At 35.5% G+C, this 57,230-nt stretch carries 45 protein-coding genes and 1 tRNA gene (1 of these 46 cut by a window edge); 26 read left to right on the top strand and 20 right to left on the bottom strand.

Annotated elements, in window-relative coordinates:
* On the top strand, positions 1-1,652 hold a 1,652-nt coding region (gene merA / locus ACP5P5_RS06445; RefSeq protein ID WP_428285286.1), incomplete at its 5' end, for a mercury(II) reductase.
* Positions 1,653-1,673: 21 nt separating this feature from the next.
* On the opposite strand, the gene nagA is transcribed toward merA, so the two are convergent.
* The 4 genes from nagA to ACP5P5_RS06425 are packed head-to-tail and all read right to left on the bottom strand — an operon-like array spanning position 1,674 to position 4,950.
* Positions 1,674-2,786, bottom strand: coding sequence for an N-acetylglucosamine-6-phosphate deacetylase (gene nagA, locus ACP5P5_RS06440; protein ID WP_428285285.1), 1,113 nt, complete (start codon positions 2,784-2,786; stop codon positions 1,674-1,676).
* Positions 2,779-3,567, bottom strand: coding sequence for an amidohydrolase (locus ACP5P5_RS06435; RefSeq protein ID WP_428285284.1), 789 nt, complete (start codon positions 3,565-3,567; stop codon positions 2,779-2,781). The genes nagA and ACP5P5_RS06435 overlap by 8 nt, the downstream gene beginning before the upstream one ends.
* Before the next feature lie 10 nt (positions 3,568-3,577).
* On the bottom strand, positions 3,578-4,510 hold the full coding sequence (locus tag ACP5P5_RS06430; protein WP_428285283.1) for a lipid A-modifier LpxR family protein: 933 nt from the start codon (positions 4,508-4,510) through the stop codon (positions 3,578-3,580).
* Positions 4,507-4,950, bottom strand: coding sequence for a regulatory protein RecX (locus ACP5P5_RS06425; RefSeq protein ID WP_428285282.1), 444 nt, complete (start codon positions 4,948-4,950; stop codon positions 4,507-4,509). The genes ACP5P5_RS06430 and ACP5P5_RS06425 overlap by 4 nt, the downstream gene beginning before the upstream one ends.
* A 182-nt stretch (positions 4,951-5,132) precedes the next feature.
* Here ACP5P5_RS06425 and dnaN point away from each other — a divergent pair, with 182 nt between their 5' ends.
* The 6 genes from dnaN (at position 5,133) to ACP5P5_RS06395 (ending at position 11,246) form a co-directional block, all read left to right on the top strand.
* Positions 5,133-6,248, top strand: a complete 1,116-nt coding sequence (gene dnaN, locus ACP5P5_RS06420; protein WP_428285281.1) for a DNA polymerase III subunit beta — start codon at positions 5,133-5,135, stop codon at positions 6,246-6,248.
* 100 nt (positions 6,249-6,348) lie between these two features.
* The gene (locus tag ACP5P5_RS06415) at positions 6,349-7,176 is read left to right on the top strand and encodes a sterol desaturase family protein (protein ID WP_428285280.1); all 828 of its coding nucleotides are present in this window, start codon (positions 6,349-6,351) and stop codon (positions 7,174-7,176) included.
* A gap of 34 nt (positions 7,177-7,210) precedes the next feature.
* Complete coding sequence (gene kdsB, locus ACP5P5_RS06410; RefSeq protein WP_428285279.1) at positions 7,211-7,945, top strand: 3-deoxy-manno-octulosonate cytidylyltransferase; 735 nt, start codon at positions 7,211-7,213, stop codon at positions 7,943-7,945.
* An 86-nt stretch (positions 7,946-8,031) separates the two neighbouring features.
* Positions 8,032-8,415 carry a DUF5684 domain-containing protein gene (locus ACP5P5_RS06405; protein ID WP_428285278.1) on the top strand — a complete coding sequence of 128 codons (384 nt, stop codon included), beginning with the start codon at positions 8,032-8,034 and terminating at the stop codon, positions 8,413-8,415.
* Between the two features lie 191 nt (positions 8,416-8,606).
* Positions 8,607-10,094, top strand: a complete 1,488-nt coding sequence (locus ACP5P5_RS06400) for a glycoside hydrolase family 32 protein (RefSeq protein ID WP_428285277.1) — start codon at positions 8,607-8,609, stop codon at positions 10,092-10,094.
* A gap of 78 nt (positions 10,095-10,172) precedes the next feature.
* Complete coding sequence (locus ACP5P5_RS06395; protein WP_428285276.1) at positions 10,173-11,246, top strand: iron-containing alcohol dehydrogenase family protein; 1,074 nt, start codon at positions 10,173-10,175, stop codon at positions 11,244-11,246.
* A 56-nt stretch (positions 11,247-11,302) separates the two neighbouring features.
* On the opposite strand, the gene selD is transcribed toward ACP5P5_RS06395, so the two are convergent.
* Positions 11,303-12,358, bottom strand: a complete 1,056-nt coding sequence (gene selD, locus ACP5P5_RS06390; protein WP_428285275.1) for a selenide, water dikinase SelD — start codon at positions 12,356-12,358, stop codon at positions 11,303-11,305.
* A complete protein-coding gene (gene mnmH, locus ACP5P5_RS06385; protein ID WP_428285274.1) occupies positions 12,351-13,418 on the bottom strand; it encodes a tRNA 2-selenouridine(34) synthase MnmH in 1,068 nt (355 codons plus the stop codon). The genes selD and mnmH overlap by 8 nt, the downstream gene beginning before the upstream one ends.
* 221 nt (positions 13,419-13,639) lie before the next feature.
* On the opposite strand from mnmH, the gene rmuC reads away from it, so the two are divergent.
* Positions 13,640-15,166, top strand: coding sequence for a DNA recombination protein RmuC (rmuC, locus tag ACP5P5_RS06380; protein ID WP_428285273.1), 1,527 nt, complete (start codon positions 13,640-13,642; stop codon positions 15,164-15,166).
* Positions 15,167-15,237: 71 nt separating this feature from the next.
* Here rmuC and rho read toward each other — a convergent pair whose 3' ends face one another.
* Positions 15,238-17,004: a transcription termination factor Rho gene (rho, locus tag ACP5P5_RS06375; protein ID WP_428285272.1), complete on the bottom strand. Its 1,767-nt coding sequence runs from the start codon at positions 17,002-17,004 to the stop codon at positions 15,238-15,240.
* A gap of 339 nt (positions 17,005-17,343) precedes the next feature.
* Between rho and asnS the strand changes: the two genes are divergently transcribed.
* Both asnS and ACP5P5_RS06365 read left to right on the top strand, forming a co-directional pair.
* Positions 17,344-18,792, top strand: a complete 1,449-nt coding sequence (gene asnS / locus ACP5P5_RS06370; RefSeq protein WP_428285271.1) for an asparagine--tRNA ligase — start codon at positions 17,344-17,346, stop codon at positions 18,790-18,792.
* A 120-nt stretch (positions 18,793-18,912) separates the two neighbouring features.
* A tRNA-Phe gene (locus ACP5P5_RS06365) sits at positions 18,913-18,988 on the top strand.
* A 161-nt stretch (positions 18,989-19,149) separates the two neighbouring features.
* Here ACP5P5_RS06365 and ggpS read toward each other — a convergent pair.
* The 8 genes from ggpS to ACP5P5_RS06325 all read right to left on the bottom strand — a co-directional run bounded on the left by ggpS (position 19,150) and on the right by ACP5P5_RS06325 (position 29,369).
* Positions 19,150-21,375, bottom strand: a complete 2,226-nt coding sequence (ggpS, locus tag ACP5P5_RS06360; RefSeq protein WP_428285270.1) for a glucosylglycerol-phosphate synthase — start codon at positions 21,373-21,375, stop codon at positions 19,150-19,152.
* A gap of 13 nt (positions 21,376-21,388) precedes the next feature.
* Entirely contained in the window at positions 21,389-22,378 is a 990-nt protein-coding gene (locus ACP5P5_RS06355; protein ID WP_428285269.1) for an NAD(P)H-dependent glycerol-3-phosphate dehydrogenase, read from the bottom strand.
* A gap of 139 nt (positions 22,379-22,517) precedes the next feature.
* Positions 22,518-23,831: a gluconate:H+ symporter gene (locus tag ACP5P5_RS06350; RefSeq protein WP_428285268.1), complete on the bottom strand. Its 1,314-nt coding sequence runs from the start codon at positions 23,829-23,831 to the stop codon at positions 22,518-22,520.
* Between the two features lie 14 nt (positions 23,832-23,845).
* Entirely contained in the window at positions 23,846-24,835 is a 990-nt protein-coding gene (locus ACP5P5_RS06345; protein ID WP_428285267.1) for a glycosyltransferase, read from the bottom strand.
* 137 nt (positions 24,836-24,972) lie between these two features.
* The gene (locus tag ACP5P5_RS06340; protein WP_428285266.1) at positions 24,973-25,698 is read right to left on the bottom strand and encodes a sulfite exporter TauE/SafE family protein; all 726 of its coding nucleotides are present in this window, start codon (positions 25,696-25,698) and stop codon (positions 24,973-24,975) included.
* Between the two features lie 57 nt (positions 25,699-25,755).
* Positions 25,756-27,135 (bottom strand): HAD-IB family phosphatase, encoded by a 1,380-nt coding sequence (locus ACP5P5_RS06335; protein ID WP_428285265.1) that lies wholly within the window; start codon positions 27,133-27,135, stop codon positions 25,756-25,758.
* Between the two features lie 169 nt (positions 27,136-27,304).
* Positions 27,305-28,387 carry a mannose-1-phosphate guanylyltransferase gene (locus tag ACP5P5_RS06330; RefSeq protein ID WP_428285264.1) on the bottom strand — a complete coding sequence of 361 codons (1,083 nt, stop codon included), beginning with the start codon at positions 28,385-28,387 and terminating at the stop codon, positions 27,305-27,307.
* 19 nt (positions 28,388-28,406) lie between these two features.
* On the bottom strand, positions 28,407-29,369 hold the full coding sequence (locus ACP5P5_RS06325; RefSeq protein ID WP_428285263.1) for a KpsF/GutQ family sugar-phosphate isomerase: 963 nt from the start codon (positions 29,367-29,369) through the stop codon (positions 28,407-28,409).
* Positions 29,370-29,547: 178 nt separating this feature from the next.
* Here ACP5P5_RS06325 and recQ point away from each other — a divergent pair, with 178 nt between their 5' ends.
* Positions 29,548-31,848, top strand: a complete 2,301-nt coding sequence (gene recQ, locus ACP5P5_RS06320; RefSeq protein ID WP_428285262.1) for a DNA helicase RecQ — start codon at positions 29,548-29,550, stop codon at positions 31,846-31,848.
* A 324-nt stretch (positions 31,849-32,172) separates the two neighbouring features.
* Here the strand turns inward: recQ and ACP5P5_RS06315 are convergent, their stop codons facing one another.
* Positions 32,173-33,213, bottom strand: coding sequence for a DUF3089 domain-containing protein (locus ACP5P5_RS06315; protein ID WP_428285261.1), 1,041 nt, complete (start codon positions 33,211-33,213; stop codon positions 32,173-32,175).
* 181 nt (positions 33,214-33,394) lie between these two features.
* Here ACP5P5_RS06315 and chrA point away from each other — a divergent pair, with 181 nt between their 5' ends.
* From chrA to ACP5P5_RS06300, 3 genes are all read left to right on the top strand, one after another.
* Positions 33,395-34,654: a chromate efflux transporter gene (gene chrA, locus ACP5P5_RS06310; RefSeq protein WP_428285260.1), complete on the top strand. Its 1,260-nt coding sequence runs from the start codon at positions 33,395-33,397 to the stop codon at positions 34,652-34,654.
* A 156-nt stretch (positions 34,655-34,810) separates the two neighbouring features.
* Positions 34,811-36,730, top strand: coding sequence for a beta-N-acetylhexosaminidase (locus ACP5P5_RS06305; RefSeq protein WP_428285259.1), 1,920 nt, complete (start codon positions 34,811-34,813; stop codon positions 36,728-36,730).
* Between the two features lie 141 nt (positions 36,731-36,871).
* Positions 36,872-38,320 carry a gluconokinase gene (locus ACP5P5_RS06300; protein ID WP_428285258.1) on the top strand — a complete coding sequence of 483 codons (1,449 nt, stop codon included), beginning with the start codon at positions 36,872-36,874 and terminating at the stop codon, positions 38,318-38,320.
* Between the two features lie 19 nt (positions 38,321-38,339).
* On the opposite strand, the gene ACP5P5_RS06295 is transcribed toward ACP5P5_RS06300, so the two are convergent.
* From ACP5P5_RS06295 to ACP5P5_RS06285, 3 genes are all read right to left on the bottom strand, one after another.
* The gene (locus ACP5P5_RS06295; RefSeq protein WP_428285257.1) at positions 38,340-38,654 is read right to left on the bottom strand and encodes a YHS domain-containing protein; all 315 of its coding nucleotides are present in this window, start codon (positions 38,652-38,654) and stop codon (positions 38,340-38,342) included.
* A gap of 20 nt (positions 38,655-38,674) precedes the next feature.
* Positions 38,675-39,586, bottom strand: coding sequence for a hypothetical protein (locus ACP5P5_RS06290; RefSeq protein ID WP_428285256.1), 912 nt, complete (start codon positions 39,584-39,586; stop codon positions 38,675-38,677).
* Between the two features lie 85 nt (positions 39,587-39,671).
* Positions 39,672-40,049 carry a hypothetical protein gene (locus ACP5P5_RS06285; protein ID WP_428285255.1) on the bottom strand — a complete coding sequence of 126 codons (378 nt, stop codon included), beginning with the start codon at positions 40,047-40,049 and terminating at the stop codon, positions 39,672-39,674.
* Positions 40,050-40,182: 133 nt separating this feature from the next.
* On the opposite strand from ACP5P5_RS06285, the gene ACP5P5_RS06280 reads away from it, so the two are divergent.
* The 12 genes from ACP5P5_RS06280 to ACP5P5_RS06225 all read left to right on the top strand — a co-directional run bounded on the left by ACP5P5_RS06280 (position 40,183) and on the right by ACP5P5_RS06225 (position 54,842).
* Positions 40,183-40,767, top strand: a complete 585-nt coding sequence (locus ACP5P5_RS06280; protein WP_428285254.1) for an XRE family transcriptional regulator — start codon at positions 40,183-40,185, stop codon at positions 40,765-40,767.
* A gap of 155 nt (positions 40,768-40,922) precedes the next feature.
* Positions 40,923-44,234, top strand: coding sequence for a SusC/RagA family TonB-linked outer membrane protein (locus tag ACP5P5_RS06275; protein ID WP_428285253.1), 3,312 nt, complete (start codon positions 40,923-40,925; stop codon positions 44,232-44,234).
* Between the two features lie 17 nt (positions 44,235-44,251).
* Positions 44,252-45,862 carry a SusD/RagB family nutrient-binding outer membrane lipoprotein gene (locus ACP5P5_RS06270; RefSeq protein WP_428285252.1) on the top strand — a complete coding sequence of 537 codons (1,611 nt, stop codon included), beginning with the start codon at positions 44,252-44,254 and terminating at the stop codon, positions 45,860-45,862.
* Between the two features lie 14 nt (positions 45,863-45,876).
* Positions 45,877-46,701: a glycerophosphodiester phosphodiesterase family protein gene (locus ACP5P5_RS06265; RefSeq protein WP_428285251.1), complete on the top strand. Its 825-nt coding sequence runs from the start codon at positions 45,877-45,879 to the stop codon at positions 46,699-46,701.
* Positions 46,702-46,729: 28 nt separating this feature from the next.
* Positions 46,730-47,812: an alkaline phosphatase family protein gene (locus tag ACP5P5_RS06260; protein WP_428285250.1), complete on the top strand. Its 1,083-nt coding sequence runs from the start codon at positions 46,730-46,732 to the stop codon at positions 47,810-47,812.
* A 4-nt stretch (positions 47,813-47,816) separates the two neighbouring features.
* Positions 47,817-48,407: an HD domain-containing protein gene (locus tag ACP5P5_RS06255; protein ID WP_428285249.1), complete on the top strand. Its 591-nt coding sequence runs from the start codon at positions 47,817-47,819 to the stop codon at positions 48,405-48,407.
* A 1-nt stretch (position 48,408) separates the two neighbouring features.
* On the top strand, positions 48,409-49,092 hold the full coding sequence (locus tag ACP5P5_RS06250) for an HAD hydrolase-like protein (RefSeq protein ID WP_428285248.1): 684 nt from the start codon (positions 48,409-48,411) through the stop codon (positions 49,090-49,092).
* Entirely contained in the window at positions 49,083-50,369 is a 1,287-nt protein-coding gene (locus ACP5P5_RS06245) for a DUF5690 family protein (RefSeq protein WP_428285247.1), read from the top strand. The genes ACP5P5_RS06250 and ACP5P5_RS06245 overlap by 10 nt, the downstream gene beginning before the upstream one ends.
* The gene (locus ACP5P5_RS06240) at positions 50,362-51,495 is read left to right on the top strand and encodes a TIGR03364 family FAD-dependent oxidoreductase (RefSeq protein ID WP_428285246.1); all 1,134 of its coding nucleotides are present in this window, start codon (positions 50,362-50,364) and stop codon (positions 51,493-51,495) included. Before ACP5P5_RS06245 ends, ACP5P5_RS06240 begins: the two co-directional genes overlap by 8 nt.
* 169 nt (positions 51,496-51,664) lie before the next feature.
* A complete protein-coding gene (locus ACP5P5_RS06235; protein WP_428285245.1) occupies positions 51,665-52,717 on the top strand; it encodes a DUF6588 family protein in 1,053 nt (350 codons plus the stop codon).
* A gap of 19 nt (positions 52,718-52,736) precedes the next feature.
* Positions 52,737-54,176 (top strand): glycoside hydrolase family 30 protein, encoded by a 1,440-nt coding sequence (locus ACP5P5_RS06230; RefSeq protein WP_428285244.1) that lies wholly within the window; start codon positions 52,737-52,739, stop codon positions 54,174-54,176.
* 12 nt (positions 54,177-54,188) lie between these two features.
* Entirely contained in the window at positions 54,189-54,842 is a 654-nt protein-coding gene (locus tag ACP5P5_RS06225; RefSeq protein ID WP_428285243.1) for a GDSL-type esterase/lipase family protein, read from the top strand.
* Positions 54,843-54,865: 23 nt separating this feature from the next.
* On the opposite strand, the gene ACP5P5_RS06220 is transcribed toward ACP5P5_RS06225, so the two are convergent.
* A protein-coding gene (locus ACP5P5_RS06220) for a ligand-binding sensor domain-containing protein (protein WP_428285242.1) crosses the window boundary here: on the bottom strand, positions 54,866-57,230 show its 3' portion. It continues 617 nt past the right edge of the window; only the last 2,365 of its 2,982 coding nucleotides appear in the window; its start codon lies off the right edge, out of view; it ends in the stop codon at positions 54,866-54,868.

The raw sequence follows: 57,230 nt of genomic DNA, 5'->3' as shown, positions 1-57,230 counted from the left end.
GTGATGCGCAACAAGAAAAAATTTTGTTGAAAATTACCGGTATGACCTGCGAGCATTGTGCCCGCAGTGTTGAAAAGATTATTCATTCAAATCCGGGCATTATTAGCACCCAGGTTCAGTTTCAGGAAGGGAAAGGAGAAGTGGTTTTTAACCCGGAAACAGTAAGCAAAGAAGATATTGTTGCTGCTATTAATCGTTCAGCAAGTTATAGGGCACAAGTGAATACTAATCATGAAAATTCCAATCATTTTGATTTAATAATTATTGGTGGTGGCTCTGCTGCTTTTTCTGCAGCCATTCGTGCAGAGAGTCTGGGCCTTTCTACTTTAATGGTGAATGCCGGCCTCCCTTTTGGCGGCACCTGTGTGAATGTAGGCTGCGTACCCTCTAAAACTTTAATCAGAGCTGCTGAAGCCGCTTATCATGCCTCACATTCCAATTTTTCAGGCATCAAACCCAAAGGCTTTGACATTGATTTTGCGCAGGTAATCAAAGATAAAAAAGCATTGGTGCATACCCTGCAGCAAAAAAAATATATGGATGTGGTACAAGATTTTAAACAGCTTACCATGATCAATGGATGGGCAGGTTTTGAAGATGCAAAAACAATTGTAGTGAATGGAAAAGATAAATATACTGCCCTGAAATTTATTATTGCCACAGGTGCTACTACTAATGTTCCGAACATTGAGGGGTTGGATTCCATTGGTTATCTTACCAATGTTTCTTTATTCGATTTAGAAGAACAACCTAACAGTATTACCATTATGGGTGCAGGTTACATAGGCTTGGAAATTGCAATGGCTTATAATCGTTTAGGAACAAAAGTGCGAATAATTGAATTCACGGATAGGGTTTTGCGTACTCAAACACCAGATATTAGTGCAGAAATAGAAAAATACATGCGAAGTGAAGGGATAGAAATATTGCCCAATTTCCGAGCTATTAAATTTGAAAAATCAGGTAACAATACTATCATCCATTGCAAATGCCCCGATGGCTCAATTACACAATTAGTGGAACCCGGAAAAGTTGTAGTAGCTTCAGGTACAAAAGCCAATACAGAAAAATTGGGGGTAGAAAAAATTGGACTGCAATTAACGGCGAAAGGCCAAATTCAGGTAAATGAAATGATGGAAACCAATTTACCCAACATTTACGCCGTTGGCGATGTGGCCAACACCCCTGCATTTGTGTATACAGCTGCTTATGAAGGCAAAATTGCGGTAGAAAATGCATTTACGGGCAGTGAAAATAAAACCGATTACGCTGCTTTACCTTGGGTTGTTTTTACTGATCCGCAAGTAGCAGGTGTTGGTTTAGATGAGGCGCAGGCTGCAGCCGCTAATATTCCCTATGATGTTTCTAAATTAACTTTGGATAATGTACCTCGTTCATTGGCTGCTAATGATACACGAGGGTTCATTAAACTAATTCGCAATAAAACAACGGATAAGTTAATTGGTGCCAGAATAGTAGCACCGGAAGGTGGTGAGTTAATTGAGTTATTATCTATGGCAATAAAGCACAAAACCACCATTAAAGAGTTGGCCGAAAATATCTATCCCTATCTTACTTTAGGTGAAGGCATAAAATTAGCTGCAATTGCCTTTGGTACTGATGTGAATAAATTAAGCTGCTGTGCTTCGTAACTCTTTTTTTAAATACATAGTTTACTTTTCAGTAAAAGCGGCAGCTTCAAAAACCCCTACCAGCTCTAAATCATTGTTAAATGCTATGATGTTAGCGGCATAATTTTTTTGTATGAAACCCATTTGGTGTTGAACTTGAAGCATAGTAGCAGGTATAGTGGAACACATAGCCAAAGCACCCGTAATATTTACATTTACCCGGTTAACTAAATTTTTAAATGCCTGATGCATCGTTAATGCCGAGCCACTTAAAATGCCATTACTTTCATACTTGTTACCGTTTAATGTGTGTTGATATGGACCTGTATGCGTAGTAGTAACAGCATCGGTAATAGCAAATAAACGGTTAGGCATTTGTTTGCAGGCAATTTTTACTGCCTCAAAATGTACATGATAACCGTCCGGAATAATAGATGCATAAACTGTTGGATGTAAAAATGTTGCACCCACCATTCCCGGTGCTCGATGCGATAACGGACTCATAGCATTATACAAATGGGTAACCGTTGGTATGCCATTGTTAAAAGCATGGGTTGCTTCTTCAAAGCTGGCATTACTATGTCCTGCCGATACAATTATACCTGCTTGTTTTATTATTTCAATAATGGCTTCATTGCAAACTTCAGGGGCTAAGGTTATCATTCTAATAACACCCTTGCCATAGGCTAATAGTTCTTCTACTTCGTTAATGTTGGGGCTATGTACAAGGCTTTCAATATGGGCACCTCTTTTTTCTTTGTTAATCCATGGTCCTTCTAAATGTAAACCTAAACAGCCTTTGCCTCCTTCACTCCAGTATTGTTTCGCCGCATCAATACCGGCATACATTATTTCTTTTGTATTGGTGGCAATAGTGGGCAAAAAATGTAATGTACCCCATTGCTTACAATGTGCTTGTAATGCCCAAATACTTTTACTATTGGGAAATGCAGAAAACAGTAGTTCATTTGCACCATAAATTTGTGCATCAATAAAGGCGGGGCTTATATAGTCAAATATTTGTTGGGGTGAATGATTATTATCAAATGTTTCAATGTTGTTTATGATTCCATTTTGAATGTAGATGGCTTGGTTGTTTAATAAAGCATTGCCGGTAAAAACATGGCGTCCGTATAATACATAGTCATTAGGCATGAATGGAAAATTTATCGGCATCGGCCAAGAAGGGGAATCGGGACCTTACCTCGTTTAAAAAATTGCTACTTAAAGTTACATCTCCAATGGCTTCTTTATTGGCTTCATGCCATAAAATTTCTCCCAATGGGTTTATAGCCATACTATCGCCGCTATGGGCAATGCCAATGCCATCATTACCTATTCTGTTTACGCCAATTACATAACATTGATTTTCTATGGCTCTTGCTATTAGCAAACTTTTCCAGGCATGTATTCTTTTTTCAGGCCAATTGGCAACATAAATTAAAACATCATATTCCGGTGGATTATTGGCTTGCTGACGAGCCCAAACCGGGAAGCGTAAGTCGTAACAAATTTGTAAATTAATTTTCCATCCATTCACTGAAGCAATCAATCGTTTATTGCCAGGTGTGTAATGTTTATCTTCTCCGGCATAAGCAAAACAATGGCGTTTATCATAAAAACCCATTTGGCCATTGGGTAACATCCAAATTAATCGGTTATAATAGCAGTTGTTTTCATGGATAATTAAACTGCCGGTAATAATACACTTTTTTAATTCTGCCATTTTTTTCATCCACAAAACAGTGTTGCCTTGCATGCTTTCGGCAAGCCTTTCGGGTTGCATGCTAAAACCCGTACTAAACATTTCGGGTAAAACAATTATATGTGTTCCGGTAGGTATGGCTTGTAGTTTGGCTTCTAATTGTTGCAAATTTCCTGCAATATCTTCCCATTGTAAATGGGTTTGTACCAAACTAATGCGTAAGTTTTTCATTGCCTTTTTTTTAAAAACAATAGGTTAGTTGAATGGATGCATAACGTTGTGGCAAATATTGTGTAATACATTCTTTTGTTTGATAAACAATTTCTATTTTTCCCATCCAATGGCCTTGAGCCAATACTATTCCCCAATTTTGCTGGTACATCCATTTTTCGGGCGTTCCGGCAACTGTGTTGCTTGTATTACTGCTACTGCCTTGTACGGTAGCATTGTATGCTTGTAAAGTAATTTCAGGGTAAAAGTACACAAACCATTCCATGCTTTGATGGCTTTTTGATGGGTTGTATGCGGGCACATTCCACAAGGCACTGTTTGTGTTGGCGTTTAATTTTCCCAAAACAAAAAATGCACCTGCTTTTGCATTAGTATAAACGTTTCCGGCATTTACCGTAAATACCGGAATAATTTTGGCAGCATCTGATTGTGTTAATGCATGAAGAAAGGGCATATATTGAACCATTGCATTAACAGTAATTGGCACTTGTACTTGTTTATACCAGTCGGTTACCGGATAAAGTCCCAATAAATGATGTAATCCATTTTGAAAATTTTGCCCTAAAGCATTGTTGCCAATTGTTCCAACAGAAACATTCCATTGTAGGCCATAATGCTGTTGTAAACGAAAGTGTTTGTAGGTTAAGAATAAATAACCACAATACGGTCTATCTACACTATCGGGGTAAAAGGTAAGTAAACGAGGGGTGTATAAAGCTTGTCCGGCTTCAATACTTTGCACCACTGTGGCATTTTGTTTTTGGTGAATTAAATTATATTGAAAGTATAAACCGTTGGTATAATATTTATCGTTATACTGAAGTAAGTATGCATCATTATCGGTAGTAATGGATAGGCTATGTTGCCAATTAGCAGGGCCTTTTTTTTGGGCAAAAATTTGTGAAATGGAACAACAGAATAATAAGCATACCCAAATTTTCATGAAATGGTGGTTTGTTGTTTTAACCATTGTATTTGCTGATGCACTAAGCCGGGCTCATAACCTTTTTGCACTAAATAAGCTTGTGTTTTCGCCATTTTATGAATGGGCTGCTGTCCACGTAAGGTTTGCCATTTTTTTAAAGCCAGTTGCTGAAGTGTTTGCCTGTATTCAGTTTCGTCAATTACCGCTAAAGCTTTTTTAATGTTGAAGGGGCTGATTTTTTGCTGTTTCAATTCAAATTCGATTTTTTTTCTTCCCCATTTTTTTTGCCTGAAATGACCCCCGGCAAAAAGTGTAGCATATCTGGTTTCATTTAAATAGTTGTCTTCAATTAACAAACTCAGCATTTTTTCAACCTCGGGTTTGTGTAGCCCTAACGCATATAATTTTTCTTTTACCTCATAATGACTGCGCTCTCTATAAGCACAAAAATGTTTCATTTTTTGTAGCGCTTTTTCCCATGTTAGTAGTTGCGGCATACTTATAAACTTAAGCTTTGCTATTCAAATCTATGCCTTTCTATGTCAAATGTGTTCAATCTGTTTGAAATAGGGCATAAATTGTGTATGAAATATTAACAAATTACAGTAGGTTTGTTGCCATTACAAAAATTAAGAAAAATATGAAGTTTATTGTATCCTCATCTTCCCTTTTAAAACAATTACAACACATTAGTGGCGTTATTAGTGCCAATACCGTACTGCCCATTTTAGAAGATTTTTTGTTTGAAATTGAAGGAAAAAAACTACATGTGGTGGCTACTGATTTAGAAACTGTAATGCGGGTGCAATTAGAAGTAGAAAGTAAAACCAATGGAAAAGTTTGTATTCCTGCTAAAATATTAATGGATACCCTAAAAAATATTCCTGAACAGCCCTTAACTTTTGATATTGATAAAAACCATTCAATAGAAATTACCAGTGAAAATGGTAAGTACAAGGTAATGGGAGAAAATCCGGATAATTTCCCCAAAGAACCCGTTGCTGATGACGCCACTGCATTTAAAATGACCAGCAGCGCTTTGGTTACCGCAATTAATAAAACTTTATTTGCTGTTAGTAATGATGATTTACGTCCTGCAATGACGGGGGTGTTTTTTGAGTTATCGACCGATGCCGTTCAATTCGTGTCAACTGACGCACACCGCTTGGTGAAGTACAAACGTACCGATGCCAAAGCTACCGGTAATGACTCGTTTATTGTTCCAAAAAAACCGTTGAATCTTCTTAAAAATGCCCTGCCGGATAATGATGATGAAATTAGCCTTAGCTACAATAATAGCCATTTGTTTGTAAGTCATGGCCAAATTCAAATGACTTGTAGGTTAATTGATGCTCGTTTCCCCGATTATAAAGTGGTAATACCTGTTGATAATCCTTATAAATTAGTAGTTAATAAAACCGATTTTCAAAATGCACTTCGCCGTGTAAGTGTATTTTCAAATAAAAGTACGAATCAGGTAGCTTTAACTATAACCAGTAACGAACTGCATTTAACTGCACAAGATGTTGATTTTAGTTTTGAAGGTAATGAAAGAATGGCCTGTACATTCGATGGGGGTGAATTACAAATTGCATTCAACGCTAAATTTATGATTGAAATGTTGAATGCTGCAGAAACTGCTGAAGTGGTTATTGAATTATCAACCCCTACTAAGGCCGGTATTATTAAACCTGCTGAGCAGGCTGAAAATGAGGAATTAGTTATGTTGGTAATGCCTTTAATGCTGAATAATTAATATAGTTTTTACACAATTGTTGGCCCTGTCTTTATGGAAAGACGGGGCTTTTTTGTGCCTTTTTAAAATTTTAGTAAATTGATTTTAAAACAGCCTTGCCATGCTTGAAAATCTGGTGCAATATTTTCAAACCTTAGATAAACACCCGGTAGAAAGGATGATAATTTTAGTATCGGGTTTATTGTTTTTTTGGATTTTAGAAGGAGCAATTCCTTTATTGCCCATGCATTATAAAAAAACAAAAGTGCATCATGCAGGGGTAAATTTAATATTCACGCTCATTCATTTAATTATACATACTTTTTTAGCCATTGGCATTGTGGCTTTGAGTGATTGGTGTAAAGTAAGTGGTTTTGGTTTAGTATATTGGTTGCATGCAGGTATTATGGGTACTATTATAATTGCCTTTATTACACTCGATTTTTTTGGTGGATGGTTAGTACATTTTGTGCAACATAAAAATGCTTGGCTTTGGCGGTTTCATATTATTCATCATGCCGATAACAATGTAGATGTAACTACCGGGTTACGGCATCACCCCATAGAAAGTATTTTACGTGGTTTATTTTTCTTTATTGGTATTTGGGTAAGTGGAGCACCTATGTATTCGGTAATGATTTTTCAAACCATATTAGTAGCCATAACTGCATTCACACATGCTAATATTAGTTTGCCTAAATGGATTGATAATACATTAAGTTTTTTGTTTGTTTCACCCAACATGCACAAAGTTCACCATCATTGGCAACAGCCTTATACCGATAGTAATTATGGTGCTATATTATCCATTTGGGATCGGCTACTGGGTACTTTCCGGCATTTGTCTCCCCAAAAAATTAAATATGGATTAGATAAATACTATTCCAACGCTGATGATGAGAATTTTATGCGGTTGTTAAAATTCCCTTTTCAAAAAACCAATAAGTAGTGCCGGAAATCTGCCATCTTTGTAAAAAAAACACATGAATATTGTTGCGCTAATCCCTGCCCGTTATGCTGCTACTCGATATCCAGCAAAGCTAATGCAACAACTGGGTAATAAAACGGTTATTCGCCATACCTATGACAATACTGTAGCTACAGGTTTATTTAATGATGTATGGGTAGTAACCGATAGCCCTATTATTTTTAATGAAATTACTCAACATGGTGGTAAAGCTTTGATGAGTAAAAAAGAACATGAAAGCGGAAGCGATCGCATTGCTGAAGCTGCCGAACAATTAGATGTAGATATAATTGTAAATGTTCAAGGCGATGAACCTTTTGTGCAAAAGCAACCACTACAAAAATTGTTAGATGCTTTTAGAAATGATGAAAGTGTACAGGTAGCCTCATTAATGCAGGTATTAAACAATGAAACATTAATTAACGACCCCAATTATGTAAAGGTGGCGGTAAATAATAAAATGGATGCATTGTTTTTTAGTAGAAGTGTTATTCCATATCAACGCGATAAAAATGTAAATCCCGTTTATTACGAACACATAGGCGTATATGCTTTTAAAAAGCAAGCATTACTTCAATTTACAAAATGGCCGATTACACCTTTGGAAGCGGCTGAAAAAATTGAGTGCTTGCGGTATTTAGAAAATGGTGTACCATTAAGAATGGTGGTTACCGAATACATGGGGATTGAAATTGATACACCCGCAGATTTGGAAAGAGCCGGGCAATTGTTACAACAAAATATGCAATAATTATTTTTTGAATTTGTTGCAAATGTTCTTTGAATGAATTATTTTGTTCTTAAACATTTTAAAACTTTCATTCAAAAAAATTGCTTATGAACGAATTTCCCTTTGCTGTATTTGGCACTTTTGTTTATGCTTATTTGGCAATCATTATTTTAGTATTAATAGCGCAATGGCAAATTTTCCAAAAAGCCAATCAACCGGGTTGGGCTTGCATTATTCCTATTTACAACATAATTGTATTACTTAGGATAGTAGGTAAACCTTGGTGGTGGTTTTTACTAATGCTTATTCCCATTGTAAATATTGTGTTAGCCATTTGGGTTTTAAATTTACTCGCAAAAAGCTTTGGTAAAGAGGAAGGTTTTACCGTTGGATTAATTTTTCTTCCTTTTATCTTTTATCCCATTTTAGGTTTTGGAAATGCTACATATAAAGGGCCGGCCGGTAATAATTTTGTACCATCTAACCCATAAAAATCGTTTATTTAATAGCATAGTTTTGAAAAGGGCAGGCTATTTTATTTTCAAAAGAATTTAATATTTTTTTCCGTAGCAGCAGGCTTATTATTCAATATTTTTGTGAAATAAATTACTGTGCACTTTCCTAGTATCCATTAAAACCAATCACTTTTGCTGCCCCTACTTTGCCAATTAAATTAAGTTGCATGAAAAAACATTTACTCTATTTGTTCTTATGCTGTATGTTAAATGGAACAGTAATGGCACAATTAAAATTATATGGTGAAAGCTATCGTCCGCAATTTCACTTTACACCTGAACGTAATTGGATGAATGACCCCAACGGGCTGGTATATTATAAAGGACAATATCATTTATTTTACCAATACAATCCCTTCGCAAATGTGTGGGGGCACATGTCGTGGGGGCATGCGGTAAGTAAAGATTTAATTCATTGGAAACAATTGCCGGTGGCTTTAGAAGAAGAAAATGGGATTATGATTTTTTCCGGCTCTGCAGTAGTCGATACAAAAAATTCCAGTGGCTTAGGCTCTGTGCAAAATCCACCACTAGTGGCTATTTACACAGGTAGTACTGATACTTTGCAAACACAAAACTTAGCTTATAGTACCGACAATGGCTTACAATGGGCAAAATACAAAAGCAATCCGGTGTTAAATGAAAACAAAAAAGATTTTCGCGATCCTAATGTTTTTTGGTATGCGCCGGAAAAAAAATGGATAATGAGTTTGTCGTATCCTACAACCCATCAAATAGCATTTTATAGTTCTGTTAATTTACGCGATTGGAAACAGGTTGGCATATTCGGTCCTGCCGGCGATACAACAGGTGTTTGGGAATGTCCTGATTTAATGCGTGTGCCTATATATGACCAGCCGGGAAGTTATAAATGGGTTTTATTAACTTCACAAAATGCAACCATGCAATATTTTGTGGGCAATTTCGATGGTAAAAATTTTACCAGTGAAACACCCAATGGCACTACTTTAAAACCTGATTATGGAACTGATTATTATGCTGCCATTGCCTATCATAGTAATCCCATTGGAAAACCGGTAAGTATAGGTTGGGTAAATAACTGGAATTATGCCAATCAAATTCCTACTTATCCCTGGAAGGGCGCCGCATCATTACCGCGCACTTTGCAATTAAAAAAAATTAATGATGTTTGGCAACTCATTCAACAACCTGTTGCTGCTTTGACAACTTTAAGAAAACAGCCGGTTATTTATTCCAACAAAAAAATAAATAAAACTACTGAGCTGCTTCCTTTTAAGGGAAATGTATGGGAAAGTGAAATTATTATGCAACCCGCAGCTACAGGCGAAACCGGATTACAACTTGCAGTAGGTAACGGTCTTGCATTAGACATTAGTTATAATGCTGCTAATAAACAATTGGTTGTTAATAGAAGCAATACACCCGACTATTTTAGTGCAGCTTTTGCTGCCAAGCCAATCAGCATTGCCCCGGTTCGTTTATTGAATAATGAAATAAAACTGCAGGTTTTTTTTGATAAAAGTATTGTTGAAGTATTTGTAAATAATGGCGAACAAGTGCTTACCGTACAAGTATTTCCGGCAGAGGAAAATAATGGAGTGGCTATATACAGCACCGGCGAAAATGCTTTATTTAAGCGTGTTACTTTTTGGCCTATGAAATCAATTTGGTAAAGAAACTAAATAGGGTAATATATTTGTATTGCTTTCGGCAGCAATTTAACCTGTACTAAATCCAAAAGCACTTTTACTATGCAATTTAGAAATTTTAAAATGATTGGTTATGTGGTGTATGGACGCGGTTGTTTTAATCAGTTAGATGAAATTTTATCGCCTCAACGCAAGGGTGATGCACCCATGATTTTTTTAATTGACCATTTCTTTAAAGGAAAATCATTAGTAAATAGAATTCCATTACGCGGCAAAGATATTATTATTTATGCTGATGTAACTAATGAACCCAAAACATTGCAGGTTGATGCTTTAGCCCAGCAACTTAAAAATGAATTTGGTACCATCAGCGGTATTATTGGTATTGGCGGCGGCAGCACAATGGACTTAGCAAAGGCGGTATCGTTAATGATGACAAACCCGGGCTCTTCAGCCGATTATCAGGGATGGGACTTAGTAAAATCTCCCGGTGTTTATAAAGTAGGTATTCCTACATTAAGTGGTACAGGTGCTGAAGTATCACGCACTACCGTGCTAACCGGTCCTACTAGAAAACTTGGGATGAATTCAGATTTTACTCCCTTCGATCAAATTGTATTAGACCCCGAATTAATTAAAGATGCACCTGTAAACCAACGGTTTTATACAGGAATGGATTGTTACATCCATTGTATTGAAAGCTTGCAAGGTACTTATTTGAATGAATTTAGTAAAAGTTATGGTGAAAAGGCTTTGCAACTTTGTCAACGCGTATTTTTAGAAAAAGATGTGTGGGATGATGAAAGTGATAATCAACTAATGATGGCTTCTTATGCGGGTGGCATGAGTATAGCCTATTCGCAAGTAGGTGTAGCCCATGCAGTTAGTTATGGATTAAGCTATTTGTTGGGAACCAAACACGGCATTGGTAATTGCATTGTAATGAATCACTTGGACGAATATTATCCGGAAGGGGTTGCAGAATTTAAACGCATGGTTGAAAAAAATAAGGTTGAAATTCCTACCGGTATTTGTAAAGGCCTTAGCGATGAACAATTTGAAACAATGATGAATGTATCATTAGGCATGAAACCGCTTTGGGAAAATGCATTGGGAAAAGAATGGGAAAAAATAATGACCCGCGATAAACTTAGAAAATTATACGAAAAGCTATAACGAAAAGGCAACACCGTTAACGTGTTGCCTTTTTTGTATTCGGAATAAGGTAATAATTAGTCTTTTACCACTACTGCTGTTGATTGCTTAGGAACAAATTTTCCAATTACTTCAGCATATAAGTGGTTTGTTCTTAGCACATCTTGCACTGATGATAAACCTTCCTGTGAAACAGCAATCAATAATCCCCCATTGGTTTGCGGATCAGTTAAAAAATTCATTGCCTCTTCTTTATCATAGTTTCCATTCCAATTAATTTTATGTCCGTAACTGTCTTGATTGCGTTTCGTACCTCCCGGAATTGCTTTTTGTAACAAATATTGTTTTGCTTCAGCTAAAACAGGCACTTTGCTATAAAAAATTTCTGCTGAAAGTGATGCGCCTTCGCACATTTCTGTTAAGTGTCCTAATAAACCAAATCCGGTAACATCGGTCATGGCATGTACATCACTTATGCTGCCAAGTTGCTCGCCTACTTTATTTAATTGTGTTAATTGCTTAATCATTAATTGCAAATGGGGTTCCGTTAGTATTCCTCTTTTTTGTGAAGTGGACAGAATACCAATACCCAAAGGTTTAGTAAATAAAATTACATCGCCCTCATTAGCTGTACTATTTCTTTTTAAATGTTGAATGGGAACTATGCCATTAACCGCCAAACCAAAAATAGGTTCGGGGCTGTCAATACTGTGCCCACCGGCTAATGGAATACCGGCTTCTAAGCAAATGGCTTTTGCGCCTTCAATTACTTGCCCTGCAACAGCAGCCGGAATTTTATCAACGGGCCATCCTAAAATAGCAATAGCCAAAATGGGTTTTCCCCCCATAGCATACACATCACTAATAGCGTTGGCACCTGCAATTTTGCCAAATGTAAATGCATCATCCACAATGGGCATAAAAAAGTCAGTGGTACTAATTAATGCAGTTCCATTTCCCAAGTCATATGCAGCTGCGTCATCTTTCAAATGATTGCCTACTAATAATTGTGCATAGTTTGGTGCTGCAGTATTGTGTTGCAAAATTTCATCTAATACTTTGGGTGCAATTTTGCATCCGCATCCGGCACCATGCGAATAGGCCGTTAATTTTATAGGTGTTGTATCAATCATGTTCTGTACTATTTAAATATTCTTGTAGTAATTGGGCATTGTTCTGTGCATTTGTATTCGGTGCCGGAATGGTTTTCACCAGTTCCAAAACATTGTTGCGATTGTGTAAGCCTTTCCAATAAAGTTTATCATAATAAATAAGCAATTCAGAAAAGCAATTGCTTACATCCTCTTCCAATAAAAAATTAATGGCATTTTTAGTTGCGAGCCCGCCCAATCTTTTTTTAATACGCATAATAGCGCTAATTAATTTTTCCTTAGGGGCGTTACCATAGCCTTCCATAATGTGTTTCAATCTTTCTTCAAATGGAATGTCAAAAAAATAAACAGTCGATTGCCGCATTTGTTCAAATAGTTTTATTGGAATATTAACGATGCCAATACGTTGGCTTTCATCTTCTAACCAAATGGGGAATGCATTATTTACTAAAGTTGTATGCTGATATAATTTCAAAGCCAAGCTATTTTCAAACATTTCCTGCGAGGGTTGTGCAGGCATATCAATTCCACCAAAAGCGGAACCTTTATGATGGGCTAATGCCTCTAAATCAATAACGTTATGGCCTTGCTGTTGCAAAACTTTTAAAATTTCTGTTTTGCCACTGCCTGTATATCCACCTATAATATTTAAACGATAGTGTTTTTCAAATTGCTGTAATGCCCAGTTTCTAAAAGCTTTATAACCACCTTGTAGGGTATAAACTTTAAATCCATATAAGTTTAATAACCATGCCACGCCGGCACTTCGCATACCTCCTCGCCAACAATGCACTATTATTTCATTAGGAAATTTGTTTTTAGTTATCACCTTTTCAACGGTCTCAATCATCGGTATCATTTTTTCAGCAAAAAATGGTAAAGCAGTTTTAATAGCACGTTGTTTGCCTATTTGTTTATATTGAGTTCCAACAATTGCTCGTTCCTCATTTGTAAATAATGATAATGAAATGGCATTGGGTATATGGGCATGTTCAAATTCACCCGGGCTACGAACATCAAAAACCGGCAATTGTTGCCTTAGTTGTAAAAAAGTTTCAATATTTATTACTTCAATAGCCATTTATACAAATGTACATGCAACTGCAATGGCAGCAGTAGTATTCAGTAAAAAATTGTAATTAAATCAACACGGCAAAATATATTTCACCAATTCATCATTCAAAATTAATAACACATTTGGCTAAATTCGTACTCTATTAAAACAGGCGGGTAATTCAAGTTTTAAAAACTACCTGCTGATGGTTTTCTATCTATTTTCTCACTGCTAATTAAAAAGTAACCATGTTAACCTTAATTATTTTGGTAATTGTAATTGTGGTTTTGCTTGTTCAATTTTTATTGTTCAGCAAAATTGGCGGTCAAAAAAATAATGAAGCATTGAATGAGATAAAACTTTTACTAAATCAATGGCTTATTACCGTAAAGGATATTGAAAAAAATTTGAAAGAAGAATTTGTCATTAATCGTAAAGAAAATGCTGAAGCATCGGCTGCATTACGCACTGAAACTAATTTACAGTTGAACAATTTTGCACAAACCATTACATTACAATTAACCCAACTTTCTAATGCAAACGAAGAAAAACTAAATGCCATTCGGGTTACGCTTGAAAACTCTTTCAATAATTTTCAGCAACGTATTGATGCAAATGGCCAAGCTGGTATTACTGCATTGCAGCAAAATTTAGCTTTATTTCAAACCAACTTAAATGAGGCTTTAAAGGAATACAAAAACCGAATGTTGGAACAGTTTTCCTTGTTTGAAAACAATATTCAAAACCAGCATGCAGGCAATACTGAAAAAATGCGTGAACTGAAACAAGCCCTTGAAACTTCTGTAAAAAATTTACAAGAAGGAAACGAAAAGAAACTGGAAGAAATGCGAAAAACCGTGGATGAAAAATTAAATGATACCCTAGAAAAACGATTAGGTGAATCGTTTAAATTGGTAAGTGATCGGCTCGAAGCAGTGCATAAGGGCTTGGGTGAAATGCAAACATTAGCCACAAGTGTAGGCGACTTAAAAAAAGTAATGACCAATGTGAAGCAACGAGGTGTATTAGGTGAGTATCAATTACAAAATATTATTGAAGATTTATTAACCACAGAACAATATGAGCGAAATGTAAAAACCAAACCCGGCAGTGGTGCGCTGGTTGAATTTGCAATTAAAATGCCACATGGCCGTAATTTTGAAAAAATTGTTTGGTTACCCATCGATTCAAAATTTCCGAAGGAAGATTATGAGGCTTTAACAGATGCTTATGAGAAGGGGGATGCGGAAAAAATTGAGGAAAGCCGAAAATCATTTATTAATGCTATTAAACGCAGTGCAAAAGAAATCAAAGAAAAATATATTGATCCACCAAATACTACCGAATATGGAATTATGTTTTTGCCATTTGAAAGTTTGTTTGGTGAAGTATTACGTGTACCCGGCTTATTTGAGTTATTGCAAAAAGAATATAAAATAACCATTACAGGGCCAACAACACTTAGCGCCTTGTTGAACAGTTTACAAATGGGTTTTAGAACATTGGCTATTGAAAAAAGAAGCAGTGAGGTTTGGGATTTATTAGGTGCGGTTAAAACTGATTTTAAACAATTTGGTGATGTGTTAGCTAAAACCAAAAAGAAATTAATTGAAGCAACTGATGTAATTGACAAATCGGAAGTTAGAACCAGGGCTATTGAAAGAAAGTTGCGTAACGTAGAGGCATTGCCGGCCAATCAGGCAAATGCCATTTTAGATGCACCCGCTTTAAACGATAATGACACGAATGATAATGTGGAAGAAAATGCGGAATAATAGAAGTAGTTCATTCATAAAAAAACCCGTACGAACAGGTACGGGTTTAACTTCATCATTAGGCATAGGATTTATCGATTCATGCTGGCTAAAAACTCTTCGTTGTTTTTAGTGCCACGCATTCTTTTTAGTAATTCTGTCATTGCTTCTTCGGTATTCATGTCATTTAAGAATAGGCGAAGAATATTCATACGTTGTAAAGTTTCCTTATCTAATAATAAATCATCGCGGCGCGTAGATGAGCCTACTAAATCAATAGCCGGATAAATACGGCGGTTGGCCAGTTTTCGGTCTAATACCAATTCCATATTACCGGTTCCTTTAAATTCTTCAAAAATTACTTCATCCATTTTACTGCCGGTATCAATAAGGGCAGTAGCTAAAATGGTTAATGAACCGCCATGCTCAATTTTACGAGCAGCTCCAAAAAATTGCTTCGGTTTTTGCATGGCGTTTGCTTCAACACCACCACTTAATACTTTACCGCTCGAGGGGGCAACGGTGTTATGTGCACGAGCTAAACGGGTAATACTATCTAATAATATAACAACATCATGCCCACATTCAACCAAACGTTTGGCTTTTTGTAAAGCAATGGTTGAAACTTTTACATGCTTTTCAGCAGGTTCATCAAAGGTAGAAGCAATTACTTCTGCTTTAACACTGCGTTCCATATCGGTAACCTCTTCTGGTCGCTCATCAATTAAAACCACCATTAAATAGCATTCCGGATGGTTGGCTGCTATAGCATTTGCCACGGCTTTCAATAACATGGTTTTACCAACTTTGGGTTGGGCTACAATTAATCCGCGTTGTCCTTTACCAATGGGTGTAAATAAATCCATGATGCGGGTGCTAAAATCGTTGGGATTGGTAAACAGGTTTAGTTTTTCGTATGGGAAAAGTGGCGTTAAATAATCAAAAGGTACACGGTCGCGTACTTCATCGGGGCGTTTACCATTAATGGCATCTACTTTTAATAAAGCAAAGTATTTCTCTCCTTCTTTGGGTGGGCGGACAGCGCCGGTAACAGTATCGCCCGTTTTTAAACCAAATAATTTTATTTGTGAAGGCGAAACGTACACATCATCGGGTGAACTTAAATAGTTGTAATCGCTACTTCTTAAAAAGCCATATCCATCGGGCATCATTTCTAAAACACCTTCGCCATTAATAACCCCATCAAATTCTATATTAAAAATAGGTTGGCGTTGAGGTTTAGGTTGTGGAGTAATAGGCTCAACGGGTAAAATGGTAGCCTCTTCCTGAGGTTCTTTTATTAATGAGCCGGTTTCACTTTCTAAATCAGCAATTTCAGGTGTATTGGTTTCTGTTTTGGATGTATGGTGGTGCTCTCTTCCGGATTTCTTTTCTTTTTCACGAGCAGCTTTTTCTTTTTCCTCAGTAGCTTTTAACATTTGTTGGGCCAGTAAAGCAGTTTTTTCATCCAAACTGGTTGGAATTAGTTCCATTTGTTCGGCTACGGGTTCCTCTGCTGTTTTTTTAGGTTTGCGATGACGTAAGTTAGGGCGTTCTGTTTCTTTTTTATGATGAGTATTTGCTTCAGCATCTAACTCAGGTTCATCTTGCATAACAATAGCTTCTTCCGTACTATTACCGGTAGTAGTTTTCACAGTAACTGCTTTTTTGGTGCGTGCCGAAACTTTTTTTATTCCTTTTTTTTCTTGCTTTTCACTGGCTTCAACAGCCTGACTATCCAGGATTTTATAAATTAATTCCTGCTTGTCTAATTTTTTTGCGTTGCTAATTTTTAGGTTTTCGGCAATGTCCAGTAATTCTGGAACTAGCATGTCGTTCAGTTGTAAGATGTCGTACATAGAATGTGTTAAATAGAAAAATGTTTCTTTGGCGTTCTCAATCTCTTTTTAATAATGTAATGAAACTTGAAAATGATTGGTAAAAGTGGAAAAGAGATAAACTGATATGTCTGCGGGATTGAAATTCGTGTCAAACCAGTTTGTTTCCGATGCAATGTTACTGTAAAAACTTCAAAACCACGAAAAATTTCTTTAAAAACCACATAAATTTACTGCATTTTCAGTAAAAACAATGTCTTTTTAAGCCAATGTCAACCACAAACGGGTAACCATGCCCATTATTACTGTATTTTTGCTACCCCTTATTACGTTATCAATTAAAACTTTAAAAGCGGCCAAATGTTCAATCAGCGCACAAAAATTAAAGCTTTGTTACAAACAACACCCATTGATGCCAAGGTTACGGTAATGGGTTGGGTACGAACCTTTAGAAATAATCAATTTATTGCATTAAATGATGGTAGTACCCATCTTAACTTACAAATTGTTGTGCCTTTGGGTATGTTAGCGGATGATATTCTAAAACGTATTACTACCGGTGCTTCCTTAAAAATTGCAGGAACCATTGCAAAAAGTGTGGGAAAAGGACAAACAATTGAATTATTGGCTGAAAATGTGGAAATATTAGGCGATTGTGATGCAGAAAAATATCCGCTACAACCCAAAAAACATAGTCTGGAATTTTTACGTGAAATAGCACACCTGCGTTTTAGAACCAATACATTTGGTGCTGTTTTTAGAATTCGCCACGCTTTAGCCTTTGCCATACACCAGTTTTTTAATGAACGTGGGTTTATTTATTTACATACCCCCATTATTACAGCCAGCGATGCAGAAGGTGCCGGTGAAATGTTTAGGGTTACTACATTAACATTTGATGGTACGCCAAGAAACGAAGATGGTTCAGTAAATTTTAAAGAAGATTTTTTTGGGAAATCGACCAATTTAACGGTGAGTGGCCAATTGGAGGGCGAATTGGGCGCTATGGCTTTTAGTGAAATTTACACATTCGGGCCAACCTTCCGCGCAGAAAATTCAAATACAACTCGCCATTTAGCCGAGTTTTGGATGATTGAACCAGAAATGGCTTTTTGTGATTTAGAAGACAACATGAATTTAGCCGAAGAGTTCATTCAATACATTATACAATATGTAATGAAAAACAATGCCGATGATTTGGCATTTTTAGACCAACGTTTGGCGGAAGAAGAAAAACAGAAGCCGGCCAATGAGCGCAGTGAAATGGGTTTGATTGAAAAGTTGAATTTTGTAGTAAACAACCGGTTTGAGCGAATAACTTATACTGAAGCCATACAAATTTTGTTGGATAGCCCTGCATACAAAAAGAAAAAATTTAAATATGAAGTAAGCTGGGGTATTGATATGCAAAGCGAGCACGAACGTTATTTGGTAGAAAAGCATTTTAAAAAGCCGGTAATTGTAACCAATTATCCTGCTGATATTAAGGCATTCTACATGCGCCTAAATGATGGTTGTGAACCCGGTAAACAAACCGTTGCTGCTATGGATATTTTAGCACCGGGAATCGGTGAAATTGTTGGTGGATCACAAAGGGAAGAACGTTTAGAAAAATTGCTGCAACGTATGGAAAACATGCACATACCGGTTGAAGAGATGAATTGGTATTTAGATACTCGCCGTTTTGGTACTGTGCCACATGCCGGATTTGGATTAGGTTTTGAAAGAATGGTACAATTTGTTACCGGTATGACCAACATTCGTGATGTAATCCCTTTTGCACGCACACCTAAAAACTGTAATTTCTAATTTTCATCATAAAGGGCATAAGTGATATAGTAAAAAAGTAAAATTTAAAATATTTTTTAGCCAAACTTGCCAGAAAATAACTGTACTTCCCTATATTTGCTGCCCCGAATGGAAAAGGATGGTGCGGTAGCTCAGTCGGTAGAGCAAAGGACTGAAAATCCTTGTGTCGGCGGTTCGATCCCGCCCCACACCACCACTAAAAACGGATGTTATAAAATAACATCCGTTTTTTTATGCAATAAAAACTATTTCATTCCTGATTTTTGGTGTAGGCTTTCCCTCAATAAATACAACTGTGTATTGCATTGATTTGTGCTGAAGATAGAATGAGTGACAAAATGGCATTCCGGTATAAACTTAGTTGAGTTGCTGTAAAAAATCTTTCGCCCAATAATCAATATCGTAGTAGCTTACCTGTTCATACAATCGTTGCAAGCGCATTTTTGCATCTTCTTCATTCATTGATAAGGCTTGCACTAAACCTTCTTTTAAAGAAAGCCCATCGTACGGATTGGTATGAATGGCATAAGGCAGTTCAACAGCAGCTCCAGCAAATTCGCTTAAAACAAGCACTCCCCTTGCATTTGGCATTTCGCCCTGAACTGCAATGTATTCTTTGGCTACCAAATTCAATCCATCACGTAAAGGCGTTATCCAAGCAATATCAGCAGCTGCATAATAAGATATAATCTCTTCAAAAGGAAACGAACGGAAAAACAAACGAATAGGTACCCAATGCATATTTGCATAACGCCCATTTATTCTGCCAACAGCTTGCTCTAAATCGTGCTGCGTTTTTTCATAAATTTTCATTCCTTGCGCCGGTGGCGTGCAAATATTTACCAGCTCAACTTTGCCATGATATTCCGGATAATCATTTAAAAATTGTTCATACGCCATTACCTTTTCCAATGGGCCTTTTACATAATCCAATCTTTCAACACTTATTATCATTTTTTTATTTGCAAATAATTGTTTTATGTCAGCAATTTGTTTTTGAGTTTCTGCTTGCTGCATAAGTGTTTTAATATATTGCACATTAATGCCCACGGGGTTGGCACCTAATTTTACTTTGTTTTGACCGGTATCAATTAACGTAGTCATTTGTTGCACACCCAATGCAGAGCTATAAGTTAAATAGCGTGGAGCACAATTTACTTTTTCTAATTCCTTTACTGGAAATAAGCTTTTGGCAACATCCACAAAATTTTCAACATAGCGGGGAATGTGAAAGCCAATGTAATTACACTGCAATAAACTACCAATAATTTCGCCACGCCATGGTAAAATATTGAACGAGTTGGCAGAAGGGAAGGCTGTATGGTGGAAAAAGGCAATAGTAACATCGGGCCTTAATTCACGCAAAAAGCCCGGTACTAACCATAAGTTATAATCGTGAATCCAAACAATAGCATTATAGTCGGCCTGCTCAGCAGCTTTTTGAGCAAATAATTTGTTGATGTTTACATAATGGTCCCAATGATGATGATTGAATTTAGCTCTATCAATAAATGAAAAAATGGTAGGCCAAAACGCTTCTTTGGAAAATAGCTTGTAAAAAATTTCAATTTCTTTTTTCGTAAGTCCAATTCTGGCAGCCATTAAGTTGGGATATTTTTCTTTGTCAATGTAAATATTGCGTAAAGGAGCATTGTTTTTATTGACCTCTTCCCATGCTATCCACACACCAGATCGACCATTTGCAAAAAAACCTTGAAGTGTTGGTAAAATACCATTAGGGCTTTTCGGTGGTATATTTTGTTTTTCACCATTTACTTCAATTGTTTCATAAGGGAAGCGATGGTACAACATCAATAATTGAGGAACATTATTGCTTTCCTTATGAATGGAAATTTCATCTAATATTTCTATTTCTGCTTTTAGATTATCAAAATGTTCAATGGCTTCAATAATGCCTCCGGCTCCTTCATTTTTGGCAATATAAATATGATGTTTGTTTGCAACCTCTTTTTTAAGTGCAACTTCGGCATTTCCAACAACAACACCTTTAAAGTCACATTTGTACATAGATAAATCGTTTAATGTGTCGCCTGCAACTAAAACATTGTCAGTATTTTCATTTAGGTGCTTTATTAATTTGGTAAGTGTACTTCCTTTATTAATACCTTTTGGCAAAACATCTAAATATTTGCCTGCAGAGTGTAACACGTTACATCCTAGTTGTTCAGCTAATGTTGAAAGTTGTTCTAATAAATTTTCATCGTCTAAATAAAACGAACAACGTCTTTGTTGCGGAACTTCCTGATATTGTAGGTTGGGTATGTTTTTAAAAGTTTCTAATATTTTTAATTCGCCCGGCCATATTTGTTCAATAGAATTTTGAATAGCTTCAATTGGTTCTAACGTATATCCATTTACGATAGTAGCACCCACATCACAAATAATGAAATCAGGATTAGGAATAATGGGATCATTTAATAATGGTATAACAGTTTCCAAACCTCTTCCGGTTACAAAAACAAGTTTTACGGTTTTGTTTTTTCGGATAAGGCGATATAATTTTTGTTTATCAATACTTTTTCCGCCTAAGAAAGTCCCATCTAAATCAGTTGCTAAAATCATGGTTAATTTAATTTTATTGAAGTTGTTGTTCTAATAATTTCATTTCATAGTATGGGTTAGCATGGGCGTGTAAAATTCTGTATACACTATTAATAACGGGTATGTTTAAGCGAGGCGATTGCAAAATGCTGTTTAATTCTTTCGAGGCATAATAACCCTCAGTTACCATCTCCATCATTTGTAAAGCTTTACGTACCTGAATGCCTCTTCCTACTAATTTTCCCAGTGTTCTGTTGCGGCTATAGTCGGAATAGGCAGTAGCTAATAAATCGCCGAAATAAACAGAGTCAAAAAAATTGCGTTGCTGTGGCGCTAGTTTGTTTACTATTTGCTGTACCTCACGCATGGCATTGCTGGTAAGTACAGCTTTAAAATTATCGCCATATTGTAAACTATCGGCAATGCCATTAGCAATAGCAATAATATTTTTTAAAATTGCAACATATTCTACACCCACGGCATCATTGTTCAAAATGGTTTTGATGTATGGACATAGAATATTTTTTTGTAATTTTGTAAGGTTACTTTCATTATAGCCAGATAAAGTAACGTATGTGTATTTGTGTAAAGCAATTTCTTCTGCATGGCAAGGACCACTTAATACAATATAATCATTGCTTAAGTGTAAAGTATCAGTAATATATTGGCCGGGAATTTTTCCGGTGCCCGGAATAAATCCTTTTATTGATACAATTATTTGTGCCTGTTGCAGCCATTCGTTTTTTAGCTGTTGAACAGTGGTTTGAACATAAGCAGCGGGAACAGCAAAAATAACCCAGTTGGCCTGCAACAAAGCATCAGCCGGTTGTGTGGTGGGTTGAATGAAATTGAGGTCTAATTCGACCTGACTAAGGTAACGCGGATTTCTTTTATTGTTAACAATATAATCGGCTTGCTTTTTATTCCGAACCAGCCATGATACCTTGTTTCCGCTTTCTGAAAAAATTTTAACAAGTGCTGTTGCCCAACTGCCGCTTCCAATTACGGCAATTTTTTCTGGCATTACTTAATAAATTATTAAAATGCTCTATAAGATTTTGTAAAGTTAGCCTATTTACATTTAAGTGAAAATTAGAATTAAATTAGAATTAAAATTTGAACTGATAGCAAGCACACTTATCGGGCATTTTGAAATGGACCATTTAAACAAACAATTGAATAAGAAGCACACCTATTAAACCTAATACAGAAACTATTGTTTCCATAACTGACCATGATTTAAAGGTGTTTTTGATACTAACATTGAAGTACTCTTTGAACATCCAAAATCCGGGATCGTTTACATGCGAAAAAAATAAGCTTCCTGCACCAATGGAAAGCACCATCAAATTACTATTTACACCGTTGGCATTAATGTAAGGTAGTAAAATGCCTGCAGTGGTTAATCCTGCTACTGTTGATGAACCCACACATACTCTTATTAATGCAGCAATGAGCCATCCTAATATTAACGGATGTATAGAAGTTCCTTCTAACGCATGTGCAATTTGGTTGCTTACGCCACTTTGCGTTAAAATTTCTTTTAATGCACCTGCTCCACCAATAATTAATAAAATCATTACAACATCTTTTACTGCATCACTATATCTGTTCATCACCATCTTCATACTTTCTCTATTAGGGCTTGTTAGTAAAAAAGTTGCAGTAATTAATGCAATTAATAATGCTACTGAAGGGTTGCCTACAAATGCCGAAAGCTGATATAGCCATTGAGTATTGTTGCTAAATGTTTGAATAAGGGTAGACAGGCCGATTAATATAACAGGAATTAAAGGAACAAAGAAACTAACGAAAACACCGGGTAATTTTTCTGTTGGAATTAGTTCAATTTGAAATGCTTTTAATGGTGTGGCATTAATATTTTTCAAAGTATGGGAGAATATAGGACCCGCAATAATAACAGCAGGAATAGCAATAATTAAACCAAATAATAATGTTATGCCCATGTTGGCATGAAATAAAGCAACAAGCGCAGAGGGTGATGGGTGCGGAGGTAAAAAACCATGCGTTACCGATAATGCAGCGAGTAACGGCAAACCCGTTGCAACTGCCGGAAGCTGATAACGAAAGGTTACAGAAAATATTAAAGGAACCATTAACACAAAGCCCACACCGTAAAAAAGTGGAATGCCTACTACAAAACCTGTTAATGTTAAGGCCCATGCAATATATTTTTTACCAAAGGTCTGAACCAATGTTTGCGCAATTTGTTGTGCTGCGCCACTTGCTGCCACTTGTTTTCCTAACATAGCACCTAATGCAATAATGATAACTAATGAACCCAATATGTCGCCCATGCCTTTTTCAATGGAGCTGATAATGGTTTGTGCCGGTAATTGTAAGGCTACTCCAGCTAACAAACAAACAATGAGAAACGCCAAAAACGCATTTACTTTAGCCCAGCTTATAAGAAGTATTAAGATCAATATGGCAATGGCAACAATAATTAGCGACATATATGTTTGTTATTTCATGAGGAAAACCAAGGTAAAAATTTTTCTTCTTGAATTTTTAGTAGTTGTGGTGGCTTTTCGTTTAACGTTTCACCATTCATTACTTTTTCATATTTCAGTAGGTAAGCATCTGTCATTTTTTCTGCATTAAATACATCACGAGCATATTCATAACATCTTTTGCGACTGTATGCAGTGCTATTAACAATGGCGTTGGCCAATTCATTGGCATGTGTACTTAAAAAACCAACATCCGACTGAACAATTTCAGGCAATGAGCCGTAAGGTGTACCAAAAACAGGACAACCAAAATATAAACTTTCTGTTATGGCAATACCAAAAGGTTCATGCCAACGAACGGGGAATACCAGGCCTTTGGAAGTGTTTAGTAAGCTTAATTTTTTTTCACCGCCAACCATACCATAAAAATGAATGCGTTTGCTGGGTGTATAACGAAAGCCCATTCTGAAATTTAAACGGTTGCCTCCCAATACCATTAATTCTTCGTTGGGTGTGCGTAATATTGATTGAATGGCGCCTTTTACATTTTTGATGCGCCAGGATGCATCACCTAGAAAATGAAAGCGACTTCTTTCATTGTTTAAATCCGGCTTGCCATAATCATCCCAATCCATGCCGTTGTATACATAGGATGAAGAACCAAAACGTGCTGCATGGTTTTGTGATACAAAAACAGTGTTTATGTCAAGTGCTGTGTTATCATTAACGTTGCCATGCATGGTGAAGATGTATGGCTTATCAATTTTTTCTCTTGGTAACATGTTAAAATGAACTACATCTGCTGAAGATGGAATTTGTTCATTAAACTGTTTCTGTGGGTCGTAAATAATAACATTGCCAAAGGTGCATGAAGAATCTTTGGGTACAAGAAAACTCACTTTATGACCCCTTTGTGTCAATACTTTACCAAGGTACCAAATAACCCTTTCAATGCCACCATATTTTAGCACTGGAATTTTTGAGTTATGAACAATAACTACATGCATATAAAGGGGTTGTATAAAAAATTAAAAATAAAGATAAAATGCAGTAATGAATGCATTGAACAAAAATAAATGGACAGGATATAGCAAGAATGTAAAATGTTTATTGATAAAATTCTAAAGTTTATATTGCAATGGTATTAATACAGCAATTTGAAAAGTGTAAAAACTCCGGTGAGTAATATTAAAAAAAGCACTATTTTTTTAAATAATGATTCCGATACGTACTGCAAAATTTTTTTTCCGATAAAGGTACCGGCAATGCTCACCAATAATAATATGGGAATTAAATATAAATCGTGCGCATGTACAAAGCCGTTATGCCAATAAACAAAACTTCTTGATGCATCAATAGCTAAATCAACAACAGCAGATGTGGCAATGAAGACTTCTGTTTTTAATTGAAAGGCACTAAATACAAGCGCTCTGATGGCACCACCGGTTCCAACTAATCCGGCAATAAAACCTGATAGTGTACCACCGGTTATGGCATTTAGTTTGGTTGGCCGAACAAAAATATTGTTGAAGTATAAAAAAACCAGGCTAACGACTATTAAAAATATTGATAAGAAAATTTCTAATATTTTGGTAGCAATAAATTGCGTTAGCCATGCACCTGCCAACACAAATAGTACTGCCGGAATACCCAAATAAATAATCAGCATAACATTAACCCCTTTTCTAAAGAAAGCAATTTTAGATAGGTTGCTGGAAACATGAAATAAAGCAGTTATACCTAGTACAGAATGAAAATCTAAAAAATATGAAGCAATAGGTACAAAAAATAGTGAAGAACCAAAACCTCCTACTGTTCCGGCAATTTCTGCCAATAAGGCGAGTAAAATAAATAAGTATAAATTTTCCAACTAAGTATTTTATGAAATTGTACTTTGTTTATTTCATGAATATCATGTAAGATATAGCTACTTTGCCAACTTTAGTAATTCTTCAAAACTGTAATCTTGTATGATAATATCGGCATGATGGTTTACCAATTCATCTTTTGAACAAAAGGCTACACCAACACCTGCTTCTTTAATCATGCACATATCGTTTAAACTATCGCCAATAGCAATTGTATTTTCTCTTTTAATTTGGTGTTTTTCCAAAATTCCCAACATGGCATTGGTTTTGCATGTGGTGTGTCGGCATAAACTTTCTTTGCGACTAAACCAAAATGATGGAATTTTTACTTCACCGGTGCAAATACTTTTTGAAAATTCTAATTCATTGGCTAAGGAAAAGTGTATGCCTAATTTATTTTTAATATGATTGGTAATACAATCAAAACTATTGGAAACAATACCAATTAAATACCCTCTTTTTTTTAATTCTTGAATAACGCTTTGCGCGTCATTGACAATTGGGATGGCATCTACAATTTTCAACAAATCGGCTAATGATTTTCCTTTTAATAAGGTGGCCATTTTTTTGGTTACAATTAATGGGTCCGTTTCTGTTGCACGTATATCCATTAATTCTTTAGTCATGTTATGTACTGATGCATAGGTATCAATAAATCGGCCACGTAAAAGTGTATTATCCATGTCAAAAACAACTAATTTATTAGTTACCGGAATGTTTTCGGTTAAAGCAAATTCCATTTGCATTCGTATTTCATTCATTACCGATAATTCTTCTAAATTATAATGTGCATTTTTTGAGGTGGCTGCTTTTAAAATAATAGTTTGTGCTACTTCCTTACTCATTCTTCCTAAGGCATGCCAGGGTTTACTTTTATTTTCAATGTAACCAATTTCCACTTCTTTCATACGAACATTCATTAAATACATATCTATTAATATGCCAATATCAACTCCGTAGTCGTCTCTAAAATCTATTTGTTGGAATACTGATTTTTTTCCGGCAATCATGCCACTTAATGGCTGGCTAAAGCGCATTAATTCTGGGAAAAAAATACTTAATAGTGGTTTGGCTACTAATTCTGTTACTCTTCCTGCATTGCGGTTAAAGGATGATTTAGTAAAATCAACTTCGTTTTGCAAAATGGGTTGTGTAAGTAATGGAATAGTGAAATGTGGGTATGGATCAATATCTCCATCTAAAAACAAAATCACATCGTTGGTTGCACATAAGACACCATCTTTCATGGAGGCCCCTTTACCCAATTTGGTACTGGTAATTACTTTTGCCCCTGCTTTTTGAGCTAATATAACAGTGTTGTCAGTCGATTTGTCATCAACAACAATTACTTCTGAAACTAATTTGTCTGATTGTGCAAAATTTACAACCGCAGTTATATTTTCGGCTTCATTCAGTGTAGGTATAATTACAGTTACCATAACAAAGCTTTTAAGGGTGAATAAAAAAACTATAAGTCAGGCTTTGTGGATATGGTGGGGTAAGTTATGAATTAAAAATCAATTAATTTGATTAAAACAAAAAAATTGAAAAGAAAAGCCCCTTTGATAAGGTTAAATCAAAGAGGCATGAAGTTGATGGTAAAATTTTTTACAAGTATTTATCGCCTTTGTTACGTTTGATTTCAGCAACGTATTCTTTAATGGCTTGTTCTTTGTCTTTTTTGCAAATTAGCAATACATCATTGGTGTCAACAATAATGCAATCATCAATGCCTTGTACAACCACTAGTTTATCTTGTTCTGCACTAATCATGCATTTAGTGGCATCAATTATAATAATATTTTCGCTAGCTACAGCGTTACCTAAATAATCTTTGTCTAAATTTTCATAAGCGCTGTTCCATGTGCCCAAATCACTCCAACCAAATGCTGCCGGTAATACATACACATTATCTGCTTTTTCCATAATGGCAAAATCTATTGAAATATTGGTGCAAAGCGGATAAATGCGGTTGAGTGCATTATTTTCTTCTGGTGTATTAAATTGTTGTTTTTCTGCATCAAACAATTCATACATTTCGGGTTGGTATTTTTCAAAAGCTTCTAAAATACCGCTCACTTTCCAAACAAAAATTCCGGCATTCCATAAAAAATCGCCACTGCTTAAAAAGGTTTTAGCCAATTCAAGATTAGGCTTTTCTGTAAATGTTTTTACTTTATAAATGCCCGGTTTAAACTCCTGTACTTCATGTTGAATATACCCATAGCCAGTATTGGGATAGGTGGGTTTGATACCCAAGGTTAATAATGCTTTATGATCCGATACAAATTTTAGTGCTTTTAAAGCTATTTGTTGAAAAGTATTACTATCTAAAATCATATGGTCGCTTGGTGCAACAATTAAAGCGGCATTAGGATTTTCTTTTTGTAGCTTAAAAGCCATATAAGCAATACAAGGGGCTGTATTTTTCCTGCTGGGTTCTGCTAATATATTGGCTTCATTTAATTGTGGCAATTGCACCTTTACAATGGAAGTGTATTCGTTAGAGGTTACAACAAAAATATTTTCTGCCGGAATAAAATTGGCAAAACGTTCATATGTCCATTGAATTAAAGTTTTGCCGGTATTTAAAATATCTAAAAATTGCTTCGGGTAAGCAGTTCTGCTTTTAGGCCAGAAGCGGCTGCCAATTCCGCCGGCCATAATAGCTACATAGTAATTTTTATTCACTATCAAAAAGTTTGTGTGGTTAAATAATGCCTTCACGAATTAAGTCGTGCAAATGTATAATGCCAAGGTATTGGTTGTTTTCGGCCACTACCAGTTGGCTAATATCGTATTTTTTTAATACTTCCAAAGCTTCTACGGCTAATGCTTGTGGTACAATGGTTTTGGGGTTGGGGGTAAAAATATCCGCTGCCGTAATGTTGGTTAATACATCAGTTTTGTTTAACAGTCTGCGTAAATCGCCATCCGTTATAATGCCGCATAAATTATTATTGTTCTCAACCACTGCGGTAACGCCAAGTCTATTCTGTGTAATTTCCACAATTACTTCTTTTAATGAAGCATTAGGCATTACTTTAGGAATAGAGTTATGCACGTACAAATCGGCAACTTTTAAGTAAAGACGTTTGCCCAAATTGCCGCCGGGGTGGTATTTGGCAAAATCTTTTCCATCAAATCCATTTAAAGTCATTAAGGCAATAGCCAATGCATCGCCCATTACCATTTGCGCTGTGGTACTGGTTGTAGGTGCTAAATTATTAGGGCAGGCTTCCTTTTCAACTGTACAGGCAATTACAAATTGTGCGGATTGTGCTAAAAAACTTTGGGTATTACCTACCAAAGCAATAATTGGATTTCCTAGTTGCTGAATAAAAGGCACCAATACTTTAATTTCAGGACTTTCACCACTTTTACTAATAACCATAACCAAATCATCTTGCTGCACCATGCCTAAGTCGCCATGAATGGCATCGGCAGCATGCATAAATAAGGCGGGGGTACCCGTTGAGTTAAGGGTAGCAACAATTTTTTGACCTACAATAGCACTTTTTCCAATACCGGTAACTACCAGCCTTCCTTTGGCATTATAAATAGCCTGAATGGCAGCTGCAAACTGTTCATTAACAAAGCCGGTTAATTGCTGAATAGCGGCAGCTTCAATGGCTATGGTTTCTTTTGCTTTTTCAGTAATTTGATGGTTCATGCAGCGCAAAGGTAAACTTTAACAACAAACTCTTGCGTTTCCCCTTCTGCTTTATTAACTTCGCCCACCTTTTTACAAAACAATTTTTTCCCAATAAAATTTAACCTGCTTATTCAGAAAAAAGTTGTAATTTAATCGATGCAGAAATTTAAAAATATAGAATAAATTATTTCCATACATGGCAACGACAAAGAAAAAAAATGAGGCTACAGCAACTGCCAAAAAACCTGTAAAATCCAAATCATCTGCTTCAACCACTAAAACAGAAAGCAATAATATCTTCTCTTTATCCCAATTACAAGAGGCTTTGCAAGAGCATTTTGGGTTTTCGGAATTTAAAGGAACCCAACTTAAAGCCATACAAAGTTTGTTAAGTGGCAAAGATACTTTTGTCATTATGCCCACCGGTGGTGGAAAAAGCCTTTGCTATCAATTACCTGCTTTAATACAACCCGGATGTGCCATAGTAGTATCGCCCCTAATTGCATTAATGAAAAATCAGGTTGATTTAGTAAGGGGTTACAGTGAAAAGGATCATGTGGCGCATTTCCTTAACTCATCCCTAAATAAAGGTCAAATAAAAGCGGTTAAAGAAGATTTGTTGGCCGGAAAGACAAAATTGTTGTACGTAGCGCCCGAAACGCTTACTAAGCAAGAGCATATTGATTTCTTTTCCGATTTGCAAATTTCATTTTTTGCAGTAGATGAAGCGCATTGTATTTCGGAATGGGGGCATGATTTTAGACCGGAATATAGGCGGTTACGCGAAATGATGGATGCTATTAATGCTAATGTGCCTGTTATTGCATTAACTGCAACTGCAACCCCAAAAGTGCAAAGTGATATTGTAAAAAACTTGGGCTTGCGTGAACCCAATATTTTTCTGTCATCATTCAACCGTTCCAACCTATATTATGAAGTGGTACCCAAAATTAGTAAGGAGCAAACCATTAAAAGCATTGTAAAATTTATTACCAGCCACAAAGGGAAAAGTGGAATTATTTATACCCTAAACCGAAAAACAACTGAAGAATTAGCAGAATTATTAGTGGCCAATAACATAAAAGCGGTAGCCTACCATGCAGGGTTAGACCAAAAGTTGAGAGCAGAACGTCAAGACAAATTCTTAAATGAAGATGTACAGGTAATTGTTGCAACTATTGCTTTTGGAATGGGTATTGATAAACCCGATATTCGATTTGTCATACATTATAATATACCCAAATCTATTGAAAACTACTATCAGGAAACAGGGCGTGCCGGACGCGATGGTATGGAGGGACTTTGTTTATTGTATTATTCCCATAAAGATGTTTCTAAATTAGAGCATTTAATGCGCGATAAGCCATTGAGTGAACGTGAAGTGGGCGCACAATTAATTGATGAAACAGTGGCCTATGCCGAAAGTAGCGTTTGCCGCCGTAAATTATTGTTGCATTATTTTGGAGAACATTGGCCGGAAGAAAACTGTAATAATTGTGATAATTGTAAACATCCTAAAGAAAAAATTGAAGCTAAGAATAACCTAGTGAAATTATTAAAAGTTATTAAAGCCTTAGATGAACAATTTGCAGCAGATTATATTGTTAATATTTTAATAGGAAAATTGACGCCACAGGTTACCATGTTCCGCCATGAAAATTTAGCGGAATTTGGTATTGGTAAAGAAGAGGATAGTCATTATTGGAACAGCCTAATTCGTCAAGCTTTATTGGAAAATGTCATTCGAAAAGACATTGAAGAATACGGATTACTGAAGTTTACAGAGAAAGGGTTACAGTTTTTGAAAAAGCCTGGATCATTTAAAATTGTTTTAAATCGTTTATTTGAAGAAGGAACAGACGATGATGATGATAATGAATCAGCAGGTCAGGCTGGTGCAGCTACCGATAGCGTTTTGTTTGAAATGTTGAAGGATTTAAGGCAGAAAGAAGCCAAGAAGAAAGGATTACCACCTTTCGTAATTTTCTTGGAAAATTCATTATTAGATATGGCTACACTTTACCCAACTACCCTAACGGAATTAGAAAAATGCCAGGGAGTAAGTAAAGGGAAAGCATTAAAATTTGGAAAACCCTTTGTTGAACTCATTGCAAAATATGTTGAGGATAATGATATTATTAAGCCCGACGATTTTGTGATGAAGAGTGTGGCCAATAAGAATAGCAACAAAATTTATATTATTCAAAATGTTGATAAAAAAATCCCACTTGAAACAATAGCAAAAAATAAAAATTTGCAATTACATGAATTGTTAGAAGAAATGGAAACTATTGCTGCCAGCGGCACTAAATTAAACTTAGATTATGCCATTGACGAGTGGTTAGATGAAGATGACCAGGAAGAAATATTAAATTATTTTAAAGGTTGTGAAACGGCTTCCTTACAAATTGCACAACAAGAATTAAGTGAGTTTGATTTTACCTGGGAACAACTTAAAATTATGCGCATTAAATTTTTAAATGTTTATGGAATGTAATATTCCCTAACGCATTCAAAAATTGATTTGAAAGCAGCTTACATAAAGCTGCTTTTTTTATGATTAATTTTTACATTAAAAAATTGCAATATTTAATAAATATTCAAAAAGGAATGTTAAAAGTCACACTTTTGGATGAAAATTTGTTTTTTCAACTGCATCAACTTCATTTTTTTAGAGTTGTTATTAAACTTAACATTCTTTTTTCTATCCATAAGCAACAGTTTTTTTAAAACTTGTGTCTACAAGAAAAAGTAAAACTCTTTATACATTTTTTTCAATTGGGGGTATGTATCAAAAAATGGCCTTGTTGTTTAGCAGGGCCTATTTTTTTTCCAAAAATGCTTTAGTTCTTTCTGCAACATTTTCACGAATATTCATATAAAAGAAATTAAAGTCGGCAATGTGGTAATTTTTGGTATGTAAAAAAAAGCTGCCAAAGAAATGAGGCTTCTCCATCCAAAGCACATTCTTTTCTATTACTGCATTCACTACATGCGGTATTACTGCATTAAAATTTTTTAGTACGGCACCCTTATTGGCTAATCTGTTTGTATCAGGTTCACTTGCTTTCCAAGTAAGGGGGTTTGTTACAATGGCATTAAAATTTTCTTTTTTTACATAGGCAGGTATATATCCCTCCTTAAAACTTCGCCAACTGCAAATACAGCCGGTTTGTTGGGGAGAATTGCATGCGTTGATGTTTTGAAAACTATGTTCCGGGACGGGCATACCCAAAACATAAGCCACAACCAATTGTTGTTGCAGTGGTTTGCCATCAAAAAAATCTTTTATTAATTGAATAGCATGGGTTGAGCCCTGACTGTGTGAAGCAATTATAATCGGTCGTCCATGATTGTAATGTTGTAAATAAAATTCAAATGCATTTTTTATGTCATTGTAAGCCTGATTAAATGCAGCCAAAGCATGTAAACTATCAGCTTGTGTTTTGGGGAAGTAAGCACTTAAATGTGCTTGTCTGTAGCGCGGTGCGTAAATTCTTCCAATAGCATTAAAAATGCTAGCCTGGTATAAAATGGGACTATAATCGGTTTTAGCATTTAGCAAAGCATTATTAACAGGTGCATTCCAACCAAATGCTTTGGCTTCGTCTGTGTAGGTTGTCGGATGAATAAAAAATATATCGGCCAAAGTATCCGCAAAATAATTACTCCTTAAAGGCTTTGGTACACTATCTGATGGGTTGTGTTTTAATGGAATGGCAGCCCAATTATCTAAATTGCTATAATCCGGAACTTCAGTAGAGCTTATGTTATTGTTTACAGTATAATTTTTTGATAGTCGATAATAGCTGTGGTTACAGGCTATTAAAAAAAGTGCGAATATTAAAATGCTAAACCGCATAAGGTTGTTTTGTTTAAAATTAAATAAATTTCGTAATAAAATAGGCAGGCGCGGGGCAATAGAAAAAGGTTTTATTTGTAAAAAAATGTACAATTCAACCAACTATCATGCCTTTATGTAAACATGCAAACATAAATTTGCTTAATTTATGGCTTTAATTTTTACACCCTTATTATAACACATGTTCATTTTACGGCATTTGGCTTTTTTAAGGGCCGTATTTTTTTATAGCATTACGGCATTTGGCGGCCCTCAGGGTCACTATGCTATGATGTTAAAAACCTTTGTGCAAAAACGAAAAGATATTACTGAGCATGAATTGTTAGACTTACTAAGCTTTTGTAACATGCTTCCCGGTGCATCTTCTACACAAACCATTACCTTAATTGGCTATAAGCGGGGAGGAATACCATTGGCTATTTTAACTTTATTGGTTTGGATTGCTCCAGCCAGTATTTTAATGGGGGCACTATCTTTTTTACTAAACTATTTGGATGGAATAGGCATTAACATAGCCTTGTTCAAATTTATTAGGCCAATGGCCATTGGTTTTGTGGCATTTTCTGCGGTACGTATGTTTCATGTTGCCATACATAATACCATAACCCGTGTAATAATGGTAGTAGCAGCCATTGCAACTTTTTTAGCTTTTAAAACTCCTTGGATATTTCCCACCTTAATTGTGTTGGGTGGTATTGTAACTAATTTTAGCGACAAGCGTATACCTCAGAAAGGCGAACCACCTAAACAAACTAAATGGGGAAACTTATTAATATTTTTACTCATTTTTGCTATTGCCGGTTATTTATCCGAGACAGCTACTCGTCAAAATTGGGAATACCGAAAAGCATTTAACTTGTTTGAAAACACTTATAGGAATGGCAGTTTGGTATTTGGTGGTGGAGATGTATTAATACCTATGATGTATGAGCAATATGTTACGCGTCCTGAAACTAAAAGGGTTTTAGAAAACAGACCTGATGTATTAAAAATGAATAGAGATGAGTTTTTAACGGGTTCAGGAATTGTGCGAGCTATTCCGGGACCTGTTTTTTCTATTGGTGCTTTTGTTGGTGGAATGGTATTAAAAAGTGAAAATGATCCTACACTTCAGGTGGTAGGTTGTGTTTTGGGGGCTATAGGTTTATTTATTCCAAGTGCTTTATTGGTGTTGTTCTTTTTCCCTGTATGGCATAATCTTAAAAAATATGCGGTTATTTATCGATCGTTAGAGGGGATTAACGCTTCCGTAGTCGGAATTATTGCTGGTGCTACTTTTTATTTGATTAAAGATATTTTGTTTGTTGAATTATGGAATTTACAAATGAATGGTTTTTTAGATATTTCCGTAGTTATTGCTACTTTCATTGTTTTATACTACACTAAAATTCCACCGCCTGTTATTGTTTTAGTTTGTTTAGTATTGGGTTGGTTATTGTAAAAAAAGGCAAATTGATTTTCATCAAATAATCAGGATTCCTTCACAAATATGTTGCGTTAAATTGCACTACTATTGTTTATTTTATAACTTGTGCCAATTGATGCAGTATTTATTGGTTTAGTAAAATGTTTCTAATTCCTCCCAAAACTTTGTTACATGAAAAAAACGATTGCTATTTTATTATTAGGCATCCTAATGCTTCAAGCAAAAGCCCAACAAACACAACATTCTGCAAGTATTAATATTATTCCAATACCTGTTTCGGTACAGCAGGGCATGGGTAGTTTTTTGTTGCAGCCTACTGCTACAATTGGTTACACCAATAATAAACAAGTTCAAGCTATTGCCCAACAAATGCTGCAAAAAATTGCACGTTCAACCGGTTATAATTTGACAGAAAGTAAAACTATTAAAGATGCAACCATTCAATTACAATTGCTCAATAATTGGGATACATTGTTGGGAAAAGAGGGGTATCGTTTAAACGTTACGCCCACTAATGTTTATATACAAGCGAATGACCCTGCCGGAATATATTATGGCGTACAATCATTTTGGCAACTGTTACCAGCAGCTATTGAAAGTAAAAGTGTGGTCAATCATATAAAATGGCAAATGCCCGAAACGAATATTACAGATTATCCTCGGTTTGAATGGAGAGGGTTGATGTTCGACGTGGCTCGGCACTTCTTTACCAAACAACAGGTAATGGATTATATTGACGAAATGGCTAAATATAAATTCAATATTCTGCATTTACATTTAACGGATGATGAAGGTTGGCGTATTGAAATTAAAGGATTACCCCGTTTAACAGAAGTTGGTGCCTGGAATGTAAAAAAGGTGGGCTATTTTGGAACATTTAAGGCGCCACGACCTGATGAGCCTCGCAACTATGGTGGCTATTATACACAAGATGATATTAAAGAAATGGTTGCTTATGCACAACAACATTATGTAAACATACTTCCTGAAATAGATGTACCGGGACATAGCTTAGCAGCCATTGTTTCCTATCCTTATTTATCATGTACTGTTGGCGCAGATAAATATCAAGTAAGGTCAGGTGAAGAAATTATGGATTGGTCACATGGTGCACCACCTATAGCTTTAATTGATAATACATTGTGTCCGGCCAATCCCAAAGTATACACTTTCTTAGATACTGTTTTTACACAAGTAGCAAAGTTGTTCCCTTTTCCTTATATACATGTAGGTGGTGATGAGTGTCCAAAAAACTTTTGGGAAAAAAGTCCTGAAATAAAACAATTGATGAAAAAAGAAGGATTGAAAACAATGGAAGAGGTTCAAAGTTATTTTGAAAAACGCATAGAGAAAATTGTAGAGTCTAAAGGGAAAAAATTTATGGGTTGGGATGAAATTTTAGAAGGTGGTTTGGCACCCAATGCAGTTGTAATGAGCTGGCGAGGTATGAAAGGCGGCATTGAAGCTGCTAAAATGAAACACCAGGTTGTAATGAGCCCAACTACCTTTGCTTATTTAGATTATATGCAAGGTGATTCAATTATTGAACCAAGAGTTTATGCTACTTTACGTTTGCAAAAAGCCTATGAATTTGAACCTGTACCTGATAGTGTAGATAGTAAATACATTTTGGGTGGTCAAGCCAACTTATGGACTGAACAGGTGTATAATACTAGGCATTTGCAATATATGACTTGGCCCAGAGCATTTGCTGTTTCTGAAACTGTATGGTCGCCAAAAAGTAATAAAAATTGGAATGATTTTGTTAGTAGGGTTGAACACCAATTTAAACGCTTAGATATTGAGCAAGTAAAATATGCACCCAGCATGTATGACCCAATTTTTAATGCTTCTAAAAATGAGGATGGCACTTTAAAAATTGAAATGAGTACAGAAGTGCCGGATTTGCAAATACACTACAGTTTTGATAACTCATTCCCCGACCAATATTATCCTGTTTATACTACACCATTAACACCGCCAGAAGATGCTGTTATGTTAAAAGTAATTACTTATAGAGGTGACAAACCCATGGGCAGAATGATAGCAATGCCCATTAGCGAACTAAAGAAAAGAGCAGGAATAAAATAGCTTATCACCAACCATCCAAACCAACAAAAGCGCCATTCATTTGGCGCTTTTTGTTTTTTGTAAGTTTTGTTGTTGCAAAAAAAATATATCCTGTAACTTGTTCCTATTTTATTTTCACTTTTACTATAAGCAGCAGATACTATGGGCTATTTTTTGGCTATTGATATGGGTACTACATCGGTAAAAGCAGTGGCTTTTTCCGGTTCAGCAGAAATGCTATATCGTTATTCTGTTAATAATACAACCCTTCAACCCCAAGCCGGTTATGCCGAACAAGAACCATACACTATTTTATTAGCGGTAATCGAATGCATTAATTCTGTAACAGCTTATTTGCAACAACCCCCTATGTGTATAAGCTTTAGTGCAGCTTTGCATGGTTTAATTGTGATGGATGCGGATGGAAATGCACTAACAAATTGTATTTTATGGAATGATACACGAGCTAATGCTGAAGCTAAGGAATTGTACCAAAATAAAAGCGCTGCTGAATTTTATACAATTACAGGTGTACCGGTACATGCCATGACACCTGTTTGTAAAATTTTATGGTTGCAAAAAAATGAACCCAAACTTTTTAATAAGGCGGCAAAGTTTATTAGTTTGAAGGAATATGTATTTTTTGCACTAACACAGCAGTATGTAATTGATACATCTATAGCAACGGCAATGGGTTTGTGTAATATTCAAAAGTTACAATGGGAAACTAACCTATTGAATAAACTTAAAATTAGTGAACAACAACTCAGCACCATTGTTGCACCTGAAACAGTATTTTATGGGAATCATACATTATTACCTAATTGGTTTGCTCAGGTTCCATTAGTAATTGGTGGTGGCGATGGGCCATTAGCCAACTTGGGCATGGGTGTGTCAGCGCCAGATCAAATTGCCGTTACAATTGGCACCAGTGCTGCTGCCAGACGTACTATTCATCAACCCCTTTTAAATGCATCTGCTCAAACTTTTTGTTATTTTTTGTGCCAACAATCCTATGTTATTGGTGGTGCTTCCAATAATGGCGCCAGTGTTATACAATGGTTTAAAAATGAAATTTTAAAAACGAATAATAGTTATGAAAATTTATTCAATGAAACGGTAAACATAGAGCCTGGCAGTAATGGGTTACTTGTATTGCCATTTATAGCCGGTGAGCGTGCACCTTTATGGAATGCTGAAGCTACCGCTGCTTTTGTGGGTTTAACTCGTCAACACACACAAGCGCATTGTATGAAAGCTATTATGGAAGGAGTTTTGCTAAATGTGTATGCCATTATAAAGCAGTTGGTTGCTAATGACAAAACTGAATACACCCTATTTGCCGGGGGTGGTTTTGCTGAAAGTACAATCTGGGTTCAAATGCTTGCAGATATAACTAATATGAAAGTTATATTGCCCAATACTATTGAAAGCTCGGCCTTAGGTGCAGCTATAGTTGCTGCGAAAGCAATAAATGCTCAATTAGATGTAAATTTGAATAATACAACTATTTATACACCGCATTCTTCTAGTCATCAATTGTATCAAGAAGTTTGGATGAAATATCAACGAATTTTAACGCAACTAGAACTAATTAAAAAGCCGCTTTAAATACAAAGCGGCTTTTCAATTATTGTTTCTTTTTTAAATCGGCCGCAGTTAAACCCTTTTCCGGATCTTTTAAAAACTCATCTTTACATTCTTTGCTACAAAAGCCAATTACATAACCTTTATAGTGAACGGTATCTTCTAGCCCGGCTTTGGCGGGCATACCACATGAAGGGTCACGTTGATTATCAACCATATCAGCAGTAAATTTTGCCTGCATAGCCATTGGGGCACTAGTGGTTGCGGTGCTATCTTTTTTTGCATCCGTTTTGTTACTGTTGCCGGCACAGGCTGCTAAAATAAGCAGAGCTGATGCCGATACGATAATTTGCTTCATATACATGGTTTTGTGTAAAGTTAAAAACTAAAACTAACATGTACATTACCACGCCAATTTAATTTTGTTTGCCCCATAGCATAATATTGGTTGAATGGAGCCATTGCACTAATCCCTACATTTATTTTTTTAATCCCTACTTCAACCCCTGAAACTATAGTGGCAATATGGCCGCCTGTCGCTGAAATGCTGGCGCCATCTAATTTGTTGGCGGCCACATTCTCATACATCATTCCTGCATTTGGCATAATATTTATTTGCTTCATGGCAATATTGTAATAGCCAATGGTACTACCGGTAAACTTATTGCCAAATGTGTAGCCGTTTTTGGCAGTATTTATTTTATACATTAATGAGGTATTGATGCCCCAATTTCCAATACGTATATTATACATAGTATTCATAATAAAATCAATACTACCTGTGCCTAATTGTGAATTTACATCTGCAACGGTAACGTTGGGATCTTTGAGATTCAAATTCATTTTCCCTGTGGGTAATTTTACACCTCCGCCTACCCAAAGCTGTTGTTCAATGCCTGCTTTGTGTTCGTATGTTTTAGTTTTATGAAACAATAAATAATTCGCCATTACCGAAGCATCGCCCAAACCATTTTGGTTGGTAATTCCATCATCATCTATTTGTTTGTTTAAATGAAAGGGAACTATATACAGCAGTTGCCAACGCTTGGCAAGATTTAAGCCACCCCACAACTGCATGGAATTATAATAATTGTGACTGAATTGTGTAGGATCATTAGCTAATACTGTATTATAATTACTATAATCATACCGAATGCCGATAAATTTTGTTCTGAAATGAGGCATTAAGCCAAGGTAAAAATTACTGCCTCCGCAGCCACAAATAGCACAGGCAAATGTGGTATAGGTTACACTTAACAATAAAAGTGTAAGGTATATTTTTTTATGCATAAATTTATTTTAAATATAATGTGTAAATACAGGCTTGCTACAGTAATAGAAAAACTACTGCGCAGAAAATTTTACATTTTAAAAATTATGCACAAATGGTGGGGGGATGAAAGCAGAGATTATAGTAACCGGTAGGAATGAAAGCACTTTTTACGATATAATATTTTTGTTGTACTTGTAAAGGAGTGTAGGTATAGCAATTGTAGGTATTTGCAAATAAATCTATTAACTTGAAGCTTTTATTGTTGCTTGAATTTGAGCTTTCGGGTTGGGTTGCTTTTTTTAATTGTTTAGCTAAATGGCATTGGCCATTACAATGCATTTGCGGTTTATCTTTATTAATACAATATTCTTGGGTTATTGCAGCAGTATTGAGTCGGTAATACAATTCAATAAAATTGGTTTGAAAAGTTTCCCCGCCAATTCCAACCAACATGAGTAATATAACCAACTTTTTTAACATATTGTTTTGCAAAAGTAGCTACACTAAAAACAAAATAATATGCGCATAAGCATATTTTAATAAGAGTTTAAGCTTTATGAAATGTTCCATAATTTGCTTTTCCAAATGTATATTACAACCTAATGAATTTTTTATGCAGGAAGATGTGATTATACAAATTAGCAACCGTTTAAAGGAAATTCGGAAAGATAAAAACATTACATTACAAGAATTAGCCGAAAAAGCAGGTATTACTAAAAGTATGCTTAGTCAGGTAGAAAACAGCCGAACAATTCCATCTTTGAATGTACTATTTAACTTAATAAAAGGCTTAGAAATTGATTTAAATGATTTTTTTAAAAATATAAATCTGCAACAAAGTGGTAATAAAGTTGTGTTTAAAAAGAAGCACGACTATCAGAAATTTGAAAAAGAAAATGCGGAAGGCTTTTATTACCAGCGCATTTTTACTACCACATTTGAGGAGTATCATTTAGATTTTGTTTTATTACGCATTACGCCCAATGCCAAACGCCAACCTGTAATAACACAAGCTTTTGAATTTAAATATTTATTGCAAGGAAACTTACGCTATACGATTGGTGAAGATGTTTATGAAATGGAAGCAGGTGATTCATTATTTTTTGATGCGAACGAATGGCATAATCCGGAAAATATAGGAACTGCTGATGCAATTTTGTTAGTAGTTTATTTTTTTCAACCTCGTAATAATGACTGAGGAATTCTGTTAACAATTTTTTGATAAAAGTTTAATATTGGTAAACAAATAATCTTTTATTACCCATTTTGTTAACTATTGCTTTACTATTTGTTAATCTTAGCGCAATAATTCCGTAACACTGGTCAGATAGTTTTGCTTCAAAATAATTGTTTATGAAGCAAATTCTCCCCAATCTATTTAAGCTTCTGTTATTGCTAGCAGTAGGCTTATTTGCAACTGCTTCCGTTCAGGCACAAGCTATTGTGCTAAAAGGGCGTGTGGTAGATGCTGTAACGCAAGCACCTATTGAAGGTGTTTCTATTGCCGTTAAAAAAACCAATAGAGGTACAACTACCAATGCAAATGGTGATTTTAGTATTTCAGTAGAAAAAAATGATGTACTCGAATTTACCTATGTTGGCTTTGAAAGTAAGCGTTTGGTTGTTCACAATGCAGAAAATATTGCAGTAGCTTTAAACCCGCAAAATGCAGATTTAAGCGCAGTAGTGGTTACCGCAACAGGTATTAAAAAAGAATCGAAGCGTTTAGGCTATGCAGTGCAAACCATTGATGCAACTAAATTAACTAAAGCCCGTGAGGCTGACCCTATCAATGCTTTGAAAGGAAATGCAGCAGGGTTAACCATTAATATCAATTCAGAAATTGGCCATTCACCCGGAATTATTGTTCGCGGGGAAAATGGTGCTAATGACCAACCTATGTATGTAGTTGACGGTGTACCATTTACGTCTGATACATATAATCTTAATCCCGACGATATTGAAACTATTACCATATTAAAAGGACCCAATGCAGCATCTTTGTATGGTTTTCAGGGAAAAAATGGAGCTATTATTATTACTACAAAGAAAGGCTCAAAAAATAAAGGGCTGCATGTTGATTTTAATTCCAGTACGCAAATCAATAAGGGATTTATAGCCTTGCCTAAATATCAAGATTTATATGGACCTGGTGATAATGGTAAATATGCTTTTGGTGGTGGCGGTTCAGGTCCTGCCAATTACAGAGGCTCCGGTGCCATTGGTGTTGGTGTTAACGATTATGATTATGATGTTTGGGGGCCACAATTCAAGGGGCAATTATTACCTCAGTATGATGGTAAATATGATCCATCACAAACTTATACTACCACTTTTGCAGACGGATCTACCTATATTGGTCATGTGCAACCTACACCTTGGTTAGCACGAGGAAAAGATAATTTAAGAAAGTTTATACAAGCAGGATTACTTTCAACAAATAGTATATCACTTTCTTCTTCAACTGAAAAAACAGATGTACGTTTCTCATTTGGTAATACATACCAAAAAGGTATAGTTCCCAATACACAGTTGAATAACTTTAATGTAACAGCTAATGTAACACAACGCTTTAATCCAAAACTCACTTTAAGCAGTTATATTAATTACAGCCGTCAATCAACACCAAACATTCCAGATGTACAGTATGGCCCCAATAGTATTATCTATAATATCATTCTTTGGGGTGGAGCTGATTGGGCTATGAGTGATATGCGCAATTACTGGCAACCCGGATTAGCCGGGATACAGCAGAAATATGAAGAGTATTATCGTTATAACAACCCTTATTTCATGTCGTATGAGTGGTTAAGAGGCCATTATCAAAATAACGTGTATGGATATGTTTCATTGAATTATAAGCCAACCTCTAATTTAGAATTCCAATTAAGACCAAGTATATCAACCTATGATATGTTTAATTATGAAAAAATGCCTTATTCTGCCGGAGCTTATGGTCGTGAATTACGTATGGGTGATTACAGAGAAGACAGAAGAGCTCTTTTTGATTCTTATGTAGATGGTCAGGTTAGGTATAAAAAAAGTTTGTTTGGATTGTTAGATATGGAAGCATTAGGCGGAGGTACAGTACGTAGTTTTAACTTCAATTCGAATTTTACATCTACCAACTATTTGAATGTTCCGGGAATTTATGCATTTTCAAATTCTTTAAATCCACTAACGGGTAGCACTTTCCGTTCGGCTATGAAAGTATTAAGTGCTTATTATTCAGTTGATTTGGGTTATAAATCTTATTTAATTGCCAACGTTACTGGAAGGGTGGATAAGTCTAGTGCCTTACCAGCTAATAACAATAGTTATTTTTATCCTTCTTTCAATGTGGCTTCAGTGTTATCTGATTATTTGCATTTACCACGTGCAATCAGCTTTTTAAAATTACGTGCATCTTATGCTGAAAGTAAGAGTGGTGGAACCAATGCTTTCTTTACGCCAGATATAAGCGGAACACCAGCGGCTGGTTATGGATACAACTGGATGTCGGCTTATAATGGGCCTAGTTATCAATTCTCTCAGCCCTATACTTTAAGCCCAACATTCACCAACCAATTAACCAATAGTGCCAGTTATACCAATCAAACAGTAAGTGCTAATATTCAAACTGCTGAAAGAAAAGCTACCGAGTTTGGTATGGATATTCGTTTCTTAGATAATAAACTGGGGATCGACATTACGCATTACCACTATTTAAATACCGGTATTGTTAATCAGGGAACATCATCTGCATCTGGTTATTCTAGCTTTTTAACCAATGGTAATGCTTATACCAATGATGGCTGGGAATTTACCATGAATGCAAACCCAATAAGTAATGCTAACGGATTTAGTTGGCATGTAACAACCAATATTTCTACTTATGTTAGAAAATGGGTAAATAATTCAAATCCGAATAACTATTCTAAAAATGGTACACGTGTTGATCTTGTTTACGGTAATGCCTTTGTGCGTACACCCGATGGAAAAATGGTAATTGATCCTGCCTCAGGTTTGTATTTGCGTTTTTCTGATTTAGGTTCTTCTGCACAAAAAATATATGGCCATTCTGATCCGGATTTCATTTGGGCAGCTATAAATACATTCAGTTATAAAAATTTTGCACTTCGTTTTCAGTTCGATGGTATGGTGGGCGGTGTAATGGAAGATTATGTTCGTAAAAAAACATTACAAGGTGGTCGCCATATTGAGAGTGCTACCGGTGCTTTTGGTGCAGCAAGGCCTTTTGATGAAGCCAATATTGCTGCTTATACCGGACAGGGTGTAAACTTAACCGGAGCGCCCATTAGTCTTGATCCCATTACCGGTCAAATTACGAATATGAAATCATTAAGTGAAACGACCAATACTACCAAAAGTCAGGTTCAACCTTTTGTAACACGAATGGCTTCTATACCCGACTTAGACATTATAAAGAAAACATATGCTAAGCTTCGCGAAGTTGTAATTACTTATAATATTCCGGTAAATAAATTAAAGTCGACAGCTTTTATACGTGGCGCCAGTGTTTCATTGGTGGGTAGAAATTTATTATACTTCTTCCCCAGTCGCTACAAAGATTTGGATGTTGATCAATACACACAAGATAGTGGTTCAGGACTTCAAACTCCAACAACCCGCAGTTATGGGTTTAATTTAAACCTATCATTTTAATGTTAAAAATATTTAGTATGAAACACTTTAAAAATATAGCTTTTATACTGGTTGGTATAGTAATGCTGGCATCCTGCTCAAAAAAAATTGATGCTCTGCAAGCCGACCCTAATAGACCTACAAATGTACCTCCGGGGTTAATACTAGGAAATGTATTAACGGCAGTGGCCGGTAATGGTAGCTATGGCACACTTGGTGGGCTTAACTCATGGAATAATGTGCAAAATTGGAATCAGTATTTCTGTAATAACTACGATTATTATGGCAATAATATTTATTCATGGACGAATGGCTCGTTTGATCCTTATTTGGTGCTAAAAAATGTTGTACAAATGGAGCATGAAGCCACAGCTAAAGGTGCAGGTGCTATTAATCCTTATGAATCAGTGGGAAGATTTATTCGTGCTTATTATTTTTATAATTTAACGATGCTTTTTGGAGATGTGCCAGTAACTCAGGCTTTATTAGGTTCCGGTAATCCAACACCGTCATATACTCCACAACAACAGGTTTTTGCATATGTATTAAACCAGTTAGATACTGCTAATACTCATTTTGCTACATTAATTGCTAATAACGATCAATCACTATTAGCATCGCAAGATTTGTTTTATCAGGGAAATTTGGCAAGGTGGCAAAAGGCGGTGAATGCATTTAGGCTTAGAGTATTAGTGCAATTAAGCAATAAAGCAAATGATGCAACATTGAATGTTCCTGCTCAATTTGCCAATATTGTCAACAACCCTTCAAAATATCCCATATTTACCGGTCAGGCCGATGACATGGCTGCTCAGTATGATCCTACTTACTTGCAGTATCCATTCAACCCAACCAACTTTGGTTCTATTGCACAGCGCAATAACATGGCAAGCACTTATGTAAGTGCATTAACTTCAATTAATGATCCTCGTGTTTTTGTAACCTGCGAACCGGCTTGGGCATTGGTTGGTAGTGATACTTTACAGCCTGCACAATTTCAATACTTTGTAGGTGCTAGTACAGGTTTACCTTTATCTATAATGTACGGTAATGCATCAGCCAATTTATATTCTTTCCCTAACAGAAAAAGATATTATTCCACTTTTGTTGGTGAGCCTGATGTTATAATAGGTTATAAAGAGCAATGCTTCAATATTGCTGAAGGTATTGAAAGGGGCTGGGTTTCCGGTAATGCTGAAAACTTTTACAAAACAGGCATTACTGAATCAATGAAGTTTTATGGAATAGATATTACGCAACCTGGTTTTATAGCTTACTTTTTGCCACCGGGTAAAACATCAACTACTCAGGTAACTCCTTATCCTGTAAATTTTAATTTTAATAGTTACTATGCTCAATCAGCAGTGCAATTATCAACCAACCCTGTTACAGCCATTCAGCAAATAGTTTTACAAAAGTACATTGCCATGTTCCAAAACTCTGGTTACGAAGCTTATTATAATTGGAGAAGAACGGGCGTACCTGCTTTTCAAGGTGGAAGTGGTGTTGGGAATAATGGTGTTATTCCTATTCGTTGGGCTTATCCCGTTTCGGAGCAAGCACAGAATGCAGCTAACTGGAAGGCTGCCCTACAAAACCAACAATTTAGTGCTGATGATCTTAACCAAAAAATGTGGTTATTAAAATAATTAAACCAATCTTTATGCAAAAGTATTGGGCATTTATTCTAATTATTTTGCTTACTTGTTCATGTTCAATTTCAGTTGATGCACAGCAGGGGAATGGGGCTTTGCCTCATTCCTCCACTGCTTTTGTAGTAATTGCACATAGAGGGAATCATACTGTATATCCTGAAAATACATTGGAGTCCATCAATGCAGCTATTGAGGTAGGCGCTGCTTATGTTGAAATAGATGTTAGAGAAACAAAGGATAGTGTTCCCATATTAATGCATGATGTTACTGTTAACAGAACTACAAATGGAATAGGTAACGTTAGTGCCCTGATGTATAATGAACTAAAAAAATTATCTCTAAAGTCTGCTGATGGCAAGCAATATCAGATACCAACTTTAGAAGAAGTGTTGCAATTGTGTAAGAACAAAATAAATATATACCTCGATTTTAAAATGGCATCGGTTAAAAAAGTGTGGGAGCAAATACAAAAAATTGGCATGCAGCATCAAGTTATTGTGTACCCTAACAATATCGATCAATATAAGCAATGGCAACAAGTGGCTTCACAAATACCTATTATAACAAGTGTTCCAGAAAAATATTTAACGGATGATAAGCTTGCACAATTTTTTGCAAATACCAAAGTGGCGGTAGTTGATAATTTATATCAACCCAACTTAATTAAAATAGCCCAACAATTGGGGATAAAAGTTTGGTTAGATGTAGAAAGCGCTAATGAAAATGAAACTGTTTGGGGTAGGTACGTAAAAATGGGTATTAATGGTTTGCAAACAGATAAACCCAAAGAGTTAATTAGCTATTTAAAAAACATGGAAGAACTGCCAAAATGAACTAATTTCAAAACAACAAAATAAATTTATGAAAAAAGTAATGTTATTTCTTGCAGTAGCAATAGTATTTATCCAAAATGTGCTACATGCTCAACATAAAACAGAAAACGTTGTAATTGTTACATTAGATGGTATGCGTTGGCAAGAAGTTTTTAAAGGTGTTGATGCAGCATTATTAGCTAACAAAGAATTTACCCGTGATAGTGGTTTTATTGCTGAAAAATTTACTGCCCCAACTCCTGAAGCAAGTAGAGCCAAGCTATTTCCTTTTTTATGGTCTACCATTCAGCAAAATGGTCGTTTGTATGGCAATCGTTTGTATGAAAACGATATGAATGTTGCCAACCCATATAATTTTTCTTACCCCGGATATAATGAAATATTCACCGGTTATCCCGATACCGCTGTTAATTCGAATGATAAAATAAAAAACAAAAACGAAAATGTTTTGGGTTTTTTAAATAAACAAAAAGGCTTTACGGGTAAGGTTGCTGCCTTTACTACCTGGGATGTATTTCCATATATTTTAAATAAATGGAAAAGTGGAATATATGTAAACGCTGATACAGATACTTTGCATTTTAACAATGCAGCGTTATCATTAATTAATGATATGCAGTTTTTAACAGCACAACCTTTAAATGTTCGTCCTGATATTTTTACTTACACAGCTGCCCGTGAATACATGAAAGCCTATAAGCCAAGAGTATTGTACATTGCATTTGATGAAACCGATGATTTTGCACATAGCGGTTTATATGATCAATACCTGAAGAGTGCGCATGCTGAAGATGCTATGATACACGATTTGTGGAATTATATTCAAAGTAGTCCAAATTATAAAAACAAAACTACTTTAATAGTAACCTGTGATCATGGTCGTGGTGATGTAAATAAAGAAAATTGGCGTAGTCATGGTACACGCATTCCGGAATCATCACAAATATGGATGGCTGTAATGGGCCCCGATATTACTCCTGAAGGAGAAGTTAAGAAACCAATGCAGATTTATCAAGATCAAATTGCAGCAACAATTGCCCAGCTTTTAGGGTTTACATTTACAGCTAATCACCCTGTTGGAAAACCTATTCAACAACTGTTTCAAAAATAATGGTATGATACCCAGTAATATTGAAAAAACCGCTCAGGAAATTATCGGTCTTTATGAAAAATTTGGACATGAAGATTATATTGGGGAGCCGGTTTCACAAATAGAACACATGTGTCAATGTGCATTATTGGCCGAAGATGCAGGCTATGACAATGATGTGGTATTAGCAGCTTTTTTGCACGATATAGGGCATTTATATGAGCATGTATTGCCTAATGATGTAAGTGCAACCGCACATATGGACAAATATGGCATGGTTGATCATGAAAAACTGGGCGCAGCTTTTGTGCTGGAAAAAGGATTCTCATTAAAAATTGCTAAATTGATTGAGTCGCATGTGAATGCAAAAAGATATTTGACCTATAAATATCCTGAATATTACAATCAGCTATCCGAAGCAAGTAAACAAACATTAGCATTTCAAGGTGGGAAAATGAATGCAGAAGAGGCTGCTTCATTTGAAGCAGATCCTTTATTCCCATTATATATTGTTTTACGTAAATGGGACGAACAAGCAAAGCAAATGCATAAACCGTTGCCATCATTGTCAACCTATTACCAACGTATTATTCAACATTTAACACAACAACAGTAATATGCCTATAGAATTAGTGGTTTTTGATATAGCAGGAACAACAGTTGCCGATAATGGAAATATTAATCAAACGTTTCGCGATGCATTTTTACAAGCAGGATTATCTGTTGCACCGGAAGATGTTGACAAAGTAATGGGCTACAAAAAATTAGAAGCTATTGAAATTATTTTGCAACAGTATCAAAAGCCATTGTTGCCCGATAATTCGGCTAATACCATACATGATGATTTTACAAAAAAAATGGTACACTTTTACGAAACAACTCCAACCTTACAACCATTGCCTTATGCCGAAAAAATATTTGAATGGTTGCAAGGTTTAGGTATTAAAGTTGCATTCGATACCGGATTTACACGCCCAATTACAAATGCTATTTTACATAGGTTAAACTGGTTTAATCACCCTTGCATTAGTTGTGTAGTATGTAGTGATGAAGTGCCGGAAGGTAGGCCTGCTAAATATATGATTGAAGCAATTATGCAACAAACGGGTATTCAAAATACTAAACATATTGCTAAAGTAGGTGATACGGAAGTGGATATTTTAGAAGGTAGAAATGCTGATTGTGGGTTGGTAATAGCTATTACAACAGGTGCTTGTAGTGAAGAACAATTAAATATGCTTTCGCCGGATTATATTATACACTCCTTAGAACAACTAAAAGTCATTATTGAATGCCATTAAAGAATTTGTCATACAAAAAGTTCAATGATGTAAAAGTGGCTTTGTATGCTGCTGTTATAACCTTTTTAACGTATGCAACGGTATATGCTTTCCGAAAGCCTTTTACTGCAGGCACTTTTCATGACATGCCCAATGTATTTGGATTGCCATACAAAGATGCCTTAGTGATTGCTCAGGTTTTAGGATACATGTTTAGTAAGTTTTATGGTATAAAATTTATTGCTGAATTAAAACAAGTAGGTCGTGGAAAGGTTATTTTGTTGTTGGTTTCTATTGCCTGGATGGCTCTTTTATTTTTTGCAATTACACCTTCACCTTACAATATTATTTTTTTATTCATCAATGGGTTTCCGTTAGGAATTATTTGGGGAATTGTATTTTCATTTGTAGAAGGCAGAAAAGCTACCGATTTTATAGGTGCTGCCTTAGCGGTTAGTTTTATTTTTTCATCAGGTTTTGTGAAGTCTGTCGGAAAAACATTATTGGTTGAATTTCATGTTAATGAACTTTGGATGCCATTTTTAACAGGTTTTGTTTTTGCTATACCTATGGTGGGGTTGGTTTTTTTGTTAGAAAAAATTCCGCCCCCCACAGAAGAAGATAAAGCGCAACGGGTTATCAGAACCGTATTAAACAAACAACAACGTAAACACTTTTTTAAGCAATTTAGTGTTGGTTTGGTTTTGCTAATTGCTGTGTATGTTATTTTAACGGTGTTTCGTGATATACGCGATAATTTCGCCGCTGATATGTTTCGCGAAATGGGTTTGGGAAAAAATGCTGCTATTTTTACTGAAACAGAAATACCCATTTCCTTAATTGTATTATTACTTATTGGTTCCATGATACTAATTAAGAATAATGCCAAAGCATTTTTTATTACCCATTACTTAATTATTATCGGTTTTTTAATTTCCGGTATAAGTTCATGGTTGTTTATGCAAGCAATATTACCCCCTGTTTATTGGATAACATTGGTTGGTTTAGGCTTATACATTGGTTATATTCCTTTTAATTGTATGTTATTTGATAGAATGATTGGCACGTATTGTCAAACCGGTAATGTTGGTTTTTTAATGTACGTAGCCGATTCGTTTGGTTACTTGGGAAGTGTTGCTGTAATTATGGTTAAAACATTTTTTAATGGACAAATGCAATGGTCGCAATTATATGGACAGGGGGTAATGATTTTTTCAGTAATTGGTATTATTGGAACTGCAATGGCTTTGTATTATTTCAAATTAAAGTATTCGCAAACAAGTATTCAATATGCATAACCAATCAGCAATTGTTATTGGTGCCGGCATTGTAGGATTAGCTACAGCAAGGGCATTGAGTTTAAAAGGATTTAGTGTTACAGTAATTGAACGAAGTGAAAGAGCTGTTGGAGCTTCTGTTCGAAATTTTGGAATGATATGGCCAATTGGTCAACCATCGGGTACTTTATACAACCGCGCCATGCGCAGTAAAGCCATTTGGAAAGAAGTAGCTGATAGTGCAGGTTTATGGTATAGGGAATCGGGGAGTTTACATGTTGCTTATTATGATGATGAAATGCAAGTATTAGAAGAATTATATGATGCTTTTCACACTAACGGGCAGCCAGTTGAATTAATGCGTAAAAAAGATATCATAGAAGAATTTGAAGGGGTAGTAGAAAACGGTTTATTAGGTGGTTTATATAGTGCTACAGAAATGATTGTTGATCCACGGGAAGCTATTGCTACAATTCCACAATATTTATCCGAGTTTTTAGAAGTAAAATTTATTTGGGGCAAAGCAGTAACCAACATTGAATCAGGTAAAGTTTATTTGGGTAAAGAATGTTTGCAGGCTGATGTAGTTGTTGTTTGTTCAGGCGCTGATTTTGAAACACTTTTTCCTGAGCAATTTAATGGCCTGGCAATTACCAAATGCAAACTACAAATGTTGCGTTACAATGCCGGTGCCGATGGTATGCATATTGGTACTTCATTATGCGGCGGTCTTTCTTTAATTCATTATCAAAGCTTTAAAACCGCACCTTCATTGCCTCAATTAAAAGCACGTTATGAAGCCGAAATGTCAGAATATGTAAAATGGGGTATTCATGTAATGGTTTCTCAAAATCATTTAGGAGAATTTACGGTGGGTGATACGCATGAATATGGATTAACTTTTGATCCTTTTGATAGTGCCTATTTAAATAATTTGGTTACCCAATACTTAAAACAGTTTGTGCATGCTCAATCTTGGAATTTATTACAAAGTTGGAATGGTATTTATGCAAAAATGACTAATGGTGCTACTGAAGTATTTTTAGAACCCTTGCCCGGTGTTTACATTTTAAATGGCTTAGGTGGAGCCGGAATGACGCTTTCATTTGGCTTAGCGGAAGAAAAAATAGCAACAATCCTATCATAAATTTGTACTATTCTTTTTTTATAAGCAGCAATATTTACGCTACTTCAATCATTTAGGTATTATTTAGCAGCCATATTCAAATTTTACTTAAAAAGTTATTAAGTAAAAAGTTGCTTTGCTAATTTAGCATTTTGCCATTGAGTATTGTCATTGAATAAAACCTAAATGCATGAATATGAAAAAAATTGCCCTGTTATGTTTGGTAGCGCTTGCTACAACACATACCAAAGCCCAAGGAATAGCTTCAGCAACTGCCGATGCTAATAAATTTGTTGGAAATTATTTACAACCTTTTGGTGAAGGTGAAATTTATAACATGAGCCGAGGCTGGTTTAGTACAGCTAGAGCACATAAATTTTTAGGTGTAGATGTTTCTGTTAGTTTACAAGCAGCAGTAGTGCCAACCAGTAAACAAAGTTTCACTTTTAATAATGCTGATTATACTACCTTCAAATTAAATGGTGGGGCTACTAGTGCAAGCTTACCTACTTTTATGGGAGGAAGTTCTTCTCAAAGCATTCATGTTAATGTTACAGAAAATGGACAACAGGCTTATACAGATTTTACTACTCCTTCCGGTATTGGTAATGATTTTAAGAAAAATATTTCATTTTTGCCGGTATCGGTTCCTTTACCGGTAGCGCAAGTGGGGGTTGGTATTTTTAAACATACTGATTTAAAAGTTCGATATTTTCCCAAAACTGATTTAAGCAATGTATCAATGGGAGTTTTTGGTGTGGGTTTGCAACATGAGTTTTCTAACTATTTACCCTTTATAAAAAAAGTCCCCTTCTTGCATTTGTCTGCTTTAGCTGCATACAATCATCTTTCAGCAGATTATTATCCTGATTTGACTAATTCAACCAATATAAAAAGTAATAATGCTGCACTGCAGTATGATATTTCTGCTTTTACTGTGCAAGCTATTGCTTCAGCAAAATTTTCAATTCTTGAAATTTATACATCTATAGGTTATAATTCAGGAAAATCAAACATTAATGTAAATGGAACTTATCAGGCAACGTTATATACTAACTTTCCACCGCCTAATAATACTGTTGCCGTTAATGCTACCGATCCTTTAGCAATGTCTTATACTGCTTCGGGTATTTCAAATACTTGGGGAGTGCGCCTTAATTTGACCATTTTAAAAATTTATGCCGATTATACTTTTGCCAAGTATAATGGTATTGGGGCAGGGGTGGCGTTAGCATTTAGATAGTATTTTGTATTTTTAATAAATGCAGCAACGCAAAAGTAATACCATTCAATTTTTCCTTTTATACTCATGCTTAACTTGTACATTGTTAAGTAGTAAATGGGTAAATGCACAACGAAATGTTTTTGTGCAATGTCCCAATAAAATGTATGGTTGGTTAACTAATGCTTCCGGTACTGTAGGTTTGCAGCAGCAACCTGTTATTTATTTCAATTCAACAAACAAAACCAATGAAGTTATAACAGTTGATAGTACAAAGCAATACCAAACCATGGATGGGTTTGGTTTTACCTTAACCGGTGGCAGTGCTGTTTTGATTAATCAGTTACCAACTTCACAAAAATTAGCTTTATTAAATGAATTATTTGGCAATGATTCTGGTAGTATTGGCATCAATTTTTTACGCATCAGTATTGGTGCTTCTGATTTAAATAGTTCGGTTTTTTCTTATGATGATGTGCCTAACGGAACAACAGATACTTTATTGCAGCATTTTAGTCTGGCTGCTGATACTGTTGATTTAATTCCGGTTTTAAAAGCAATTTTACAAATCAATCCGAACATAAAAATTTTAGGTTCTCCTTGGTCTGCACCTACATGGATGAAAAGCAATAACGCTACCGTTGGTGGAAGTTTATTGCCACAATATTATCAGGTTTATGCACAATATTTAGCAAAGTATATAATGGCTATTCAACAGCAAGGCATTCCCGTTTATGCTATTACCATACAAAATGAGCCATTAAATCCAAACAATAATCCAAGTATGGTAATGCAAGCCGATGAACAAGCAAACTTTATTCAAAATGCACTTGGGCCAGTATTTAAAAGTAATAATATTGCTACCCAAATTTGGTTATACGATCATAATTGCGACAGACCTGATTATCCCTTGACAATTTTAAATAATCCTAATGCTGCGCAATATGTTACCGGATCGGCCTTTCATTTGTATGCAGGTGATATTAGTGCACTTAGCCAGGTGCATGACGCATTCCCTAATAAGCATGTTTATTTTACGGAACAATGGGTAGGAGCACCCGGTGATTTTGCTTCCAATTTACAATGGCACATCCAAAATTTAATTATTGGTGCGCCACGCAATTGGAGTAAAACAGTGCTTGAATGGAATCTTGCTGCGGATGCGAATTATGAACCACACACGCCCGGCGGATGCACACAATGTTTAGGCGCTTTAACTATACAAGGAAATAGTATTACCAGAAATGTGGCATACTATATTATAGCACATGCATCAAAGTTTGTACCTTACGGCTCGTACCGAATTGCTTCGAATATGATTAATAACTTGCCTAATGTTGCTTTTTTAACACCACAGGGTAAAAAAGTATTAATTGTTTTTAATTCAAACAATACTACTCAGGCATTTGGTATTCAATTTAATAACCAATATGCTGTTGCTGTGCTTACTGCAGGCAGTGTGGCCACTTATGTTTGGTAAAAAATAAATAACATGAAAAAGCTTTTGATTGTATGCTTATGCATAATGAGTTTAGGTGTGACAAATGCACAGTCACCAAGATTTTATGATGAAATAGCAGCTTTTAAAAAACAGGATAGCATTCACTTTCCTCCTAAAAATGCTATTTTATTTTTAGGAAGTTCATCGTTCAGAAAATGGACCGATGTGCAGAGTTATTTTCCAAATCATACAATTATTAATAGAGGTTTTGGCGGCTCTACATTGCCCGATTTAATTCATTATATTCCGGATATTGTTTGGCCCTATCATCCCAAGCAAATTGTTATTTATTGTGGTGAAAATGATATTGCTGAGGATACTACAATTACGCCAATACAAATACTGGATAGAGTAAAAACAGTTTTACAATTAATCCGTGAAAAGTATCCAACTATTCCAGTTGATTATGTTTCTATAAAGCCAAGCCCAAGCCGTGTGCAATGGTTGTCAAAAATGAAAGCTGCTAATCAATTGATTCAACAATATTTGAAAACCCAGCCTAGTACCAGATTTGTAAATGTTTTTGATGCTATGTTGAATAAAGATGGTACCATAAATCAATCTATTTTTTTAAATGATGAATTACACATGAATGCCAATGGTTATCATATATGGCAAAAAATTTTAGCACCCCTTTTGTTGTAGATTTTATTTAGTTTTTTTAATGATTAATCATTTTTTTCGTTGATAGAAGAAACTCCGTCTGTATTGCTTTCTTCAATGTCTAACAAGAAGCGAAATAAATTCGCATCGGAAGGAATTTGTAATTTCTTTCTTAATCTATAACGGCCTATTTCAACACCACGGGTTGATATGCTCATTAATTGTGCAATTTCCTTGCTCGATAAATTCATGCGTAAATAAGCACACAGTTTTAATTCATTCGCTGTTAGGTCGGGATAAAGTGATTTTAGTTTTAATAAAAAGTTGCTATGAACTTGATTAAAATGTACAGAAAACTGCTCCCATTCATCATTCAAATTCTTTTCTTCAGAAAGTTCTTTCAAAATTTTCTTCAGTTCATTCAGTTCAATTTGTTCTTTACCAGATTTGTTTATTTTGCTTAACTCGTCTTTAATTTTCAATAAGAATTCTTTTTTCTGCACTAGGTTCATGGCGGTTGATGCCAATTCAGCGTTTTTGAAATTTATTTCAGATTCTAGTTTTTCGTTCTTTAATTGTATTAACTCTTTTTCTGCTTTTTCTAAAGCCAATTGGTGTTGGTATTCCAAATTGCGTTGTTCTTCCTCGTATTTTTTTCTTTCTTCCAACATCCTTTTTTCCTGCTTTTGCTGAATTTTATTTTCTTGGAACTTGTACAAAAACATTATCATCACTATTAACAGAATGCCATAAACCAAATAAGCCCAAATAGATTTATACCAAGGCGGTAAAATATAAAAGGAATAACTGCTAATGGCAGAAGTATTGTTTAAATTATTACGTGCTTGAATTTGGAATGTATAAAACCCGGCAGGAAGGTTGGTATATTCTTTCTCCGATTTTTTAGTCCATTCCGACCATTCTTTGTCAAATCCTTTTAACCAATATCTATACTCAATGCTACTTTGTTGTTCATCAAACGCAACGGAATACTGAAATTGAACGGAGTTGTATTTGTGTGTAATAGAAGGAAAATTTTCCGCACTTTGCGAAGCATCGGCATTGGGTTCGCCATAAAAACCACCAAATACCATATTTGCTTCTTTGTTTTTGGCATTCACATTTCTAATATATACCGTTAGTGGATGAATGTTTTGTTTGTATTGTAGGTAGTTTAAATGGTAAAAGCCTGATTCGCCACTTATAAAAATATTTTTTTGATCAATTGGAAATACATGCTCGAATCCACTTAATATTTTACCGCTTAATTCGGGTAAGTAAACAATAAACGGTTTTGAAGTAGAAAAGTCAACAACGCCAATCGTTTTTTCGTGAACGAACCAAATATTGCCTGCAGCATCATCTTTTAAATATCGAATACTTAAACTGTCGAAAATGGGTTGATAACTGGCAGATGATTGAAAATTATCGGTGGTAGCATTGTAGGTATAAATTCCTTTTTCGGTAGCTATAAGAATTTCATTTTTAATTTTAAATACGTGGTTGTTTAAAGTAGATGGAAGTCCATTAGCTGCAGTATATAGCTGTACATTATTGTTCTGTAAATTAATTTTATAAACACCTCTGTAAGGATGAGACACCCAAATGCAATGCAAAGCACTATCGTACTCCACATAACGGGCAGAGGTGTTTAGGTTAGGAATTATTCCTTTATTAATGAAGTGATTATTTTGGTAGCTAAACAAATGCAATCCTAAATAATTACCTGCTGCTAATGCAAATGAGTCGTTTTTTGCATCATACGGTTTAAAAGTCCAATAGCCGGTTGAAACATCAATTGGCGTAAAGCTACTGTTGTTGTATTGAAAAAAGCCCTCTTCTTTTCCTGCTAATAACAAATTTTTATAATGGTATAATTGCCAGGTTTGCCCTTCAGCAATGCGATGAACGTTATTCAGGGTAAAACTTAAATCAAGTGTATTGGTAATAGGTAATGAATATATACCATTCGATAATCCGAAAAATAATTGTTGTTCATGAAGGGCCATAGCAAAACCTGAGGCATCATTAAATACTGGAGGATTGATATGCTTAATGGCACTATTAAATGGGATAAATGAAATACCATTTTCTAATCCTACCCAAATATTGTGAAACTGGTCGGCCAATAAACTTTTAATATTATTGTTTTGCAAGCCTTCAGCCTTGGTAAATGCTTCTATGAGTGCGCCATTGGCTTGAATATGAATAATACCATTATTATAGGTGCCCAATAAATAGCTGCCATTGTTTAATTGAATTACCGAGGTAAAACCTTGCATGGCCGAAGTGCCTTGCGCCTGAAAACTATTAATTCCTTTGTCGTTTAAAACAAATAATCCGTTTTTAGCTGTGGTAATTAAGCTTCCATTGTCATAGGGGGCCATTCCGGTTATATAAAACCCTGCCGGTAAAGCGCTGCCGGGTACT

Source organism: Hydrotalea sp. (assembly GCF_049968455.1).
Taxonomy (GTDB): domain Bacteria; phylum Bacteroidota; class Bacteroidia; order Chitinophagales; family Chitinophagaceae; genus Hydrotalea.
The sequence above is the reverse complement of the archived record's forward strand: the minus strand, read 5'-3'. Positions and strand labels throughout refer to the sequence as shown.

Bases quoted from the DNA above. Each gene is read 5' to 3' on its own strand.
- nagA (WP_428285285.1), bottom strand. From the start codon at position 2,786: ATGCCTAATGACTATGTATTATACGGACGCCATGTTTTTACCGGCAAT.
- ACP5P5_RS06435 (WP_428285284.1), bottom strand. From the start codon at position 3,567: ATGAAAAACTTACGCATTAGTTTGGTACAAACCCATTTACAATGGGAA.
- ACP5P5_RS06430 (WP_428285283.1), bottom strand. From the start codon at position 4,510: ATGAAAATTTGGGTATGCTTATTATTCTGTTGTTCCATTTCACAAATT.
- ACP5P5_RS06425 (WP_428285282.1), bottom strand. From the start codon at position 4,950: ATGAAACATTTTTGTGCTTATAGAGAGCGCAGTCATTATGAGGTAAAA.
- dnaN (WP_428285281.1), top strand. From the start codon at position 5,133: ATGAAGTTTATTGTATCCTCATCTTCCCTTTTAAAACAATTACAACAC.
- ACP5P5_RS06415 (WP_428285280.1), top strand. From the start codon at position 6,349: ATGCTTGAAAATCTGGTGCAATATTTTCAAACCTTAGATAAACACCCG.
- kdsB (WP_428285279.1), top strand. From the start codon at position 7,211: ATGAATATTGTTGCGCTAATCCCTGCCCGTTATGCTGCTACTCGATAT.
- ACP5P5_RS06405 (WP_428285278.1), top strand. From the start codon at position 8,032: ATGAACGAATTTCCCTTTGCTGTATTTGGCACTTTTGTTTATGCTTAT.
- ACP5P5_RS06400 (WP_428285277.1), top strand. From the start codon at position 8,607: ATGAAAAAACATTTACTCTATTTGTTCTTATGCTGTATGTTAAATGGA.
- ACP5P5_RS06395 (WP_428285276.1), top strand. From the start codon at position 10,173: ATGCAATTTAGAAATTTTAAAATGATTGGTTATGTGGTGTATGGACGC.
- selD (WP_428285275.1), bottom strand. From the start codon at position 12,358: ATGATTGATACAACACCTATAAAATTAACGGCCTATTCGCATGGTGCC.
- mnmH (WP_428285274.1), bottom strand. From the start codon at position 13,418: ATGGCTATTGAAGTAATAAATATTGAAACTTTTTTACAACTAAGGCAA.
- rmuC (WP_428285273.1), top strand. From the start codon at position 13,640: ATGTTAACCTTAATTATTTTGGTAATTGTAATTGTGGTTTTGCTTGTT.
- rho (WP_428285272.1), bottom strand. From the start codon at position 17,004: ATGTACGACATCTTACAACTGAACGACATGCTAGTTCCAGAATTACTG.
- asnS (WP_428285271.1), top strand. From the start codon at position 17,344: ATGTTCAATCAGCGCACAAAAATTAAAGCTTTGTTACAAACAACACCC.
- ggpS (WP_428285270.1), bottom strand. From the start codon at position 21,375: ATGATTTTAGCAACTGATTTAGATGGGACTTTCTTAGGCGGAAAAAGT.
- ACP5P5_RS06355 (WP_428285269.1), bottom strand. From the start codon at position 22,378: ATGCCAGAAAAAATTGCCGTAATTGGAAGCGGCAGTTGGGCAACAGCA.
- ACP5P5_RS06350 (WP_428285268.1), bottom strand. From the start codon at position 23,831: ATGTCGCTAATTATTGTTGCCATTGCCATATTGATCTTAATACTTCTT.
- ACP5P5_RS06345 (WP_428285267.1), bottom strand. From the start codon at position 24,835: ATGCATGTAGTTATTGTTCATAACTCAAAAATTCCAGTGCTAAAATAT.
- ACP5P5_RS06335 (WP_428285265.1), bottom strand. From the start codon at position 27,135: ATGGTAACTGTAATTATACCTACACTGAATGAAGCCGAAAATATAACT.
- ACP5P5_RS06325 (WP_428285263.1), bottom strand. From the start codon at position 29,369: ATGAACCATCAAATTACTGAAAAAGCAAAAGAAACCATAGCCATTGAA.
- recQ (WP_428285262.1), top strand. From the start codon at position 29,548: ATGGCAACGACAAAGAAAAAAAATGAGGCTACAGCAACTGCCAAAAAA.
- ACP5P5_RS06315 (WP_428285261.1), bottom strand. From the start codon at position 33,213: ATGCGGTTTAGCATTTTAATATTCGCACTTTTTTTAATAGCCTGTAAC.
- chrA (WP_428285260.1), top strand. From the start codon at position 33,395: ATGTTCATTTTACGGCATTTGGCTTTTTTAAGGGCCGTATTTTTTTAT.
- ACP5P5_RS06305 (WP_428285259.1), top strand. From the start codon at position 34,811: ATGAAAAAAACGATTGCTATTTTATTATTAGGCATCCTAATGCTTCAA.
- ACP5P5_RS06300 (WP_428285258.1), top strand. From the start codon at position 36,872: ATGGGCTATTTTTTGGCTATTGATATGGGTACTACATCGGTAAAAGCA.
- ACP5P5_RS06295 (WP_428285257.1), bottom strand. From the start codon at position 38,654: ATGAAGCAAATTATCGTATCGGCATCAGCTCTGCTTATTTTAGCAGCC.
- ACP5P5_RS06290 (WP_428285256.1), bottom strand. From the start codon at position 39,586: ATGCATAAAAAAATATACCTTACACTTTTATTGTTAAGTGTAACCTAT.
- ACP5P5_RS06285 (WP_428285255.1), bottom strand. From the start codon at position 40,049: ATGTTAAAAAAGTTGGTTATATTACTCATGTTGGTTGGAATTGGCGGG.
- ACP5P5_RS06280 (WP_428285254.1), top strand. From the start codon at position 40,183: ATGCAGGAAGATGTGATTATACAAATTAGCAACCGTTTAAAGGAAATT.
- ACP5P5_RS06275 (WP_428285253.1), top strand. From the start codon at position 40,923: ATGAAGCAAATTCTCCCCAATCTATTTAAGCTTCTGTTATTGCTAGCA.
- ACP5P5_RS06270 (WP_428285252.1), top strand. From the start codon at position 44,252: ATGAAACACTTTAAAAATATAGCTTTTATACTGGTTGGTATAGTAATG.
- ACP5P5_RS06265 (WP_428285251.1), top strand. From the start codon at position 45,877: ATGCAAAAGTATTGGGCATTTATTCTAATTATTTTGCTTACTTGTTCA.
- ACP5P5_RS06260 (WP_428285250.1), top strand. From the start codon at position 46,730: ATGAAAAAAGTAATGTTATTTCTTGCAGTAGCAATAGTATTTATCCAA.
- ACP5P5_RS06255 (WP_428285249.1), top strand. From the start codon at position 47,817: ATGATACCCAGTAATATTGAAAAAACCGCTCAGGAAATTATCGGTCTT.
- ACP5P5_RS06250 (WP_428285248.1), top strand. From the start codon at position 48,409: ATGCCTATAGAATTAGTGGTTTTTGATATAGCAGGAACAACAGTTGCC.
- ACP5P5_RS06245 (WP_428285247.1), top strand. From the start codon at position 49,083: ATGCCATTAAAGAATTTGTCATACAAAAAGTTCAATGATGTAAAAGTG.
- ACP5P5_RS06240 (WP_428285246.1), top strand. From the start codon at position 50,362: ATGCATAACCAATCAGCAATTGTTATTGGTGCCGGCATTGTAGGATTA.
- ACP5P5_RS06235 (WP_428285245.1), top strand. From the start codon at position 51,665: ATGAATATGAAAAAAATTGCCCTGTTATGTTTGGTAGCGCTTGCTACA.
- ACP5P5_RS06230 (WP_428285244.1), top strand. From the start codon at position 52,737: ATGCAGCAACGCAAAAGTAATACCATTCAATTTTTCCTTTTATACTCA.
- ACP5P5_RS06225 (WP_428285243.1), top strand. From the start codon at position 54,189: ATGAAAAAGCTTTTGATTGTATGCTTATGCATAATGAGTTTAGGTGTG.